The organism is Rhodococcus sp. UNC363MFTsu5.1 (assembly GCF_000686785.1).
Taxonomy (GTDB): domain Bacteria; phylum Actinomycetota; class Actinomycetes; order Mycobacteriales; family Mycobacteriaceae; genus Rhodococcus_G; species Rhodococcus_G maanshanensis.
This window is the reverse complement of sequence record NZ_JMLO01000012.1, coordinates 1-55181: the sequence shown is the minus strand read 5'-3', so window position 1 is coordinate 55181 and position 55181 is coordinate 1. Positions and strand designations below refer to the sequence as shown.

Sequence of the window (55181 nt, the reverse complement as noted above, 5' to 3'; positions counted from 1 at the left end):
GGCGGAGTCCGTGGAGCTGGACCGACTGTGGGCCAACCCGGACGGCGGCCTCAAGACCAGGCACTACTGGCAGCTCGAGCCGTCGCTGCGGAACCTCGTGGCCGCGGCGCGCCGCCTGCGCCGTAGGGCGGAGAAGGCGGCCTCGGCCGAGTAGCGTTGCACGACAAGGGCTCCGGACCATCAGGTCCGGAGCCCTCGTCGTACCGAGGGGGTGTCAGGAGCCGAGGCTCCCGGTCCCGATCGAACCGCCACCGCCCGAACCGCTCTCGCCCGAACCGGCATCGGCGGAACCCGACGTCGGGAGGTCGTTGCCGTCGGAGTCGGGGCGGTGGATCCGGACGGTGACGGGCGCCGTGCCGTCGGCCTGGACGGTCACGATGCGAGCGCCCGCCGCGGACGTGACCCGGCCGCCTGTGACCTCGCTGACGTATCCGCCGGGGTAGTGCAGGTCGGAGACGTAGATCTCAGTGGGCTTGGCGGACGGGCGCGGCTGGTAGGTGTACTCGAAATCGCCACCGGTCGAGTTGAACCGGAGCCTCCCCGGGACACCGGCGGTGGCCTGCGGGTAGGTGCGGACGAGCTGCTTGCCCACCTCACCGAGGAACGGATCGGGGCGGTCGGTCGGCCCGAAAGTGCTGCTGTAGTGCCAGTACTGCCACCCGATGAAGCGCTCGTCGGCGCTGGCGAGGGTGCTGGCGAGCACGGTGGGGTCGCCGTCGCCGAACTCGGTCACCACGGTCGGGATATCGGCGCGCTCGGTGAGCACGTCGATGTTGCGCCAGGTGTTGGCCTGCTGCAGGTCGCAGCCGGCGCGCAATGCCTCCGGCAGGTCGAGGTAGATGGCGAGCTGGCTGGGGATGCAGTAGTCGTGCGGGGCGAAGACGATGTTCGGGTCGCCGATCGCGGGTGTCGCGGGCGGGTTGGCGAGGTTCGTCGGCATCATCTGGTTCCAGGTGACATTCGGCTCCCAGAACACGGGAACCGTCGGATTCGCGGCGCGGACGTGATCGGTGAGCTTCTGCATCGCAGCCTGGTACTTCCGGTCGAAGTCCGGGCAGCCGTTCGGGAAACAGGTCAGGAACGGCGATCCGGGCCACGGCTCGTTCAGCAGCTCGATGCCCATCACGCTCGGTTTGCCGTTCACCTTCGCGGCGAGTGCGCCGAGGGCTGCGCCGAGGTGGTCGAGCGCGCCGTGCGAGTTGTTCCAGACCTCGTCCCAGCCGAGGTTCATCGTCGGCATCAGGTAGTTCAGCGGGAAACCGGGGTTCGGCTCGCCGGGTAGGGGGCGCGCCTCGATGGACCAGGCGGGAAAACCGTTGCCGCCCCATATGCTCGAGAGCCCATCCTGATGGTTGTCGAGCAGGACGTGGATGCCGCGGGTGCCGAGGACGTCGACCGTGTCGGCGACCCGATCGAGGTATGCGGGGTCGATCTGGCCCCGCTCGGGCATCAGGCCGTCGAAGGACACGCCGAGGCGGACGGTGTTGAACCCGTGCCCGGCGAGCAGATCGGCGTCGGCTGCGGTGAGTGTCAGTCCGTCCCCCGGGGTGACGTACGGCGGTTGTTTGTCGACGTTGTTCACCCCGTGCAGCAGGACCGTACGCCCGAACTCGTCGACCAACCAACGGCCTTCGGTGTGAAGCTGGCTTGCCGGTGGTCGCGCGACCTCGTCGGCGGCGGCGATCGCGGGCGTCGCGGCGACCAGGGTTGTGAGTATTGCGGCGGAGAAGCCGATCGTGAGCAGTCTGTGCATGTATTGCCTCCGTGGATTCGGACAGCCATTTGGACACATGACCAAATGGTGTGATCGTAGGGAGGCCTCCGGTAGACGCGCGGGGTTTCGGGGGATCTCAATTCCTGGCGCGAGGAGCGCACGCTCACCACCGCCGTGGGACCCTGTGTGTACGAGAGCCGTGCGTCCTCGGCCGATTAGCGGTGAACGACAAGGGCTCCGGACCAAGAAGGTCCGGAGCCCTTGTCGTGTTGCAGGGGGTGTCAGGAACCGATGCTCCCGACCCCGCCCGAGCCGGTCTCGCCCGAACCGGCGTCGGCGGAACCCGACGTCGGGAGGTCGTTGCCGTTGGAGTCGGGGCGGTGGATCCGGACGGTGACGGGCGCCGTGCCGTCGGCCTGGACGGTCACGATGCGAGCGCCCGCCGCGGACGTGACCCGGCCGCCGGTGACCTCGCTGACGTATCCGCCGGGGTAGTGCAGGTCGGAGACGTAGATCTCAGTGGGCTTGGCGGACGGGCGCGGCTGGTAGGTGTACTCGAAATCGCCACCGGTCGTGTTGAACCGGAGCTTTCCCGGGACGCCGGCGGTGGCCTGCGGGTAGGTGCGAACGAGCTGCGTGCCCACCTCGCCCTGGAACGGGTCGCCGCCGTTGTAGTGCCAGTACTGCCATCCGATGTTTCGACCATCGGCTCGTGACACGGTGGCCTTCAGTGTGTTGGTGTCGGCGTCGCCGAACTCGGTGACCAGCGCGGGCCGGTTGGTGCGGGCCTGCAGGGCCTCGATGTTCCCCCAGGTGCGGTCGTGCTGTGCCGGGCACAGGGCCGCCACCCACCCCGGTAGCCCGCTGTAGATGCTCAGCTGGCTGGGGATGCAGTAGTCGTGCACGGAGAACGCCACGTTGGGATCGGAGATGGGCTGCTTGCCAAGGTTGCTCGGCATCAGCTGGTTCCACGTCACATTCGGCTCCCAGAAGACGGGAACCGCCGCGTTCGCATCCCGGATGTAGGTGGTCACCTTCTCCAGTGCCGCCTGGTACTTCTTGTCGAAGTCCGAGCAGCCGAGGGGGAAGCAGCTCAGGTAGGGCGATCCCGGCCACGGTTCGTTCAGCACTTCGATGCCGAGGACCGCCGGCTTGCCGTTGACCTTCGCGGCCAGGGCGGCGAGGGCGGTGCCGAGCTTGTCGAGCACCCCGTTGGTGTTGTTCCAGACCTCGTCCCAGCCCTTGTTCATGCTCGGCATCAGGTAGTTCATCGGGAATCCGGGGTTGTTCTCGTCTGCGGCCGGCCTCGCCTCGATGGACCATGCCGGGAACCCGTTGCCGCCCCAGGGGCTGCCCAGCGAGTCCTGGTGGTTGTCCAGCAGCACGTAGATGCCGCGGGCGCCGAGCAGGTCGACCGTGCTGGCGACCCGGTTCAGGTAGGCGGTGTCGATACGATCGCGCGTTGGCATCAATGCGTCGAAGGACACGCCCAGCCGGACGGTGTTGAACCCGTGCCGGGCGAGTAGGTCGGCCTCGCCCGCCGTGATCGTGTCGGTGAGGTACGGAGGTTCCTTGTCGACGCTGTTGACTCCGTGCAGCAGCAACGCGCGGCCGTGTCCGTCGACGAGGGTGCGGCCCTCGACGCGTACCTGACTGACCGGCGTCACGGGCGGTTGGTCGGCGGTGGCGACGGCGGGCACGCACGCCATCGCGATTCCGAGTGTGGCGACGCCGATCGCCAGAAGTTTTCGCATGGATTTCCTCCAGGGCCGTCAAATGTCAAATGTGGACGTTCGTCCAGATCGCGGAGATGGTAGGGAGGCCGCCCGGGTCGCACAATGGCTTTTCGAGAATTCGGTCCGGCACTTCTATCCGGCGTTGCGTGGCTCGGGATCTGCCGATAGGCCTGTAGACATGTAGACATGCTCACCGTTTCCGCCTACGCCGCGACCAGTGCCGACGGACCGCTCGAGAAGGTCGGCATCGAGCGCAGGGATCTCGGCCCGCTCGATGTGCTCATCGAGATCAAGTACTCGGGGATCTGCCACTCCGACATCCACACCGCGCGCAACGAGTGGGGTGGCACCCACTATCCGGTGGTGCCGGGCCACGAGATCGCGGGCGTCGTCACGGCCGTTGGCTCCGAGGTCACCCGGCATCGGATAGGGGACCGCGTCGGCGTCGGTTGCTTTGTCGACTCATGCGGCGCCTGCGGCGCCTGCTCGTCCGGGGACGAGCAATACTGCACCAAACGCGTTGTGCAGACCTACAACTCGCGTATCGGTGACGGTGAGTACACGATGGGCGGGTACTCCACCCATATCGTGGTCACCGAGGGGTTCGTGCTCAGCATCCCGGACGGTCTCGCGCTCGACGTCGCCGCGCCGCTGCTCTGCGCTGGCATCACGCTGTACTCGCCGCTGCGGCACTGGGGTGCGGGCCCGGGCAAGCAGGTCGCGATCATCGGCATGGGCGGGCTCGGACACGTCGGGGTGAAGATCGCCGCCGCCCTCGGTGCGGAGGTGACCGTGCTGAGCCAGACGCTGAGCAAGCAGGACGACGGCCTGCGCTTCGGTGCCCACCACTATTACGCGACGAGTGACCCGGCGACCTTCAAGGCGCTGCGGTCGCGGTTCGACCTGATCCTCAACACCGTCTCGGTGAACCTCGACATGGACCTGTACATGTCGACGCTCGCCGTCAACGGGGCGCTGGTGGAGCTCGGTCTGCCCGAGAAGCCGATCCGGGTCAGCGGATTCTCGCTCGCGGCGAACCGGCGCAGTCTGGCCGGATCGATGGTCGGCGGGATCGCCGAGACGCAGGAGATGCTGAACTTCTGCGCCGAGCACGGGATCGGCGCTGAGATCGAGGTGATCTCCGCGGACCGGATCAACGAGGCCTACGACCGGGTGGTGGCCAGCAATGTGCGCTACCGCTTCGTGATCGACGCCGGGACCTTCTGACGCGGGTCCGCCTCGGTTAAGTCGGTTCGCTGCTGCGCGGTCCGCCGCACCAGTCGCACGAGATCGCCTGCGGGCCCGTCGAGTTGACGGGGAGGGCGCCACACGGCCCGGAGGGTACGGCCGAGTTCGAGGCCGTCGACGTGGATCACCCGCAGCTCACCGGATCTCACCTGCTCCTCGACCGCGAGCGTGCTCAGGACGGCGGGACCCACCCCGCCGAGCACGCTCGTCCGGATGGCGGCGGCACTGCCCAGTTCGAGGATGGGCGACGCGCGCTCGTACTCCTGTAGGGCCAGGTCGAGCGTGGTTCTCGTGCCCGAGCCGGGCTCGCGGACCAGGAGCGAGGTGGCGGCGAGCTCGGCGATGGTCAGTGGCCGACGCCTGCGGGCCCATGGATGGTCGGGGGGGACGACCACGACCAGCTGATCGCGCGCGACGGTGATGCTGTGCAGCGAGGACGGGACCGAGGGGGATTCGACGAACCCGACATCGCAGGTGCCATCGGTGACGCAGTCGAACACCTGGGCCGAGTTACGGACCTGCAGATGGATCGTCACATCGGGATTCAAGCCCCGAAACCGGCCCAGCCAGCCCGGCATCAGGTGCTCGGCAACGGTCATGCTGGCGCCGATGGTCAGCTCCGCCGAGCGCTCGGCGCGCATCCCCTCGGCCACGTCGAGCATTTGGCTTGCATCCGCGAGGACCTGACGTGCCCAGTGCGCGATGACCGTCCCCTGGGGCGTCAGCGTCGAACCGGTCGGCTTGCGCTGCAGCAGGGGCATTCCGAACTGTCGCTCGAGTTGCTTCATGGAGCGGCTGGCGTTCGGCTGCGCGATGCCGGCGATCCGGCTGGCGGCGCTGAGGCTCCCGTGGTCGTCGACACCGACGAGCAGTTCGAGGACGCCCATCTCGGGCCAACGTCGGGGCATACGCGCATGGTATGCCCATTGGGATTGCTATATCACAGAGATATGAGGTGTTGGCGGATTGACGGCTACCGTACTTAGCTCGGGTAACGGACAGTCGATTCATGAGCAGAGAACTGAGCGGGTCGAATCTCGTTCGCGACCGGGCCGCAGCGGATACGCCGCCCGTGCGGCCGGGCAACGAGCTGACCGAGGTCCTTCCCGGCATCGCGCTCAGCGTCGTCGGCACGCTGGTCGCGATGGGGGTCGGGCGGCTGGTGCCAACGGTGAGCCCGATGCTGATCGCGATCGTGGCCGGGGCGCTGGTGGCGAACCTGTTCACGATCGCGCCGAGGTTTCGCCCTGGGTTGGCCTTCTCGTCCAAGCGCCTGCTCCGGGTTGGCATCGCGCTGCTCGGGCTGCAGCTCATGTTCAGCGACATCCTCGGGCTCGGCTGGGGCGTCATCGCGGTTGTCGTCGCGATCGTGTGCCTCGGCATGGCCGGGACGATGTACGCGGGCAAGCTGCTCGGATTGTCGTGGACCCAGCGGGTGCTGATCGCCTGCGGATTCTCGATCTGCGGCGCGGCGGCGGTCGCTGCCGCGGACGGGGTCGTCGACGCCCGCGAGGAGGAACTGCTCACCGCGGTCGCCCTCGTGGTCATCTTCGGCACCCTGATGATCCCGGCGATCCCGCTGCTGTCCAGCGCAATGGGGCTCAGCGACCGGGCGGCTGGGATGTGGGCGGGGGGTGCCATCCACGAGGTCGCGCAGGTGGTTGCAGCCGGAGGGGCGATCGGAGGCGCCGCGCTGGCCGTCGCAACCGTCGTCAAGCTCGCCCGGGTGCTGATGCTCGCCCCGGTGATGGCCTACCTGAGCGTGCGCAGCAGGCGCAGGCCTGCCGGTGCCGCCGAGTCGGCGCAGCGTCCACCACTGGTGCCGCTGTTCGTGCTGGCCTTCATCGCCTGCGTCGGCCTCCGGTCGACCGGATTGTTGCCCGGTTCCGTCCTGGCCGTTGCCGGGCTGGCACAGACGGCGCTGCTCACCGCTGCGATGTTCGCACTCGGCGCCGGGGTGCGCCTTGCGGTCATCCGCGAGGTCGGCCCCCGTCCCTTCGTGCTGGCGAGCGTGTCGACCGTCTGGGTGGCGTCGATCGCGCTGGTGGGTGTCCTGCTGGTGAGCTGACGCCGGGACCACCCCTGGTCGTCGTCCCGATCGAGCGCCATACTCGGTGCATGCCCGGGTGCGTTCGCTGCGGTGGCGGGTGCCCGGGGAGATCCGGGCGCAGCAGGCGAGCGCAGAAGGAGTCGGGCCATGTCTAGGCAACTCGAGGGTCACCGGGTGGCGATCCTGGCGACAGACGGGGTCGAACAGGACGAGCTGATCGAGCCGCGGCGCGCGGTCGAGGAGGCGGGTGCCGCGGTGACGCTGATCTCCCTCGAGCCGGGGGAGATCCAGGCGTTCCGCGGAGACGTGCAGCCGGCCGACCGGTTTCCGGTCGATCTGGTGGTCTCGCGCGCGAGCGTCGACGATTTCGACGGCCTGATCCTGCCCGGCGGCACGATGAACCCGGACCGGCTCCGGGTCGACGACCACGCGGTCGCGTTCGTGCGGCACTTCGTGCACGTGGGCAAGCCGGTCGGCGCGATCGGACACGGTCCGTGGATGTTGCTCGATGCGGACGTGGTCGGCGGTCGGACCCTGACCAGCTGGCCGAGCCTGCGCACCGACATCATCAACGCGGGCGGCAGCCACGTGAACGAGAAGGTCGTGGTGGATCGGAACCTGATCACCAGCCGCGGACCGGCGGACCTGCACTGGTTCTGCGCTGCGATCGTCGGCAAGTTCACCCAGATGCCGCAACCGGTCGAGCGCTTCTGACGCCTTGTCGAGGCTCGAGCACCGGGCGTAGCGTCGAACACAAAGGTCGATCCTCGAGTCGAGGAGGAGTGAGCATGTTCCAGAATCTGTTCGCCGACATGAGGCTGAATATGTTCTCTGATCAGCTGCGACAGTTCCCGGGGCGGGTGCGTCGATTCCCCGAGAAACTGAGCCTGTTCTCCGAGTGGATCGGCTACGCCCTCGGACTCGTCGCCCTCCTCACGTTCGCGCTGAGCGTGGTCGCGGCGGCATCGGGCTTCATGGGCTGGGCGATCGTGGCGGCCCTGGTCTGCGTTGGTTGTGTGCTGATCGGTTCGAGCATCGTCAGCAGCGCCGTCGTCCACGATCGACGAGTGCACCAGCACACCCCCCGGTTCCCGCTGCCCGGCGGCGACCGCTGGCCCGTGCGATGACGACAAAGGGGACGCCACCGGTCGAGAGGAGTCAGCGATGAGTCTGAACATTTTCGCCGGGTGGGTCGGCTTCGGCGGCGTCCTGCTCACCGCGCTCACCCTGGGGATGTTCCTGGTGGCGGCGGGGTCCGGGCACCCCGGCTGGGCCATCGTCGCGGGGTCGGCACTGGTGCTCGTGATCACGACGGCCGTCGTCGTGGTCGGCGGCACCATTCATCACGATCACAAGCTGGGCCGGGACACGCCGCACTTCCCTTAGAACTCGGCGAGCCCCTAGGACTCGGCGAGCCGGGCCTTCTCCACCTCGATGTCGAAATCGGCCGGTGGCCAGTCCAGGTCGAGCTTCTCCAGTGCGTCGATGAGCAGTTCGGTGACGGCCAGCCTGCTGTACCACTTACGGTCGCAGGGCACCACGTGCCAGGGCGCGTGGTCGGTGGAGGTCCGGTCGAGCATGGCCTGGTACGCCTTCTGGTACTCCGGCCAGTAGCCGCGCTCGGTGATGTCGCCGGGGTTGAACTTCCAGTACTTGTCGGGCCGCTCGAGCCGTTCCGCCAGGCGGGCCTTCTGCTCGTCCAGCGACACGAACATCGCCACCTTGACGATCGTCGTACCGGATTCGACCAGTTCCCGCTCGAACGTGTTGATCTCCTCGTAGCGCGGCTCCCACACATCCGGTGGCACCAGGTTGTGCACCCGCACCACCAGCACGTCCTCGTAGTGGGACCGGTCGAAGACGCCGAGCTGTCCCTTCCTCGGCAGGGCCTTGCGGATACGCCACAGGTAGTCGTGGCGCTTCTCCTCGGCGGTCGGGACGCCGAAGGAGGCGTGGTCGACGCCCTGCGGGTCCACGTGGCCGATCACATGCCGGAGCATTCCGCCCTTGCCCGCGGTGTCCATGCCCTGCAGCACCAGCAGCACCGAGCGGGTCTCGCCGGACCGCCCGTTGGCGTACAGCAGCTCCTGGAGGGCGGACAGTCGGGCGCCGCGTTCCTCGAGCAATCGCTCTCCGAGCGCCTTGTCGCCGACGAAGCCGGGGGTGCCCTTGGTCTGGATGTCGGCAACGCGGGTGTCCGGCGTCGCCCGCAGCGCCTCGACCGCGGGGATCTCCCAGTTGTCGACTGGATTCTTCGGAAGCTTGGCCATGTCGTGACTGTAGTCACGGCGCGGCGGGATCGGGCCGCTCTGCCTGCGGCGTTTCGGCCCGCGATGCCATGGTGAGCGCCGTCACGCCTGATTAGCATGACGGTAGGTACCGGATAGTCGAGGTCGGACATGGCATCACATACGGCGGACACACGCGGCGGTGCGGCCAGGGCGCCGCACCGGTCCCGGGTGCTCATCATCGGCGCGGGCTTCTCCGGGATGGGCATGGCGATCCAGCTGCTCACGGCGGGCCGCCCGGACTTCGTCATCCTGGAGAAGGCCGATGAGGTCGGCGGCACCTGGCGGGAGAACACCTATCCCGGCTGCGCCTGCGACGTGCCGTCGCACATGTACTCGTTTTCCTTCGAGCCGAACCCCGGCTGGTCCGAGCTGTGGTCCGGACAGGAGGAGATCTTCGCCTACCTCCGTGGTCTCGCCGACAAGTACCGGCTGCGGGCCAAGATCCACTTCGGTCGCACCGTCAACGGCGGGTACTGGGACGAGACCGAGAACCGCTGGCACGTCCGGACCGAGGAGGGCGACGAATACGTCGCGCAGTACCTCGTCGCAGGTGTCGGCGCGCTGCACGTCCCGAACGTCCCCGACCTGCCAGGGATGGCGGACTTCGGCGGTGTCGCGTTCCACTCCGCCCGGTGGGACCACGGCTACGACCTCGCAGGCAAGCGGGTGGCGGTGATCGGCACCGGCGCCAGCGCCGTCCAGTTCGTGCCCGAGATCGTCGACGCGGTGGCCGACCTGCAGCTCTATCAGCGCACCCCGGCGTGGGTGGTGCCCCGTAAGAACCTCTCGATCGGCACGCGGATGCGCCGGGTCTTCGGCCTGGTGCCGCCGGTCCGGAGGGCATTCCGCGACGGCATCTACTGGGTGTCCGAAGCGCTGGCGATCGGACTCAACGGCCACTCGAATCTGATGCGGCCTCTGGAGCGGATCGCGAAGAAGAACATCGCGCGCAGCATCGCCGATCCGGCGCTGCAACGGAAGCTCACGCCCGACTACCGGATCGGGTGCAAGCGCATCCTGGGGTCAAGCGACTACTACCCGGCGCTGGCCAAGCCCAACGTCGAGATCATCACCGAGGGCATCGAGCGGGTCACCGGGTCGGGCATCGTGGCAAGGGATGGCCGGGTTCGCGAGGCGGACGCCATCATCTTCGCGACCGGCTTCCACGTGACCGACGGGTTCGACAGCGTGAACCTCGCAGGCGTCGGCGGGCGGGAACTGGTGCCGTACTGGAACGAGCACGGCATCCAGACGCATCTGGGGATCACCGTGGCGGGCTACCCGAACGCCTTCTTCCTGCTCGGCCCCAACACCGCCCTCGGGCACAACTCGGTGGTGTTCATGATCGAGCAGCAGATCCGCTACGTGCTGGCGGCGATGGCGCTCGTCGACCGCAGCGGCGCGGAGGCGATCGCGGTGCGGCCGGAGGTGCAGGATCGGTTCAACGTGGACATCCAGGCCAAGCTGTCCAAGGGAGTGTGGACCAACGGCGGCTGCGTCAGCTGGTACCTCGACGCCAAGGGGGTCAACCGCACCATCTGGCCCGGGTTCACCTGGCAGTACTGGCTGCGCACCCGCAGGCTCGACCCGTCCGATTTCGAGTTGGTCGGGACCGCCGCTGAGGTCGTCGAGACCACCGGCTGAGGTCCGGCGGTTGGTAATATCCTGATCATGGATCGGTAACCAACCGATCCGGAAATGCGCCCGCCGATGCGGGCGCATTGTCGTGCGTTCCCGAGTCCGCGATGCCGAAGGAGCCAGGCTTGCCGTCGACGCCCAGCGAAGCGGAGCCGCTCGTCGCGGTGCTCGAGGAGGCGCCCGCTCGGCGTGGACGGCCGCCGCAGCCGGGGTTGTCCGAGTCCAGGCGCGATCAGATCGTGTCGTCGGCGATCGAGGAGTTCGCCGAGCGTGGCTACGACGCGACGACCGCCGCGCAGGTGGCCAAGCGCGCGGGCGTCGGCCTCGGCACCGTGTACCGGTACTTCGACAGCAAGCGCGAGATCCTCGACCAGGTGATGGACCGCTGCCTGCGGGAACTGATCGATGTCGTCGACGCGCCCGCGTTGCTGGAGCCACCCGAGACGCTGGAATCGCTGATCGACCGGATTCGGACCCTCGCCGACGCGCTGTTCGGGTTGGTCGAGGACTCCCCGAACGTCCTCAAGCTCCTGATGGTCGAGGCCAGCGCGATCGAGGACGAGTTCGGCCGCCGGGTGATGCGGGGCGAGCAGGTGTTGGCCGGGCTGGTCGCGGAGGTACTCGAGCACGGGATACTGGGCGGCTGGCTGCGCAAGGACCTCGACACGAACGCGGTCGGTCACTCCATCATCGCCATGACCTGGCCCGGTCTGCTGCGCGGATTGCGCGTGGGCCAGTGCGCCGCGGACCGGGCGCGGTACACCGACACGATCGTCGCGCTGGTGTCGTTCGGCCTGTGCCGGCCGGGTGCGGACGGGCAGGCGAGGTGACCGACGGCGTCGGTGCCGACGACAGGGCCGCGGGCGGGCGCAGTGCGGAGCGACGCCGCGAGCTGATCCGTGCGGCCGCGCAGGTGTTCGTGGCGGATGGCTACGCGAACTGCGGTGTCGCCGACATCGTGGCCGCGCTCGGCGTCGGCCACGGCACCTTCTACAACTACTTCACCAGCAAGCGAGACGTGCTCGACGCGGTGGTGGACCGCGGTTTCGAACTGATCAGGGAGCGGATCGTCGACGACGCGCTCGGGCGGTCGGCGGACCTCGACGAGTTCTTCGACCGGTACCGGCGCATCGTCGATCGGCTGCACGAGCTGGTACGGCAGGAACCGGAACTTATCCGCTTCGTGGTGTTCGAGGCGCCGTCGATCGATCCGGTGCTGATCGACCGGTTGCTCGGGGTGTTCGGGCAGTTCGGCGACGTCGCCGCGGAGTTCCTCGCGTCCGGGGTGCGCCGCGGAGACCTGCCCGGTGCCGTCGACCTCGAGGTGGCGGGCGAGGCGATCGGCTCGATCCTGCTCGCCTCCGCGGTGTTCCCGCTGCACGGGCCCGCGACGGCAGAGGATCTGGCGGCGCCGCTCGTCGATTTCCTGCGCTCGGGCATCGGCGGGCCGGTCGGGGCCGAGCACTAGGCCGCGAGTTCCTCGCGCCGACTTCCGGACGTGACAAGGCCTGTTCCCGGCCGCGGTGGCCGGGAACAGACCTGTCATCGGGTGCCGGTTGTCAGGAGCCGAAGAGAGAGCCGACGCTGCCGCTGGAGCCGTCGCCGCCGGACCCGAGATAGCTGACGACGATCCCGGGGCCCTTGGTGTAGTAGCCGCCGGATCCGAGGGAGCCGTTGTAGTCCATGCCGGTGGTCAGGGTGTTGCCGCGGGAGCAGTCGTCACCGACCTTGTAGCTGACGCTGAAGACGGGGGAGGACCCGGGCTGGTTCCGGACGATCCAGTCGTTGGGGGCGAAGTCGACGCTGACGAGCGGGTCGCGGCCGGGCACCGAGCCGTCGTCGACCTGCGGGTCGAGCGGGGTGTTGTTCATCTTGGCGGAGCCGGGGACGTACTTCAGGCAGGCCGCGTGCCGGTCCTTGATGTTGTAGAGGTGTTCCTCGGTGGAGTTGGTGCGTTCGAACTTCGTGGTGATCGTGATGATCTCGCCCGGGTTGGGGGTGGAGTTGGTGACGGTGCGGGTGAAGTGGGAGTAGTAGTCGTCCCAGGCGACCGTCGCCGGGGCGGCGCCTGCGACGCCGGAGCCGAGGAGGGACAGTACTCCGAGCGCGGCGGTGGTCGCCGCGCCGACGGCGACGCCGCGCCGGGTGGTTCGAGGGGCCATGGTGATGTCCTTGTGGTCGGTGTGTGGGGTCGGGCTCCGGCGCCGTGTTGGCGTGGCACCGCAGCCCGACCTCGGGTCAGCGTGTGCCGGTTGTCAGGAGCCGAAGCCGCCGAGAAGGGAGCCGAGGCTGCCGGTGTCGAGGCTGCCGGTGCCGCCGTCACCGCCACCGTCGCCGGGTGCGACGGTGACCGCGGCGAAGCCGGTGGAGGCGTTGACGGCGCCGTTGCCGGAGTATTCGGCGGTGATCGCGCGTTCTCCTGCCGTGTTGGGGGTCCACTGCAGGGTGGCGGTGCCGTCGGCGCCGACCGGGGCGGTCCCGATCGTGGAATCGCCGTCCTTGAACTTGACGGTGCCACCGGCGGCCGCGGGGTCGACCTTGGCGGTGAGGGTGGTGGCCTTGCCGACGGTGGCTCCGGTGACCGGGTTGACGGTGGTGGTCGACACCGTGTTCGCACCGACGGTGACCGAGGGGCCCTTGGTGCCGTAGTTGCCGCTGCCGAGTGATCCGCCGTAGTCCATGCCTGTGTTCAGAGCGGTGCCGCGGGCGCAGTCGGTGCCGACCTTGTAGCGGACGCTGAACGTGGGGGATCGGTGGAAGCCGGGGCGGTTCTGGACGACCCAGTCGGTGATGCCCCAGGAGGCGCGGACGTAGCCGGTGCCGTTGCCCTCGTCGACCTGGACCTCGGGGTCGAGGACGGGGTACTCGTTCTCGCCGATCATCTTGGCCGAGCCGGGGACGTAGGTCAGGCAGGACGGATGCCGGTCCTTGACGTTGTAGATGAACTCGTCGACCCAGCTCGTCCGCTCGAACTTGGTTGTGACCGTGATGGTTTCGCCCGCGTTGGGGGTGGTGTTGCTGACGGTGCGGGTGAAGTGGGAGCTGCCGTCGTCCCAGGCGATCGATCCGGGGGCGGCGACGGCGGTGCCTGCGCCGAGGAAGGCCAGCGCGCCGAGCGCGAGGGTGGTCGCTGCGCCCGCGGCGACGCCGCGCGCGATATGTCCTGAAGTCATGGGTGATCCTTGGGTCGCTGGTGCGCGGCCGTCGACATCGAGGCCGCAGTGTGGGGACCGAGCACTCGGCGCCGCGGCGATCGCGGCGCCGAGCAGACCGGGACTAGCTGCCGTTCTGGATGACTCGGGTGATGGTGTCGCCGAGGACGTCGCTGATCGAGCCGGTGGAGCTGAGCTGGCCCTCGCTGGAGCCGAGGCCTGCGCCGTCCGTGCTGCCGAGGGCGGCCTCGCCCGCGTTCTTCTCGCGGACGGTGAAGCAGGCGTTGAGGTTGTCCCGTCGGATGCCGACGCCGACGGTGCCGCCGACGTCGATACCGCCACTGGTGATCTGGACGCCGGTCGCGGCGCCGTTCGGGACCTTGTAGGTGAACTCGGCGATCACCGAGTTGCCCGAGTTGACGAACCATCCGGTGCTGTTGACGCTCCAGCCGCCGTCGCCGGTCACCACCGGGCTGACGTCCTCGGTCTGTTGTCCCTGGAGGAAGTGGTAGGAGGTGACCTTCGCCGAGACGGGCTTGCCGAAGCCGGCCGGCGGGTAGTCGCGGATGGCGTTGACGTACGGGTTGCCGATGCCGGTGGTGCCGACCTCGATCTTGTAGGTGACGTTGGTGCCTGCGGCGGCTTCCTTGACGGTGACGCTCTTGTCGTAGGTGTGGGTCACCCACACCGTGCTGGCGTCGTTCTTGGTGGTGTGGCTCGACTGGTTGCAGGTCGGGGCGGCGTTCGCGACACCGGCGCCTGCCATCAGCAGGCCGGCGGGAAGGGCGGTGGCGGCCGCGAGGGCGGCGACGCGGCGGACGGTGTTCGAAGACATGTTCTCCTACTTCTCGCTGATGCGGTCATGACTGGGTGGTGGCCTCGTACCGTGCCCGGCACGGGGCTTGTCCCGGCGTCGCAGTCACCTGGGCCCACGCCGGGAATTGCACACCGTCAGCTCAGCGATTTCGCGAAGTTCGCGATCGAGATGGCGCTTCCGATTGCACCGAGGACCGTGAGGATGGTTCCCATCGACTTCTCCTTGAATACGGCTCACTGAATTGACGCGGTCGCAACCAGGATGCGGTTGCGACCGTGACAATTTCTACCACGTCGATCATTGTTGCCGCGGTGGAACGTCAAACAAATCAGGCGAGATTCGACTCACTTAGTCGAGAGCTCATCGGAGCTCGCGCAGCTGACGTGTTTGCGCTGTTTTCTTGATGTGGAGATGGCGCCATCGACATTCCCTGGACCTTACATCTGTCCAGTTCAAGACCATTTTCTCTTGATTCTTGCGGCCGGAACTCTTGACTGGGGTTGATTTCCGGTGTCGGCGGTGCGGCTCATCAGATAAAGGCGGCCCAGGCATTGTTTTCGGTGCCGGTTCCGGAATTCATCCAGTGTTCTCACGACCGTTGATTTCGGCGGATCGAACTTTTCTGTGAAGGGAGATCGCGGACGGCGTTTTCCCGCGAGAGTGAGAAATCTGGCAGTTTTCGTATACCGGTTTCCATACGGCGGGTTTCAGTGCTGGGTCACGCGATACGCCCCCGTGGTGTTCCCGGTCAGTCGCCACCCGCCGTCGACCTGGGTCAGGTCGAGATCTGCGACTCCGCTGGTGTCGAGGTCGGGTCGTTCGGCGCCCGGATACCAGGCTTCGAGGCGTCCGGTGCCGGTGCCTGCGAACCCGTTCGAGGTCACCTCGGCAAGAGCGCCGGGGGCGGCCCGAGGGTAGGCGCGCGAGAGTGGGCGGGCGAAGCCGTCGACCAGGCCGAGCTGCAGGCCCGAGGGGCAGTCGATCTTGTTCAGGTTGCCCTGTGGTTTGTGGGTGTTGCCGTCGCGGACGGCGTGCGGATCGCCGCAGGCCTGGGTCCAGGACCACCAGGCCCCGCCGATCCGGTGTTCGTTCATCGCATCGACGAAGCGGTCGACCTGGTCGGCGTCGTCGCTCGGGTCGCCGAACCAGCCCCACTCGCCGGTCCACAGCGGGGCCCCGTACCGCGCGGCACCGTCGAGCGCGAGCCGGAAGCCGTCCTCGATCGACGGGATGTCGCTGCTGACGTTGATCGAGCCGCTGTAGAGGTGGGGCGCGAACACTACGAGCGGATCGTCGAGGTACCGCGGAGGCGGCAGCGCGTCGACGCCGAATGCGGACCAGATCGCGCTCGGTTCGAAGAACACCAGGTGTGGGAAAGCGCCCTGCTCGGCCTGCCGGATCGCCGCGACCGCGCGCTGGTAGTACCGGCCGATCTGGTCGGCGGCGGTGACGGGGTCCCGCAGCCCGGGGTTGGGCTCGTTGAGCAGGTCGTAGCCGGCGACCGCGGGTTCGTCCGCGAACCGGGCGGCCAGTCGCGCCCAGGTGTCGACGAGGTGGCCCTGGATGCCCTTGGTGTCGTCGTAGAAGTTCTGGAACGAGCGGGCGACGGCGGGCGAGGTCTCGCGGATCCCGCCGAGGGTGCAGGTGCTCCAGCCGTCGGTGAGGGTCGCCCAGGCCGGGGCGCCGTCCCATCCGACGCCGGGCTTGAGCGGCGACGGGCAGGCCACGTCCTCGGGCGTGCCAACCGCCTTGCCCCAGGCGTCCTGGTGCATGTCGAGCACGGTGTAGATGCCGTGGTCCGCGGCATCGCGCACGGCCTCGCGAATCCGGGCCACGTAGGCCTCGTCGAACGCGCCCGGGGTGGGTTCGAGGGCGGACCAGGCCACGGTCAGCCGCGCGACGCTGAAGCCGAGCGACGCCATCCGGGTGAAGTCGGCGCGTTCGAGCGGCGCGGTGGCGGGGAGCGAAGGGTCGTTCTTGGCGTAGTCGTTGAGCTGGTTGACGTTCGTCCCGCGCAGCAGGACGGTCCGCCCTGTCACGTCGGTGATGGTGCCGTCAGTCACCGTCAAGCGGGGGAGTGTCCATTCGCTCGCGGGTGCGGCGGCGGACTGCGCGGGCACCTGCAGTGCCGCGGCGAGGGCGACGATCGCGGGCGCCGTCACGATGCGCAGGAGAGCGCGACCGCGTGACCAGCTCATCCTTCACCCTCCATCGTGCGACATTTGCACGTCCAAGGAATCCTAGGGGCGGTGCGCGCCGGACGGTAACAACCGTTTTCGGTGAATCGACAAGCTGCGCTTGTCAGTACGGGATGAACGTCGGCATCGTGCGGTCATCGAAGTCCGGCTCGCTCAGCCTCGCGACGAGGTCCGGGCGCGCATCGCGTACTCGGAGGGCGGTGTCGATGAACGAGCGGACCAACGCCGAGTCGGTGTCGCGGTGACGGGCCACCATGATCTCGTTGGGGGCGGCATCGAGGATCGGCGCCAGCGTCACCCCGGGGTAGGGCACCCACCGGGCGGCGGCGGTCGTCACGACGATTCCGACACCGGCCGCGACCTTCTGGTATTCCTCCAGCAGCGTGGTCGAGCGGGAGACCACCGGCGCGGGCGTCCCATCTCGATGCTCATCGAGTTCCCAGTACGCGTTCCATGCCGGATCGGTGCAGGCCGCACCGAGCAGGGGCTCGCAGAGGAGCTCGCTCGCGCGAACCGCGGCGCGATCGGCGAGCGCGTGGTCGGTCGGGAGTGCCACCATGAGTGGCTCGCTGAACAGGTGGACGAAATCGATGCCGTCGGTGGAGATCGGGCTCCGCACGAACGCCACGTCCACCGACCGGTCGTTCAGCCCGGCCGAGGGGTCGTCGTAGTTGAACTGACGCATCTCGATCGTCACCCCTGGGTGCCGATCGCGGAACGTGGAGAGGATCGGCTCGGTCAGGATCAGAGCCGCGCCCTCGCCGAACCCCAGCACCAGGCGCTCGTTCTCGCGGCGTTGCAGCGAGCGAGCGCGCTCAGCCGCGGCATCCATCGCCGTCAGCGTCGCGGACGCGTCCTCGAGGAACGCGGCTCCGGCCGCGGTCAGGGTCACGCTGCGCGTGGTGCGGGTCAGCAGTGCCACGCCCAGGCTCTGTTCCAGTTGCTTGATCTGCGCGCTCAGTGCCTGCTGTGCGATGTGCAGCTTCTCTGCGGCGCGGGTGAAGCTCAGCTCCTCGGCGACAGCGACGAAATAGCGAAGTTGGCGGGTCTGTAGCTCCATGGCGCAAGAGTGTAGGTCGGCGGGCCGGGGAGCACCTGCGAACAGTCAGACCAGGCCTTCGGTGTCCTCCATTGCGGCGAACGGTCGACCCGACCTGCCCTCGATCATGTGGCTGCCCCAGAGATCGATCGAGGACACCGTCGCGACGCCCGAGCCCTCGGGGGTCTCGATCTCCAACTCGGCGCCGGGTCCGACCGTCACGCCGTCGGGCATCGACTCCGCGAGCTTGCGGACCCGGCCCTGCCAGAGATAGCGACCGCTGATCGGCTCGAAATGGCCGACCAGCTGGACCTCGAGCGCGAGGGTGGGGTGCGCGCCGACGGTGACCAGTGCCCTGCCGGAGTAGCCGTCCGGTTCGTCGTGGTCCTCGCCGGTGCCGGCACTGAAGTCGCTCACCCCACCAGGTTACCTGTTACTTCAGGTAACACAAGACCGTGTCAGAGGCCCTCGGTGGTGTCCCCGCGGAGCAGCGGGTGCGGATTGGCGTTGAAGCGGGCGGGGGAGCCGGCGACCTCCGCGATTCCGGTGATCCCGCCCCAGGTCATCATCGTCAGGTAGTCGATCAGGTTCTCGGCGGTCATCGACTTGTTGGAGATCCACCAGTGGGTGGCGAGCTGAACGGCGCCGACGATCCCGTAGGCCCACGGCAGCGACCCGCCGGAATCCATCTCCATCAGGCGCAGTCGCTCGCCGAGGACGGCGGAGAGCAGCTCGGCGATCATCCGCTCCGATTCGGCGACGACGTCGCGGTTGCCGCCCGCGCTGTTCGCCATCACGTAGAGGTAGACCTCCGGATCGGAGGCGACGGTCTCGACGTACGCGGTGATCGCCATCCGTGCCAGCTCGTACTCGTCCATGTCGCTGCCGATCGCGGCGTACATCCGCGGCGCGAGCACGGTCTCGACGTAGCGCATCATGGTGGCGCTGGTGAGGTCGTTCTTGTCGTTGAAGTACCGGTACAGGACGGTCTTGGAGACGCCGATCTCGGACGCGATCTCGTCCATGCCGATGTCGCGCCCGCGCACCCGGATGGCCGCGATGGTGCCGTCGACCAGTTCCTCACGGCGCGCGATCTTGTGTTCGCGCCACCGCCGCTTGCGGCCGTCCGGCTTCTCGGTCTTGGCCTCGGTCTCGGTCTGATCGGGGTCCTGTGCTGTTGGCACTGAGTTCTTGGGCACTGGGTTCGCCACATCCGTTCGGTTGATCTCCCTGCACAGTTTAGGCGGGGGGCAGGGCGAGGACCGACGATTGCCCCGGCGTGGCCCGGAGATTCGGCACAATGGGCCTGGTGCAGTTGCTCACCGTCGATGACGCCGCGAAGAAGCGGGACCTCCGCCGGATGAAGGCCCTCGCAACGGGGTTCCTCGTCCTGGCCACCGTGGTGTACCTGGTGTCCCGTTGGCAGGAGACCAAGGGTGCCCCGGAATGGGTCGGCTACGTGCGGGCCGCGTCCGAGGCCGGCATGGTCGGTGCGCTGGCGGACTGGTTCGCCGTGACCGCGCTGTTCCGGCACCCGCTCGGGCTGCCGATCCCGCACACCGCGATCATCAAGAAGAAGAAGGACCAGCTCGGTTCGAACCTGAGTAGCTTCGTCGGGCAGAACTTCCTCGCGCCCGACGTGGTGTCGCAGAAGGTGGAGGCCGCGCAGGTCCCGTTGCGGGTCGGCACCTGGCTGGCCGATCCTGCGCACGCGACGCGGGTGGCCGCGGAGACGGCGACGATCCTGCGCGGATTCGTCTCGGTGCTCCGCGACGAGGACGTCCAGCAGATCATCGACAGCACGATCGTCCGCAGGCTCGCCGAGCCGGCCTGGGGGCCGCCGATCGGCAAGGTGCTCGCGGAGTTGATCAAGGAGAACCGCCAGCTGCCGCTGCTCGACCTCCTCGCGGAGCGGGCCCATCAGTGGGCGCTCGGCAGCCAGGACACGATCGACCGGATCATCGATCGGGACAGCCCGGCCTGGTCGCCGAAGTTCGTCGACGCGCTGCTCGGCGAGAAGATCTACAAGGAGCTCGTGGAGTTCACCTGGAAGGTGCGCTCGAACCCGGAGCATGAGGTTCGGCTGGCCGCCAACCGCTTCCTCGTCGACTTCGCGAACGACCTGCAGAACGACCCGGCAACCATGGCCAAGGCCGAGAAGGTCAAGGCGGAGATCATGGGGCGCAAGGAGGTCACCGGTGCCGCCGAGGCGGCGTGGAAGGTGGCCAAGCGGATGATCCTCGAGTCCGTCGACGACCCGAACAGCACGTTGCGGGCCAAGACCCGCGACACCGTCATGCGGCTGGGCGAGCGGCTGCGCGACGATGCCGAACTGCGCACCAAGGTCGACGGCTGGCTCGACAGCGGGGTGCGGTACATCGCGGCGAACTACACGGAGGAGATCACCGGTGTCATCACCGACACGGTGGCGCGCTGGGACGCGGAGGAGGCCAGCCGCAAGATCGAGCTGCAGGTCGGGCGGGATCTGCAGTTCATCCGGATCAACGGCACCGTGGTCGGAGCGCTCGCCGGGTTGACCATCCACACCGTCTCGCAGCTGCTGTTCACCTGACCGTAGCCCGCTGCTAACAAGGGTGCTTGCAATAGTTAGCACGCTCCCGTACCGTGGGAATCACCCACCAGGTAGGGAGTGTGATGTCCGACGAAATGCCAACCGGCGACAGTGCCGGTGACGTGGCCGCCAGGGTGGTCAGCTCCGCGGCGCAGGACATCGGCAGCTTCATCAAGTCGCAGCGGGAAGCCGCGCAGGTGTCGTTGCGGCAGCTCTCGCAGCTCGCAGGCGTCAGCAATCCCTACCTGAGTCAGATCGAGCGTGGGTTGCGCAAGCCCTCGGCAGAGGTGCTCGGGCAGATCGCGAAGGGACTCCGCGTGTCCGCGGAGGTGCTCTACATGCGGGCTGGATTTCTCGAAGATCGCCCAGCCAGTCCGGTGCGGGACGCCCTGCTCTCCGATACCTCCGTCACGGAGCGACAGAAGCAGGTCCTCCTTGAAATCTACGAATCGTTTCGGCGCGAGAACAACCCGCGTCTCGACCCCCAGCCCGAAAAGGAGAACCAAGAATGACTGAACTCAAAGGTCTCGACAGCGTGAAGACCCCGTTGTACGCCGCCGTCGGCGCGGGCGACGTGGTCGTCCAGGCCGTCGCCGACGTCGTCGCGCAGGTGCGTTCGCGCGCCACCGCCAACGGCGAGGACGCCCTCACGGTCGACGCCGCCCGCGAGCGCTTCGAGAAGCTGACCGGCGACCTCACCGAGAGTGTCGAGGGCCTCCGTGAGCGGCTGGCGGGCCTGCCGTCCGAGCTGCCCGAGGAGCTCGCCGAGCTGCGCGAGAAGTTCACCGCCGAGGAGCTGCGCAAGGTCGCCGAGGCGTACCTGAAGGTCGCGACCGACATCTACACCTCGCTCGCTGAGCGCGGCGAGGAGACCGTCGAGCGCCTCCGCAAGCAGCCCGCGGTCGAAGAGGGCATCGAGCGCGCCGAGTCGGTGCTCGGCGATGCCGCCACCCTCACCGAGGAGGCCCTCGGCACCGTGGCACGTCAGACCCGGGCCGTCGGCGAGCAGGCCGCGAAGTTCGCCGGTCGCGCCGCGGAGCGCATCAGCGACGTCGCCGACGAGGTCAGCGACGCCGTGACCGAGGCGGGCGAGAGCGTCGCCAGCCGCTTCGTCGGCGCGGGCGAGAAGGCCGAGTCCACCACCAAGACGGCCGCGGCCAAGGTCGACACGGCCGCCACCAAGGCGCCCGTGAAGAAGGCCCCGGCCAAGAAGGCTCCGGCCAAGCCCGCCGCCGCGAAGCCCGCCGCGACCGCGACCGCGGCCAAGGCTCCGGCCAAGAAGGCCCCGGCCAAGAAGGCCACCAGCTGACGATCCGCACAGCTGAATCGAGTTCGGCCCCCGCGCATCACGGTGTGCGGGGGCCGAACTCGTAGGATGGATACATGCCGACCGTCAACGGCCTCACCGGCCTGATCATGCTCGCGCTCCAGCTCGCCGCCATCGCGGCGGGCGTCTTCGCGGTCTTTCACGCGATCCGGCAGCGCACCGACGCCTTCACCGCCGTCGACAAGCTGAGCAAGCCGATCTGGCTGGGCATCCTGCTGGTGGCGCTGCTGGTGCTGCTGCTGCCCTTCGGGATGCTCTTCTGGATGATCGCGGTCGTGGCGATCTGTGTGTACCTGGTCGACGTGCGGCCGCGGGTGGACGAGGTTCAGCGCGGACCGCGCTGGTAGTCGCCGCCGCGACGGGCCGATCGCGGGGGAAATTGTCTGCGAATATCAGTTACATATAACCCTTGACAACGGTCATTCCCGCCACGCATTCTTGAGGTAAGTCGATACCGGCGCGCGTCACCGGATCCGATGCCGAGGAGTGGCGATGTCGATCATTCACGAACGCAAGGCCGTGAACAGGTCCGGATCACGCCTGGCCAGGGCTGGGGAGCGGCAGGACACGGCGAGCCGTCTGCTGGCCTCGGCGGCCAGGAAGTCCTACGACCCCCTCGTCGAGATCGACTGGGAGGCGCCCATTCCGGCGGGCCTCTACGGCATGACACCGGAATGGTCCAGCCTCTACGGCACCGACCTGTGGGATTCGATGACCGAGGACCAGCGGATCACGCTCACCATGCACGAGGCCGCGAGCGTCGCGGGCACCGGGATCTGGTTCGAGATGATCCTCATGCAGATGCTGGTGCGCGACATCTACTCGCACGACCCGTCCGAGCCGCACGTGCAGTTCGCGCTCACCGAGATCGCCGACGAGTGCAGGCACTCGACGATGTTCGCGAGGTCGGCGCAGCGCTTCGGCGTCCCGTCGTACCGGCCCAAGCGGTGGATCCGCGAGTCGGCGCGCGCCTTCAAGGCGACGGCCACCGGCTCGCTCGCCTACGGCGGCACGTTGTTCGCCGAGGAGATCCTCGACATGATGCAGCGCGACTTCATGAAGGACGAGCGGGTACAGCCGATCACCAGGACGGTGAGCAAGATCCACGTCCTCGAGGAGGCGCGGCACATCAAGTTCGCCCGCGAGGAAACCGTCAGGCGCGTCGACGGCATCTCGCGGTTCACCAGGGCGCGGATCCGGTTGCTGCTCGGCGTGACCGCCTACTTCATCGTCACCAGCCTGGTCAACGACAAGGTGTACGAGGCCGCGGGGCTGGACCCCAAGCGAGCCCGCGCCGCGGCGAAGGCCAACAAGCACTACCACGACATGCTCCGCGAGGGCAGCGCGAAGACCGTCGAATTCCTGAGCGAGGTCGGGTTGGTCGGCGGGCCGTCGAAGCTCCTGCTGCGCAGGGCGCACATCATCTAGCCCCGCCGAGACCCGGCGCACGGCGCGCTGTCCCGGGGCGCCGGCGGTTTCCCCAATCGAGAACACACAAGAGACCACGGAGGTGGACAGGTGACGGCACAGTCACGGGGTTCGAAGCGACGGATCCTCGTCGGAGCGGCGGCCGGAGCGGCGATCATCGGGGTCGGCGCGGCCGTGCGCTCCCGGCGGACCAGGTCGCGCGCATCGTTCGTGGCAGAGCCGAACCCCGCGCTGAGCGATCCCGTGCACCGGCCCGAGACCATCACCGCGACCTCGGCGGACGGGCACCCGATCCACGTGGTCGCCTACGGCGATCCCGAGGCGCAGCCCATCGTGCTCAGCCACGGCTGGACCTGCTCGACCGCCTTCTGGTACCCGCAGATCAACGCGCTCGCCGACGACTTCCGCGTCATCACCTACGACCAGCGCGGGCACGGGCGCACCGAGCTCGGCCACAATCCGCTCAGCACCGACCTGCTGGCCGACGACCTGGCCGCGGTGCTCGACGCCGCCGTGACCGGCGACAAGAAGGCCGTCGTGGTCGGCCACAGCATGGGTGGCATGAGCATCATGTCGTGGGCAGGCAGGTACCCGGAGCAGGTGCGGGCGAAGGCAAGCGCGGTGATGCTGGCCAGCACAGCCACCGACAGCCTGGTCGCCGAGTCCACGCTGATCCCGCTCTCGCAGCGGCTGCCGACGATCCCGCCGCCGGTTGGCCGGGTGCTGCTCGGCTGGCGAAACTCGGTGCGGGTCGACACGCCCGCCACCCGTCGCGTCATCCAGTACGCGGCGATGGCGCCCGGGTCAACGCGCGAGGAGGTCGAGTTCTGCACCCGCATCGTGCTCGACTGCCACGGCCGCACCCGCGGCGGCTGGGGTGCCGCGCTGAGCATGCTCGATATCCGGACCGCGCTGGAGAACCTGACGGTGCCAACCACGGTGCTGGTCGGGACCGCCGATCGGCTCACTCCGCAGTCGCATTCGCGGCGGATCTCGGAGGTCCTGGACGAAGCCGGGCACCTGCAGCGGCTGATCCGGCTGCCCGCGATCGGTCACATGAGTACCGTCGAGGCCCCCGCCCCGGTCAACGACGAGATCCGACGCCTCGCCCGACTGTGAGTCCTTCTGGTCCGCAGCGGGACCAAAAGGGCTCACGGGCGCGGGGCGCCTAGCTGAAGACGACGGTCTTGCGCCCGTGCACGAGCACCCGGTCCTCCAGGTGCCAGCGCAGGCCGCGCGCGAGCACGAGCTTCTCGATGTCGCGGCCCTGGCGCACCATGTCGCGGACCTCGTCGGCGTGGTCGACCCGGATCACGTCCTGCTCGATGATCGGCCCGGCGTCCAGCTCGGCGGTCACGTAGTGGCAGGTCGCGCCGATCAGCTTCACGCCCCGCGCGAAGGCCTGGTGGTAGGGCCGGGCGCCGACGAAGGACGGCAGGAAGCTGTGGTGGATGTTGAGCGCGCGGCCCGACCAGTGCTCGCACAGCTCGGCGGGCAGCACCTGCATGAAGCGGGCCAGCACCACCGCGTGCGGATCGTGGGCGTCGACCAATTCGCGAACCCGGTGGAACGCGGGGCCGCGCTCGGCCGGATCCTTCGGGAACGGCACGTAGTGGAAGGTCAGCCCGTGCGCCTCCACTACCGGCGCCAGGTCCATGTGGTTGCCGATGACCGCGCAGATGTCCGCGGGCAGCTCGCCGCCTGCGGCACGGCCGAGCAGGTCGTGCAGGCAGTGCGCCTCCTTGCTCACCAGCAGCACCACGCGCTTGCGCTCGGACGAATCCTGCAGCGTCCATTCGGTCTCGGGGCCGAGTTCGGCGGCGACCGCGGTGAACGCCGTGCGGAGTTCGTCGATGCTCATGTCGATCGAGGAGGCGCTCACGGCCTGCCGGGTGAAGAACCAGCCACTGTCGGCGTCGGCGTGGTACGCGGCCTCGACGATGGATCCGCCGACCTCGGCGAGGAACGTGGAGATGCGGGCAACGATGCCGGTGCGGTCCGGGGTGCCCAGCGAGAGCACGAAACGACGGTCGTCTTCGGTGGCAGGCGAGCTCATGGACCCAGTGTCGCAGGTGCCGGTCAGCGGTCGACGACTGCCGTGGCCACCAGCGTGCCGAGGTCGAGCGTCTCGATGTCGCGCTCGGTCAGCAGCGCAAGGAACTCGAGCCTGATCGATTCGACGGTGCCGGGGTCGAGGCCGGCGAGGGTGCCGCGCAGCACGCTGCCCAGTACCAGTCCCCAGACCAGTTCGGGGGTCGCGGGCAGCCAGTTGGACAGCTCGTTGATCTCGACGGCGGAGGTGCCGAATCCGGTGAGCCAGTTGCTCAGGCCGTCGACGGTGTCGAGCTTGTCGAGTGGGTTGCCTCGGTTGTCGCGGGCGCCTGCGTCGAAGCCGGGCACGTGCCGGCCGACCGCGTCGAAGTAGGCCCCGACGTAGTCCTCGAGGGCGCCGCGGCGCCAGGACGTGACGCCGATCTTGCCGCCAGGGCGGACCAGGTTCACCAGCCGGTTCACCGACTCGTCCATGTGCGGGAGGAAGAACACCCCGTAGGAGCTGGCCAGCGCGTCGTAGCCTGCCTCGGGGACCGTGCTCGGCGGCTCCCATTCGGTGGCGTCGGCGTGCACGAAGTCGATGTTGTGCATGGCGCGGTCGGACGCGAGCAGCCTGCCCTCCTCCAGCAGGTCGTCCGCGAGGTCGACGGCGTGCACCAGGCCGTCCGGCCCGACCGCGGCGGCCGCGGGCAGCGCCGAGGCGCCTGCGCCGCAACACACGTCGAGCACCGCGTCGCCGGGCCGCAGCCGCAACTGGAAGGTGAGCGCCTGCCCGGCCGGACCCCAGATATGCGGGGTCAGCCAGGTGAACTCAGCCGCACCGGCGTTGAACACGGCGGCAAGCTCCTCGGCGCTCATACGGACACGGTAGCCGCGGATCCGGTCACCGCGCGTTCACTCCTCGTAGAACGGCTCCGCGTAACGGAAATTCGCCCGCGAGGTCCGGGGTGTAGGCGGACAGTGGCCGGACCTGGAAGTGCGAGACCCAGTCCGGGACGCCGGGGTCGATGGCCAGCGTCGACCCCGGCACGAACCCGAACCGCGGGTAGTAGTCGAGGTGCCCGAGCAGGGCGACCAGCGGTTCGTCGAGTGCGTCGGCCGCCCCGAGGACGGCGTGCATCAGCGCGGCCCCGATCCCGTGCCCCTGGTGCTGCGGCGGTATCCCGATCGGCCCGAGGGCCAGTGCCGGGCGGCCTGTGACGGTTGCCCTGGTCAGGCAGACGTGCCCGCGGACCTCGCCGTCGATCTCGGCGACCACGGACAGCGCGGGCAGCCACGCCTCGGACGCACGCAGCCGCGCGACCAGCCCGGCCTCCATCGGTTCGTCGGCGCCGGGCGGGATCTGATCGGCGAAGGCGGCGCGGTGCACCGCCGCGATCGCGTCGACATCGGCGGGGAGTTCGCGTCGGATCAGCACCACGGCAGTGTGGCGGGCGGCGCGGTGGCGGCGCAACCGGATTCGTCGCTGTGCCAAGCTCTTCGGTATGCCTGACGCCCCGCTGACCCGAGACGTGGTCGCCCAGATGGTCGACCACACCCTGCTCAAGCCAGAGGCCACGCCCGCCGATGTCGACGCGCTGATCGCGGAGGCCCGTGACCTCGGCGTGTACGCGGTCTGTGTGTCGCCGTCGATGCTGCCGGTGCGGGCCGAGGGGCTGGCCGTCGCCGCCGTCGCGGGGTTCCCGTCGGGCAAGCACCACTCCCTGGTCAAGGGGGCGGAGGCACGGCTCGCGGTGGAGCAGGGCGCGCGCGAGATCGACATGGTGATCGATGTGGGCGCGGCGGTCGCGGGCGACTACAACGCGGTGCTCGCGGACATCCTCACCGTGCGGGAGGGGATCGGGGAGGCCACCGTGCTGAAGGTGATCCTCGAGACCGCGGCGCTATCCGACGAGGCGATCGTCGAGTGCTGCCGGGCCGCCGAGCTGGCGGGGGCGAACTTCGTCAAGACCTCGACGGGCTTCCACCCGGCGGGCGGGGCCACCGCGGCCGCGGTGCGGCTGATGGCAGGCACAGTCGGTGGCAGGCTCGGCGTCAAGGCGAGCGGCGGGATCAGGACCGCGGACGCTGCGCGGGAGATGATCGAGGCGGGCGCGACCAGGCTCGGCCTGTCCGGTACCAGGGCCGTGCTGGACGGGTTCGCGCCGGCCGGGTAGCGCGCCCGCCACCCGGCCGTCGCGAACGCGGCTCAGCTCAGCAGGGAGCAGCCGCCGCCGGTGGACTGCGCCTCCGGGGAGGCCTCCGGCATCGTGTAGGCGCCGCCTGCCATCGACATCTGCAGTCCGTCGTCGGTGATGGTCAGCGACGTCGCCGACATCCCGAGCGGGAGCGTCTGCAGGCTGGCGCCGAGCACGTCGACGATGCCGCTGACCAGGTCGGTGGGCAGACCCAGCCCGAGGACCGAGGCCTCGACGGTCTCGATGTCGACCTTTCCGTCCACGACCTGTGGCCGGACGGTCAGCTCCGCGAGCCCGATGACCTGGAACGACAGTGTGCCCCGGGTCGGGTCGGAGGTCACCCCGGAGACCAGCTGGCCGAACGGCTGGGCCTGGATGGTCGCGAGGATGCCTGCGGTGGACCAGTCCACGTCGGCGGTGGAGCTGCCGATCGTGCCGCCGGTGTCGGTCAGCTTGATGTCGTTGACCTTCGCCGTGACGTGCATGTCCTTGGCGGGGCCGAAGCTGGAGTCGTCGCTGGTGATCTTGATGTACGGGACGTTCTTGTCGACCGCCTGCAGCAGCACGGGCTTCCAGCTCAGGTCGACGTCGACCTGGGAGCCGAGCTCGCTCGAGAACTGGTCGGCCATGCACTGCTTGATGTTGTGCCGCACGAAGAGCTCGGCGGCGATCAGGGCCGCGACCAGCGCGGCGATCACGATGAGGACGATCAACAGGACGCGGTTGTTTTTCGATCCGGGGCTCGTGGACCGGTACGAAGTGTTCGCGGGGGAGGCCATTACACGGATTCTTCCCCAGAAATCTGTGGGGGATCTGAGAACGCGCTGCGAGAATTCCCTGTGATCCATGCCACAGTCGCACGTACTGTGACGTCATGGACGACGGGGTCGTGCGGCGCCATGAGGAGCGCGAGCGGGGCCTGTTCGAGTGCGCGCGCGAACAGGCCGGGTATTTCACCGCCGGACAGGCGCGCACGCTCGGCTTCTCGCCGGGGGAGATCGGCCGCGCGCTCGGCGCGGGCGCGTGGGATCGCGTCGACAGGGACCTGTTCCGGTTGTCGCCGTGGCCGCACAGTGACCTGGAGGACGTGGCGCGGCGGTGCGTCCAGTTCCATGGCGCCGTCGTCTCGCATCAGAGCGCGGCCGAGCTGTACGGGCTCGGTCACGTGCACCCGCAGTTCCTGCACGTGACCGCGAGCGCGCCCGTGCACGTCCGGACGGACCGGGTCGCGGTGCACCGCGCCGATCTCGGGCCTGCCGACTGCGAACACACCGGCGCCTTCCTGATCACCACCCCGTTGCGGACGGTGCTCGACCTGGCCGAGGGTGGCGTCTCCCAGTGGGTGCTCGACGAGGTGGTCGGCGACGCGCTGGCCATCGGCCGGCTCGATCGCGCGGCGCTGGAGGCGGGCGCGGCGGGGCAGACGGTCCGGGTCGAACGCCGGGTGGGCCGGGCGCTGGCCGCCTGGGCCTGACCCGGCCGGCCGGGTCGATCAGAACCAGGCGTCCCGCATCTCGAGCGTGGTCCGGTCGAGCGAGGCGAGCAGCGCCAGCTGCGGGCCCGTCCTTGGCAGCTCGTACCGGAAGAAGTACCGGCCTGCCTGCCGCTTGCCGTCGTAGAAGTCGCCGGTCTTGCCCTCGCAGGCGAGCATCTGCTCGAGCCAGATCCACGCGACAACCAGGTGGCCGACCGCCTCGAGATAGACCGAGCTGTTGGCCAGGGCCGCGTCGACGTCGCCCGACGCGAACAGTCCCGCGGTGACCTTGCCGACCTGGCCGAGCACCTCGTCGAGCTGCTCCGCCAGCTCCGCGAGCTCGCCGCCGGTCTCCGCGGCGTCCGCGATGGTGCGGCCGATGGACTCGCTCAGCAGCCGCAGGCTGATGCCGCCCTGCTGGGTCACCTTGCGGCCCAGCAGGTCAAGGCCCTGGATGCCGTGGGTGCCCTCGTGGATCGGGTTGAGCCGGTTGTCGCGGTAGTGCTGCTCGACGTCGTACTCGCGGGTGTAGCCGTACCCGCCGTGCACCTGGATCGCGAGGTTGTTCGCCTCGAGGCACCACTGCGACGGCCAGCTCTTCGCGATCGGGGTGAGGATGTCGAGCAGCAGCCCGATCCGGTTGCGCGCGGACTCGTTGGCCGCGATGCGCTGCTCGTCGACCATCCGCATGCAGAACATCTCCAGCGCCAGCGCGCCCTCGACGTACGACTTCTGGGCCAGCAGCATCCGCTTCACGTCGGCGTGCTCGATGATCGGGACCGGCTTGGCGCCAGGGTCTTTCGCCGCGACCGGCCTGCCCTGTTCGCGCAGCCGGGCGTAGTCGAGCGACTTGAGGTAGCCGGTGTAGCCGAGCGCGGTCGCACCGAGGCCGACACCGATCCTGGCCTCGTTCATCATGTGGAACATGTAGGACAGGCCCCGGTTGGCCTCGCCGACCAGGTACCCGACGGCGCCCGCCTGGCCGCCGGGGGTGTGGGTGCCGTCGCCGAAGTTCAGCACGGTGTTCGTGGTGCCGCGGTAGCCCATCTTGTGGTTCAGCCCGGCCAGCGTCACGTCGTTGCGCTCGCCGAGGCTGCCGTCGGACTCCACCAGCAGCTTGGGGACGATGAACAGCGAGATGCCCTTGGTGCCCTCGGGTGAGCCCGGAATCTTGGCCAGCACCAGGTGGACGATGTTCTCGGCCAGATCGTGCTCGCCGCCGGAGATCCACATCTTGTTGCCGAACAGGCGGTAGCTGCCGTCGGGCTGCGCCTCGGCGCGGGTCACGATGTCGCCGAGCGAGGACCCCGCCTGCGGCTCCGACAGGCACATGGTGCCGAAGAACCGGCCGGCGACGAGCGGCTTGGCGTAGGTCTCGATCTGCTCAGGGGAGCCGTGCGCGAGCAGCAGGTTCGCGTTCCCGATGGTCAGCATCGGGTAGGCGGCGGTGCCGACGTTCGCGGCCTGGAACCAGGCGAAACAGGCGCCGGTGACCGTCGCGGGGAGCTGCAGACCGCCGGCCTCGTACGCCATCCCCGCGCCCATCAGGTCCGCCTTCACGAACGCGTCGAGGGCCTGCTTGGCCTCCGGGATGATGGTGACGTGGGTGCCGTCGAAGCTCGGCTCCTGCTCGTCGCCCTTCTTGTTGTGGGTGGCGAAATGCCGGGTGGCGAGCTGCTCGCTGAGATCGAGCACCGCGTCGAAGGTGTCGCGGGAATGGTCCTGGTAGCGGGGATCGTCCGTCAGCGCCTCGACGTCGAGCCATTCGTAGAGCAGGAAGTCGAGATCTCTCCGCGACAGCAGGGTCGAACGCATTCTCACAGGTCCCTTCGCAGGTGCTTCGGTCACGACAAGGCTAGAGCGCCGGGGCGACCAGCGACCACGGGACCGTCAGCACGCAATCGCGGAGGCGCCGGCGCGGGACCTCGACGGGCACGCCCTGCTGCCGCAGCAGCTGGGCGGCGGCCCGCCAGCGCACCCTCGGACCGAACGGGGCGTGCGGGGCCGCCGTCGCCCACGCCCGGTCGGCCGACTGCAGCAGCTCGTACACCGGTTCCCCCGGCACGTTGCGGTGGATCAGGGCCTTCGGCAGCCGTTCGGCGATGTCGCTCGGCCGTTCGACGTCGAACGGGTCCCAGGCGAGGGTCAGCGACAGCGGACGGTCCGCGTCGAGCAGGACCCAGGCGCAGCGCCTGCCCAGCTCGTCGCAGGTGCCGTCGACCAGCAGTCCGCCGGGGGCCAACCCGGACTGCAGCTTGGCCCATGCGCCCGCGACGGCATCCTCGGGGTACTGGCGCAACACATTGAACGCGCGGATGAGCACCGGGTTCAGCCCGGCCAGCTCGAAGCCGCCGCGCGCGAAGCTGACGCCGTCGCGGGCCTCGACCACCCGTGCGGGATCGATCTCGAGCCCGACCACCCGGATGTCGCGGCGGACGGTGCGCAGCCGGGATGCCAGCTCGAAGGTGGTGTGGGGGCGGGCGCCGTAGCCGAGGTCGACGACGAGCGGGTCGGCGGCCGAGTGCAGCGTGTCGGCGACCGCGGCCCGGTGCATCAGCCAGCGATCGCTGCGGCGCAGCCGGTTGATGCCGGTGGTGCCGCGGGTGATGACGCCGTCCGGTTTGGTGGAACCCGGGCTCGCTCCGCGGGTTCCGCTCGGGCGGGACACGACGGTCGGTTTTACTGCTCGGCGAGCCAGTCCGCGGTGACCTGGGCTTCGGTACGGAACAGGTCGACGAGGTTGACCAGCATCAGCTGCTCGAGCTTGCCGCCGACGAAGGGGATGAACACCTTCGCCTCGGACGAGGTCCGCAGCGTGGAGCCGGTGTCGGTGCCGAACAGCGCCATGGTGCCGCTGAGGCTGCCCGGGCCAGCCGGGATGGATGCCGAGTAGGTGCCGGTGACCTCGTCGCCGAAGGCGCTGTAGTGCTCCTTGCGGGTGATCACCATGTCCTTCTTCATCACGGTCTGCGCGATGTCGGGCAGGGTGTCGCGCGGGATGACGTGGTGGAAGACGAGGTCGATGCCGTCGTCGCCGACCTCGAAGCTCTCGACGTGGTTGTCGGAGAACTTGCGGAGCTCGACCATCCGCGCTTCCCAGTAGTCCCGGTTCGTCAGGGCGGAGTACACCTTCTCGGCGGGATGGGTGTAGCGGGCGGAGTAGTCGATGCGGCGAGCCATGACCGGCAAGGGTACCGGCTCGCCGCATCGCCGGGCTCATCCGCCCGGGATCACCGCGGTCAGGCGTTCGCGGCGACCCACTCTTCGACAACTTCCTGGTCGCGGCCGAGGATGCCCAGGATCTGGTCGGCGACCATGCCCTCGATGGCGCCACCGATGAGCTTGACGTTCACGTCGACGTCGCCCTCGATGCGGAGGGTGGAGCCCTCGGGGGTGTCGACCAGGCTCGCGGTGCCGCTGGCGTTGATCGGGATGCCGGTGGCGACCGCGCTGAAGGTGCCCTCGGCCTTACCGTCGACCAGGGGGCCCCACACCTCGCCGCGCACGATCGCGACGTCGCCCTTGATGACCTTGGTGACCAGGGAGGGGAGCTGGCTGGTGTCGATGGCCTGCGCCAGCCCCACGTCGATCGTGCCCTCACCGGTGGTGAGGTGGTCGAGGGTGAGGCCCTTGTCGGCGCCGTTCTCGACGCGCTGGTTCCAGAATCGTCCGTCGACGAGCGTGCGGTGCACGATCTCGGCGGGCAGTGAGTAGTTGGCGGTGAACTCAATTCGGCGTGACATGCACCGCAATTTACATTGGTGCCACGCTTGTCACACCTGCCCCATCCGGATCAGCCGTTGGCGGCGATCCAGCCCTCGGTGAACCCGTGCTCGGCGTCGAGGAGTTCGACGACCTGCTCGGCGATGACGGCCTCGATCTTGCCGCCGATCAGCGGCAGCTTCACCTCGACCCGGCCGTCGAGCGTGATGGTGGAGCCGGTGCCCTCGGGAGCCAGGGTGAGCGTGCCGGTGACCTCGCCGGGCAGGCCCTCGACCCGTGCGCTGAAGCTGCCGGTGGCGCGCTCGCCGACCAGGGCGCCCCAGGTCTCGGTCCTGGTGATGGTCAGGTCGCCGGGGCGGACCTTGGACACGATCGGGGGCAGGTGCTCGGCCGGGATGGCCTGCGCCATCTCCACGTCGATGGTGCCCTCGCCGGTGACGGCATGGCCGAGCTCGGCCCCCTCGCCGCCCACCTCGGCCAGGCGGTCGCGCCAGTACCGCTCGCTGGTCAGGGCCCGGTGCACCCGATCGACCGGTTGAGGGTAGGACGCGGAATGCGGAATGCTGCGGGCCATGTTCGGCAGGCTACCGTTTGACCCCGTGCAGGCATTGAGTGTTATCGCGGCGGATTTCGGTGCCGAGCTGAGTGAGGGCGTGCCGCTGTCGCGGTTCACCACGCTGCGGCTCGGTGGGCCCGGACGGGCGATGCTCACCTGCCGCGACACCGACGCGCTGGTCGGCGTGGTGCGCGCGCTCGACGCGGCGGGCACCCGCACGCTCGTCCTCGGCGGCGGATCCAACCTGGTGATCGCCGACGAGGGCGTCGACGCGGTGGTGGTGCGGGTGGCCAACGACGCGATCCGGCTCGGCCGAGACTCGGTGCTGGCCGAGGCGGGCGCGGTGTGGGACGACGTCGTCGCGCGGACCGTCGAGGCCGGCCTCGGTGGCCTCGAGTGCCTGTCCGGGATCCCCGGGTCCGCCGGCGCGACGCCGGTGCAGAACGTCGGGGCCTACGGGGTGGAGGTCGGCACCCTGCTGCGGCGGGTGCAACTGCTGGACCGGGGGACCGGTGAGGTGCGCTGGGTGACGCCCGATCGGCTCGGCCTCGGCTACCGGACCAGCGTGCTCAAGCACTCGGACGCGGCGCTGGTGCTGGCTGTGGAGTTGGACCTGCGCCCCGACGGACTGAGCGAGCCCCTGCGGTACCGGGAGCTGGCGCACGCCATGGGGGCCGAGGAGGGCGAGCGCCGCCCGGCGGCCAAGGCCCGGGAGGTGGTCCTCGGGCTGCGCGCGGGCAAGGGCATGGTCCTCGACGCCGCCGATCACGACACCTGGAGCGCCGGGTCCTTCTTCACCAACCCGGTGCTCACCGGCGATCGGCTGCCGACCGTGATGGCGGCCATCGCCGCCCGGCTCGGCGACGACGTGCGGGTGCCGCAGTTCCCTGGCGACGCGGGAACCAAGCTGTCGGCAGGCTGGCTGATCGAGCGGGCCGGGTTCACCAAGGGGCACCCGGGGCCGGAGGCGGCGGCGCGGCTGTCCACCAAGCACACGCTGGCCTTGACGAACCGGGGGAGCGCGTCGACCGCGGACCTGTTGGCGCTGGCCAGAGAGGTTCGGGACGGGGTGCAGGACGCCTTCGGTGTCAGGCTCGAACCGGAGCCCGTCACCGTCGGCTGCGCGATCTGACCTGGCCTTCCGCAGGTCGAGCAGTCGGCCGAGGCGTGGGCCACATCGTCCGCGCAGGTACCGTGGCCTGCGTGGTAAACCAGCGTGTTCGGACAAGTAAGGTCCGCGGACTCTCGTCGATCGCCGTGTTGCTCGCGGCTGTCGCGATGCTCGCGGGCTGCACCATCGGCGGCGGGGACGGGAAGCCGGTGGCGGCGAGCGGACCGGTCGTGGCGGTCACCCAGGTCCCCGAGGCAGGCGCCGAGGATGTCAGCCCGACGGCGCCGGTCTCCGTGACCGCGGCGCGCGGCACGCTGCAGGGGGTCGCGCTCACCAACGAGGCGGGCAGGCCCGTGCAGGGCGTGCTGTCCCCGGACAGGACCACCTTCACGGTCTCCGAACCGCTCGGCTATGGCGCGCGCTACACCTGGTCCGGCGGTGCGGTCGGTGCCGACGGCAAGACCGTGCCGGTGCAGGGGTCGCTCACCACGGTGGCCCCGCAGTCGACGATCTCCGCGAACACGAACATCGCGGACGGTCAGCAGGTCGGTATCGCGGCCCCGATCATCCTCAAGTTCAGCGACCACGTCGAGGACAAGGCGGCGGTGGAGAAGGCACTCACCGTGACCACCAACCCGCCGACCCCGGGGTCGTGGGCCTGGCTGCCCGACGACAACGGGTCCCGCGCGCACTGGCGTCCGCAGAACTACTGGGCGCCGGGCACCACGGTGAACCTCGCGGCCAACCTGTATGGCGTCGACTACGGGGACGGCGCGTACGGCGCCGAGGACCTGAGCCTGAACTTCACCATCGGGCGCAGCCAGATCGTCAAGGCGGACGCCCCGAGCCACCGCATGCAGGTGGTGCGGGACGGTGCGACGGTGATGGACCTCCCGGTCAGTTACGGCGAGGGCAACGAGGACCGCAACGTGACCCGCAGCGGCGTCCACGTGGTCAGCGAGAAGCACGAGGACTTCCTCATGTCGAACCCGCCCTTCTACGAGAACGTCCGCGAGCGGTGGGCGGTGCGCATCTCCAACAACGGTGAGTTCATCCACGCCAACCCCGAGACCACCGGCGTGCAGGGCGCGGCCAACGTGACCAACGGCTGCATCAACCTCTCCCTGAGCGACGCCCAGGAGTACTTCGGCACCGCGCTGTACGGCGACCCGGTCGAGGTCACCGGGACCCGGATCGAGCTGTCCGCGGCGGACGGCGACATCTACGACTGGGCGATCGACTGGGCCGCGTGGCAGGAGATGTCGGCGCTGCCCACCGGTGGCGCGGCGGTTCCCGTCAGCTGACGTCGGCGCCGGAGAGCAGTTCCGCGACCACGGCCCGGATGGCCGGGCTGGCGTCGGCGCTGCGTCTCCACGCGGCCGAGACCTCACGCATGGGCGGCGGCGCAAGGGCGCGGGTGACGAGGTCGTCGCCGAGGGCGGGCCTGGCGAGGCGGGGGACCAGGGCGATGACCGCGCTGGTGGCGACGAGTGACAGCTGGGTCGCGAAGTCGTCGACGAGGTGACGGACATCGGGTTCGCCCGGCTGGTCCGAGACCAGGCGTCGGAACCACTGGTGACAGACCGTGCCGGGTGGACTGGTCACCCAGGCAAGGCCTGCGACATCCGCGCTGGTCAGCGGTTGTCCGGCGGCGGCGAGCGGGTGGGAGCGGTGCATCACCAGGTCGCCGAGATCGGTGTGCAGGTGTCGGTGGACCAGGGATGCAGGCAGCCGGGGCGAGAGCCCGTCCGCATCGTGGATGATCGCCAGGTCCGCTGTGCCTGCCGCGACCGAGTGCAGCGCCTGGTCGGGGTCCTGTTCGGTGACCTGCAGGCGCAGGTCGGGGCAGGCGGTCGCCAGGCTCGGCAGGTGCGGGGCCAGCAGTCCTCGGATGGCGGTGGAGAAGGCGGCCACCCGCAGCACCCCGCTCGGTGTGCCGTCGGCGACGGACCGGGCCGCTTCGGCGCAGCGTTCCAAGGACTGGAAGACGTCGGGGGCGGCGTCGAGTAGCGCCTGACCGGACGGGGTCAGGACGACACCGCGCCCGGCGGGCGCGAGCAGCGCGACGCCGATCTGACGTTCCAGCCGTTTGATCTGCTGGGAGACGGCAGAGGCAGTGAATCCGAGCTCGTCCGCCGCCCGGGCGATGGTCCCCAGGGCGGCGACCGACCGCAACGCGCTCAGGGAGCCGACATCGATCATGAAGTCAGGCTACGCATTATTGGCAAAAAAGCATCGCTAGACCGATGTGAACTGGGTGGGCAGGATCGCCCCATGACCGATTTCCGTGAGACAGCGCAGACGTTGTTCGGCTCCAACCTGGTCGCGATGGTGACCCCGATGGGGGCCGACGGCTCCGTCGACGCCAAGGGGGTGGCGAGCCTGGTCGACCACCTCCTGGCCACCCGATGCGACGGGATCGTGGTGGGCGGCACCGCGGGCGAGGCGCCCACGCTGACCGCGGCCGAGATGGTCGAAGTGGTGTCGGCGGTGGCGGGCCGGGCGCGGGGCCGGGCACGGGTGATCGCGGGCGTCGGCACCTATGACACGGCCGAGAGCGTGGAGCGGGCGCGGCGGGCCGAGGCCGCGGGTGCCGATGCCCTGCTCGTCGTGTGTCCGTACTACTCCAGGCCGACCCAGGCCGGGGTCGTTGGCCACTGCCTGGCGGTGGCCGATGCCACCGACCTGCCCGTGATGCTCTACGACGTCCCGGCGCGGGCGGGCATCTCCATGGACACGGACACGTTGATCGAGCTCGCCCGGCACCCGCGGATCCGGGCGGTCAAGGACGCCAAGGAGGACCTCTTCGATGCCATGACCGTCATGGCAGCCACGTCGCTCGCCTACTACTGCGGTAGCGACGAACTCAACCTGCCGTACCTGTCGATCGGGGCCTGCGGGGTGGTCAGTGTGGTGGGAAATATCGTCGCCGACCGGAACGCGGAGCTGATCCGAGCCGTCCGAGGCGCGGATCTCGACTCCGCCCGGGCCATCCAACGGTCCCTGCTCGGCCTGACCGAGGCGGTCATGCGGACCTCACAGGGTGCCATCATGGCCAAGGCGGCGCTGGCCGAACTGGGCATCATCGAGCACGCGACGGTCCGCATGCCCCTGCTCGAGACGCCTGCGCCGGACCTCGCCAAACTCCGAACAGCGCTCGCGGAGGTCTGAATTCGAGTTGGAACCGAATCGGCTCCGGCCGCGTCTAGAGGGGTGACGGGCTGAAGCTGCTTCCGAAGGACCCCCGATTTGTCGAATGATATCGAGCAGGCGATTGCAGAACTCCGCGCCGGACGTATCGGCGCCGAGTTGTTTCTCGACCTGATGGGCCAGTCGAAGCTGGTGGTGCCGCTCGTGGGGTCGGATTCCGAGGCCGGGAATCTCTGGGTGTTCGCCTGGCAGGGCAAGCCTCATGCCGCCGTTTTCACCGATTCCCGGTATCTGGCCAAGTTGGGCGACGTCGAGCGGTCCGCGGAGATCGCCGGGAAGGATCTGGCCGCTACCTGGCCACAGGGTGTCAACCTCTCGTTGAATCCAGGGGTCGAGGGACTGGATCTGGTGATGCCGGCGGAGGACTTCATGCGAGTTGCGCATCGGATCCCGGGGGCAGGGTCGACGGTCCGTGTCGGCGCTCCGGCGGAACCGCCGCCGATCGCTCTGATGGAGGCCGTGCGCAGGCTCGGACCCTCGGTGGCAGGCGTGAGTGCCGTCTATGTTTTCGTTCTCGAGGATTCGTTGAGCGGCCCGCGCCTTGCAGTCGGTCTGGAGATCGACCCGGCGGCGAATCCTTCGGCTGTTGTCGAGAGGGCAGGAGAATGGCTTGCGGCCCAGCCGAACTGCCCCAGAACCGAACTGCTGGCCCTTGGCGCGAACCTCCTCCGGTCGGTCCGAGAGCACGTGAGTGCGATCTGAGTGGGCAGCCCGGTGCGGCGGTGCAGACCTGAGGCGCTCAATCCTCGAGGGGCGCGGTGACCCCTAGCGAGAGGGCGCCCATGATCTTCGGGGCTCCCTTCTCGTAGAACGTGTCCAGGTCGCGGATATCGAATCCGGCGGCGCGCACGAGGGCGGGGATCTCACGGGTGAGATGACAGCCGCCAGCGACGACTTTCTGGATCGGTTCGAAGCGGTGCTGCCAGCGTCGGACCTTCTCGTGCGGGGCGAGCCCGTGTTCGAGGAAGTGCAGCGTGCCGCCGGGCTTGAGGACACGACGTACCTCGCGCAGCGCGGCGTCCACATCGGGGATCGTGCACATCGTCCATGTGGACAGCGCGCTGTCGAAGGTGTTGTCGGGGAATGGAAGTGACTGTCCGTCCAGGCCGGATCGTTCGACGGGCACGCGGGAGGTCGCGAGTCGTTTGTCTGCGAGCTTCCAGCCGAGGTCGGCGGGTTCGACGGCGCTGACGGAATCCACGGTTGCCGGGTAGAACGGGACATTGAGTCCGGACCCGAACCCGATCTCCACGACACGGCCGTGCAGGCCGGCGCACACCCGCTGCCGTGACGCTTCGGTGAGCGACATCCCGCACGTGATGTCCACCAGCCGTGGGACGACCTGATCCCCGTAGAACCCCATGACAGCCTCCCTACTCCTCGCGGCTCCCGCCGTCTAGCACCGCACAATTCTGCGAGTCGGCGCAATTGCACGGAACCTGATGGCTCGGCGGCGCGTCTATTGAAGATAAGCCGTCAGAACTGGGCCGGGCGAGAAGTATCGCGCACACGGGGGTGGACGCGGGTCGCCGAGGTGCGGCCTGCGGCGCATTGATGCTGCTCGGGACAGCTTCGAGACGGTGGCCGGCGGGGCAGCTGTGGAGGGGTGAGCTGCCTCGCCGGGTTTCTCGTGACCCGGATGGAACCGATCGGGGTGATGCTGCGTCTATCTAGGGTGGACCGGTATCGGTCGGGGCCGATGGGGGGATCTGAGATGTCGTTTTTGCCGAGCCTGGAGGAACTGAAGGGGTCGATGGGCGACCTGGCTTCGGGCGCCCTGGACGACCTGAGTGATCTTGCACGCGATCCAGGCAACAAGATCATCGACGTGGTGTCCGGCTACGACATCGCCGAGGGCAACCGCGTCGAGGACCGGCAGGAGGCCGGCAACGCCGAGCGTTCCGCGCTCTACGGACGGCAGGACGGTCTCAGGGCCGAGTTCGGTGGCGGTTACGAACCGCCGTCCGTGGTGCCCGACAGCTTCGACTCGATGTCGCACGAGGCCATCAAGTCCGCCGTCGACGCGATGAGCGCCGACCCGATCCGGGCGAGCGCCGAGGGCTGGGCGAAGATCGGATCCTCGCTCGGCGAGGGCCTCGCCGAGTTCACTCAATTCATCTCGAACGAGATCACGGGCAAGTGGGAGGGCGTCGCCGCCGACGCCGCGGTGGCGGCCACGGCGGCGTACGTCGCCGATTCCGACAAGCTCGCGGTGGCGGGCAGGCTCGTGGGGACCAAGGTCGCGGAGGCGGCGACCGGGATCTCGCAGGTCAAGGCGACCATGCCGGCCGTCGAGGTGACCTCCGCGCTCGAGAGCCTCGTCAACGTCGCGCTTCCCTCCGTCGGGATGGTCAAGCAGCTGGTGCACGGTTCGGACGAGGCCCGTCAGCAGGCGATCCAGATCATGAAGACCGTCTACATGCCGGTGATGCAGCAGGCCGACACCAACGTCCCGATCTTTCCCCGGCCGGGGGACCACACACCGCCACCGCACCGGACGCCTGACTCGACGCCCGGCGGGCCGGGCATCGGGGGACCGTCCGGCTACAACCCCTCCGGCTACACCGGGCCGGGGGATGCGCCGGTCGCCCCGCAGCGGCAGGGCGTCGGGAACGATCCCTCGGCCGGGTCGCCCGGCGCCGACCCCTCCGACCCGGGCGCGAACCCGCTGTCACCGGACGGCCCCGGCACCGACGGCTCGAATTCGCCCTTCGCACAGACCGATCCGTCCTCTGCTTGGACCGCTCCTGCGGCCGCGGGCGGCGCCGACGGGACGGGCAGTGGGGTCGGTGCAGGCACAGGCACCGGCAGTGGTGCCGCCGGCTCAGGAGGTCACGGCGCGGCGGGCTCCGCGTCGGGGCTCGGTGCGGGCGGTGGGTCCGGCGGGTCCTTCGGTGCGGGCGGAGGTCTTGGCACCACGGGCGGGCCCGGCGGCGCCGGGCGTGGCCTCGGCGGTGGGATGGGGGTACCCGGCGCGGCGGGTGGCGCGGCGGGCGCGGGTGGAGCCGGCGGTGGCGCCGCGGGCGCCGCGGGCCGTCCCGGCGCGATGGGCGGTGGCATGGCGCCGGGCGGAGCCCGCGCGAACGGCGATGACGACACCGAGCACAAGACGCCGAGCTACCTGGTCAACGTCGACAACGGCAACGAGCTGGTGGGCAGGCTCCCGAAGGTCGCGCCGCCGGTGATCGGCGGATGAGCGACGGTCGGTGGCGCCTGACCGCCCTCGAGTTCACGGTCATGTGGGAGCGATTCGGCCGGGACCGCCTGCCGTACCCGTTCCAGTTCCGCGGCACTGCGGCCACGGACGAGGAGTTCCTGGCAGACCGACGGGCGGCCGCGCGGAAGGTCGTGTCGATGCTCGACGAGGGCCTGTACGAGGCGTTGGTCGCCCTGGCCGAGCCCGTGGTCCGGATCGAGCTGTGTGGATTCCGCGGCCCCGGGCACGAATCGATGATCAGGATGCACGCCGGGATCAGGCAGTCCGTCGCGGCCGTGGCCGTTCAGCTGCCGGGTCCCGACCTGCACGCCGGCGCCGATGTGCTGCTGGCATCTGCTCCCGTCGCGCAGCTGGGAACATTGGTGGCCCAATCGATTCCGCCGGTCGCTCCCGGTCGGCGTCGGGGTGTGTCGGTGCCCCGGGTGGTGGCGCCGGTGAGCGGTGGTTCCGTCATGCAGCCGGCGAGCGGGGCCCGCGGAAGCGCGGAACGGGACGAGTTCTTCCGGCGTCCGCGCACGGGGCTGGGCGAGGTCACGGTCTTCGCGGGCCCCGCCTACGACAACCGGCCGACCGGTGACGGCCAGGGCTTCCACTGGATGGACTTCGCCGACGACGGGCGCTACCTCGTCCGGGGTTCGGACATCGTCAGTGCGCTGCCCGCCCGCGGTGAGGACATCGCCGCCGAGGTTCAGCGACTCGTCGGCGTCGTGGGCGCAGAGGCGGTCGGCCGATGAAACCGACACGGCGCGAACAGGACCGGACCGAGACGGCCGCCGCGCCGCCGAGCTTCCGGGACCGGTTCATCTGCCTCGAACTGCGCTTCTCGCTGGGAATCGAGGAGACCACCGGACGCCACTACCTGGCCATCCCCGCGGCAAACGGCGTCGCGGAGGCGGAGGAGTTCTACGAGATCGACGCTCCGACGCACGAGCGTTTTGCCGCGGACCCGGGGTCCGCGGCAGAGTTCATCCGCCGCTGCCGGAACCGGGAACTGGACGCCCTGCTGATCCTCGACCCGGGGCCCGCCCGCGGCGTCTGAGCTCACCAGCGGTTGCGGACCTCCTCCGCGAAGCCGAGCAGGTTCGCGATCTCGATCCTGCTGCCGTCGTCGAGGACGATGTGACCGCTGAACCGCCCGATCTCCTGGTGCTGGATGGAGCGCAGCACCAGGAGATCGGTGTCGGCCGCACGGTCGAGGATCGGCTCGAAGGTCATCTCGAACCGGCCGTCGTTGCTGGTGAAGGTCCACGGCGCGCCGTCGAAGGTACCCAGCGGGAGGTGGAAGGTCACCTCGTCAAGCTTGTGCGCGCGACCGTCGACGAACACCATGTTCTCGGTGGCAGCGGAGGTGTCGCCGAAACCGTGGCCGATGTTGAACCCGAACGGCTTTCCGTCGACGAGACCGGACGCCGAACCCCAGTACCAGGTGTTGTCGTAGGTCCAGACGCCGCGACCCCAGTCGAACACGCCGAACGCCGACCCCGGGTCGAAGGCGAACGGCCGCCCGCCGACCACGATCTCACCGCTCGCGGACAGGCAGTTGATCTTCTGGTTGTAGTAGAAGGCCTTGGGTGCCTTGTGGAACGGCGTGGCGACGACCATCCGGTCGGGAGCGGAGCCCGCGGAGCGACCGGGGGACACGGCCGGCGGCTGCACGAGCAGGAGCTCACCGCTCAACCCACGACCGCCGTCGAACCCCGGATGGTCGATCTCGAGCAACCGGCCACCCTCGGTGTGCCGGAACGCGATCCGCAGGCCCCTGTGCGAGGCCACCACGTCGCCTGCGTCGGCACTGGCGGGCAACGCCATCGAGCCCATCGGGAAGGGCAGCATCACGTTCTCGGTCACCTGGGTGCGCGCCCCGAGGTCGAGCCACGACACCCCGAGCAGGCCCATGTAGCCGTTGTCCGCGACCGTCAGTGCGAGCCCGAACTCCTGCGCGAGGACGCAGTAGTAGTCCCACTCCTTGATCCGGAACCGGGGCGCGGCGACGGCCCGCCGGTCGTAACGGCGGACCTCCGACGTCGCCCAGCCCGCTTCCGCGAGTCGGCCGCGACCGTCGAGCAGCGGGCCCGCGGTCAGCCGGTGCTGCACGGCTAGGTCCGCGAGAAGCGTCCGGGGCTGGCCTGATCGCGGGGTTTGATGATGATCTGGTCGAGGTTCACGTGCGACGGGCGGGACGCGACGAACCCGATCACCTCCGCCACGTCCGCGGCGACCAGGGGCGTGATGCCCTCGTAGACCTTCTTCGCGCGCTCCGCGTCGCCGTGGAAGCGGACAAGGGAGAACTCGGTCTCCACCGCGCCGGGGGCGATCTCGGTGAGCCGCACCGGCTTGCCGAGCAGTTCGCCGCGCAGCGTCCGGTGCAGCACCGCCTGGGCGTGCTTGGCCGAGGTGTAGCCGGATCCGTTGTCGTAGGCCTCGAATGCGGCGACCGAGGTGATGGTGACGATGAGGCCGTCGCCGGAGTCGATCAGCTTCGGCAGCAGCGCCTTGGTGATCCGCAGGGTGCCGAGGACGTTGGTCTCCCACATCCAGCGCCAGTCGTCCAGGTCCGCCTCGAGCACCGGGGCCAGGCCCTTGGCGCCGCCCGCGTTGTTGACCAGGACGTCGACCCGCGGCAGGACCGCCGCGAAGGCGTCCACCGAGTCCTCGTCGGTCACGTCGAGTTCGAGCGCGGTGCCGCCGATGTCCTCGGCCAGCTTCTCCAGGCGGTCGATCCGGCGCGCGCCGACAACCACGTGAAACCCCTGCGCGGCGAGGGTTCGCGCGGTGGCCTCCCCGATACCGGAGCTGGCGCCGGTGACGACGGCGACGTTTTCATCAGGCGAAATGGTCATGGCCTCAGCCTAGGCGCCTCCGGCGCCCGTGAGTCCTTTCGGCCCGCCACGGGACCAGAAGGACTCACGGGCGGCGAAGCCGCCTAATCCGCCGCGTACTCGGCCTCGCGTTCGATCCGCTCGATGTCCCCGCCGGGAACCTGGACGGGACCCGGTGTGTAGGTGACCGCGCGCAGCGCGCCGGTGTAGCGGAACGGCCCGCGGCGCTCGCGCAGATCCCATGACACCGGGCCGCGGGCATCCACCCCAACCGAGATGCCGGTCCACGGGGTCATGCCGACCAGCTGCACCTGCCCGAGCAGCGCCCCGGCTGGGGTTCCGTCGACCCGGATGGCGAAGTCCCAGCGCAGCCGCGGCGCGACAGTCGCGGAGACCTCGATGCGGCGGGCGCCCTGCGGTACCGGGCCTGCGTCGACGGCGGCATAGCGGCCGTAGCTGTTCAGCCCGAACACCAGGCGCCCCTCCTCGATGTAGAGCAGGTAGCCGCCCTGCGGGTCGCCGTGCGCCACCAGCACGCCCTCATCGCCCTTGGCGTATCCGGATCCGCCCAACTCGACGGCGATCTCGAAGTCCCGGAAGGCGATCAACTTCGAGGACCGATAGCGTTCCAGGGTCGGGGTACCGGCCAGGAGCCGCACCGGCCGCGACAACGCCTGCTCCGCGGGCCTGCGGACGGCGAGCGCGCCGCCGGTCACCAAGGGGAACACCGTGTTCGCCCATGCCGCCTCGTCCCAGGCCGCCGCCAACTCCTCGACCTTCTCCGGGAACCGGTCCGCCAGGTCGCGCAGCTCGGTCGGGTCGTTCCGGACGTCGAACAGCTGCCACCGCGGGGCGTCCACGTCCTGGCCCGGGTGCAGGGCGAGCAGCTTCCAGCCGTCGCGGTAGTAGCCGCGGTTGCCGGTCATCTCGGTGTACTGCTCGGTGTGCGCGGACGCGGCGGCCCCGTCGCGCAGTACCGCGGAGGCGTCCACCCCGTCGAACTCCTTGGCGGGCAGTCCGCCCCGCACGGTCGGGGGATCGATGCCGACGAGGGCGAGCAGGGTGGGCGCGAGGTCGGTGACGTAGGTGAACTGCTCGCGGATGCCGTTGTCGCCGTCCTGCTTTCGCAGTCCGTCCGGCCACGAGAGCACGAACGGCACCCGCACGCCACCGGCGAAGGACTGCCCCTTGTAGAAGCGGAACGGGGTGTTCGACGCCTGACCCCAGCCCCGCGGATAGTGCACGCCGAGCTTCGCGGTCCCGATCAGTTCCTCGTCGTGTGGCACGTCGCCCACCCAGTCCGGGTCGGTGACGTGTGCGAACTGGGAGAAATAGGACCGGGTGCCCTCCGGCCCGCCCTCCGCGGTGCCGCCGTTGTCGGAGGTGAACACGACGATGGTGTTGTCGAGCTCACCGAGCTCCTCGATGGTGTCGAGGATCCGTCCGATGCTCTGATCGACGCTGTCGACCATGCCCGCGTACACCTCCATGTACCGGGCGAAGCGGCGCTGCTTCGACGCCGTCAACGAGTCCCATTCGGGCACATCGAATCCGGCCTCGCTGTTGCGTGGCGCCTGCTCGGTGCCCTCGGGGAACAGTCCCTGCGCCAGTTGGGAGGCGAACCGGCTCTCGCGGAGGACGTCCCAGCCCTCCGCGTAGCGGCCGCGGTACTTCGCGACGTCCGCAGGCTTGGCCTGCAGTGGTCCGTGCATGGCCACGTGCGCGAAGTAGAGGAAGAACGGCTTGTCGGAGTCGTGGGCGCGCAGGTCCTTGAGGTAGCCGATCGCCTTGTCGGTCAGATCGTCTGTGAGGTAATAGTTCTCGGGGTACTGGTCGACGTCGGCCGCGGAATTGTCCGAGACCAGCTGGTTCGGATAATAGAAGGAATTGAGGCCCTCGAGGGATCCGTAGTACCGGTCGAACCCCCGCTGGGTCGGCCAGGAATCGCGATTCGCGCCGGGGCGCATGTTGGCGTCGCGCACCAGGTGCCACTTGCCGACGGCGTAGGTGGCGTAGCCACCGGCCCGCAGGATCTCGGGCAACGTGAGCACGTCGTCGGCCAGTTCGAGGCGCAGGCCCGGGTAGCCGGGGTCGGCGTTGGCGACGAAGCCGTAGCCGGCCCGGTGCGGGTTGAGCCCGGTGAGCAGCGCCGCGCGCGACGGCGAGCACAGCGGGGTGGTGTGATAGTTCGTCAGCCGCACGCCCGAGGCGGCGAGGCGATCGAGGTTGGGCGTGTCGATCTCGGAGCCGAACGGTCCGATGTCGCTGTAGCCCATGTCGTCGATCAACACGACGACTACGTTCGGCGAACCCGGGGCGGCCGCGGGTGCGGGCGCCCAGGACGGGGTCGAGTCGTCGGTGGTGCGGCCGATGCGGCCGGTGAACCCCTCGTAGCCCCTGGCGTGCGGCGGGATGGTCATCAGCTCGCGACCCGCACCGGCTGATCGATGGTCGAGTAGTGCGAGGCGTCGCCGGTGACGATGCGGCTGCGTTCGCCGTGGACGTTGACCGGGACGTCGCCCGCGAGGGTGATCCGGGTGAGGCGGCGGCGCTGGCCGTCGTAGTCGCCGACGGCGTAGTGCTGGGTGGCGCGGTTGTCCCAGATCGCGACGTCGCCGTCCTCCCAGTTCCAGCGGGTGGTGTTCTCGAGCTTGGTGACGCGCGCCTGCAGCAGCTGGAACAGCGCCTGCGACTCGGCGGTGCCGAGGCCGACGAAGCCCTTGACGAAGTGGCCGAGCAGCAGCGACCGCTCACCGGTCTCCGGGTGCACGCGCACCACCGGGTGCTGGGTCTCGTAGTAGGTGGACTGGAACTCCTTGATGTACTCCTCGCCCTTGCTGTCGACGGACGCGGCGGTGCTCGCGGCGTAGTCGAAGAGGTTGGTGTGCGTCGCCCACAGGTTCTCCACCAGGGCCCTGAGCGGCTCGGGCAGGGTGTCGTAGGCGGCGACGGTGGACGCCCAGGTCGTCGAGCCCCCGTAGGAGGGCAGCACCTCGGCCCGCAGGATCGAGGCCTTCGGGATGCGGTCGACGAAGGTGACGTCCGTGTGCCAGCTACTGGCAGAGCCGTACTCGGAGTCGATCGGCAGGATCCGCTCGCCGCGGGAGGTGACGGTGGGGTGCGCGGTGGTCGGCTCGCCGAGCAGCTGGGCGAACGCGTACTGGGAGTCCTCGTCGAGGTGCTGCTGGCCGCGGAAGAAGATCACCTTGTGCTCGAGCAGGGCCTGGCGGATCAGGGAGACGGTCGCCGGATCGAGGTCGCCGCCGAGCGTGACGCCGTCGACGCGGGCGCCGATATGGGCGCCGAGCTTCACGACGGAGGCTCCCGTCGCGGTGGTCCGGGTATCGAAATCAATTGACATGACTAGCCTTTCGTAGTCTGTGCTGGCTCGCTGCGGTACGTGTCTCAGGCAACCAGCGACGGCTGTGGCGGCCAAGGGTTTCCGTCATGCTGATCGCAACCGCCCGCGGGTCGTCACCGTCGGCGGGTATTTCCCCTCGGCTGGTGGAGAATTCGGCGGGGTGTTAGCTTGACGCCATGAACTCCGGCCGGCCTCACCCCTTGCGGGTCACCTATGTGACCGCCGCACTGGGTTCACGCCTGCCCCTGGCGCGGGAACTCTGTTGTTCCCCCCGCGGTATCTGTCGCTAGTCCGCGCTGCCACTCCTCGTACGTCGACCTCCCTGACCTCCGGACGCCTCTGTGTGCGTCTCGGCGGCTGATGTCGCGTCGTTTTCCCAGGTCAGCGCTTGCCCACGCCGTGTAGGTCTGTCCCGTCCGGGACGAAGCGCAAGGAACTCGCGTGTCCATCACCACTCTGTCGTCCGCGGCCGCCCTCACCCGGCCGATCGTCCGTCCTCCCACCCGCGCCCAGATCGTCCCGCCGGAACTGCGGGTGGCCGACACCCCCGCCGCCGCGGTGTTCCGGGTGGCCTGCGCCCGTGGGCCGATCGCCCGTGACATCGCGGCCAAGACCACCGGGCTGTCCACGGCCACGGTGAACCGCCAGGTCTCGGCGCTGCTCGCCGAGGGTCTGCTCCGCGAACGGGGGGATCTCACCGCCTCCGGTGCGGTGGGCCGGCCCCGGGTCCCGTTCGAGGTCAACCACGAGCCCTACCTCACCATCGGCATCCACATCGGTGCGGTGGTCACCGGGATCGTGGCCAGCGACCTCCGGGGTAAGGTCCTCGGCGCCGTCGAGGTCCCGACACCGGCCCTCCCGCAGAACCAGGCATTGTCCCAGATCGCGCGCAGTGCAAAGCTTTTCGCCTCACGATGGCATCGTCGCAGGCCCCTGTGGGTTGGGGTGGCGCTCGGTGGCCGGGTGGACGCGACGACGGGCCGGGTCGACCACCCGCGACTCGGCTGGCTGGGCGCGCCCGTCGGCTCGATCATCGGCGAAGGGTTGGGACTGCCGGTGTCGGTCGCCGCGCACGTCGAGGCGATGGCGGCGTCGGAGCTGTTGCTCGCCCCGCAGCGTCCCGGCGACAGCGGATCGGACGGGACCAGCCTCTACTTCTATGCCCGCGAGATGGCTGGTGTCGCCGTCACCATCGACGGCCGGGTGCACACGCCCTCGTCCGGCCCCGGTTCGATCGTGCACCTGTCCACCGGTTCCTCGGCGCTGTGCTCCTGCGGAGCCCGCGGATGCCTCGAGGCCACGGTCAGCGACCGCGCCACCATCGCCGCGGCCAGGGAGGCAGGCATCCTCACCGAGACCGACGAACGGCCCGCCATCGCCGCCGTCTACCGGGCAGCGGCCGCGGGATCCATTCCGGCGCACGAACTCCTGGTCGAGCGCGCCCGGGTGCTCGGCCGCACCGTTGCGATGCTGCGAGACCTGTTCAACCCGGACCGGGTGATTCTCGGCGGCCAGGCCTTCACCGAGTACCCCGCGGGCATCCCGCACGTCGCCGAGGCGTTCGCGCGCACGTCGAGCCTGGCCCGCAAGGACATCCGGATCACCGGTTTCGGAAACCGCGTCCAGGAGTTCGCCGCGAGCGTGGTCTCGCTCAGCACCCTCTACTCCGATCCACTCACCTCCATCCGAAGGGTCTTCTCCCAGTGAGCTCCTCCGTCATCCGGTCGTCCGTCGACCGTCGCACCTTCTTCCGCGGCGCGGGCCTGACCGCCGCCGCCATCTTCGGGACCGGTCTGCTCGGGGCCTGCTCCTCCGCGGTCGACGAGCAGCGGGCGGGGGCGGCCACCGGCGCGTCCGGCACGCCGGTGCGCGGCGGCACCCTCAAGACCGGCATCACAACGGACGTGATCCCGGCGACGTTCCTGACCAACACCAGCGGCGCCACCACCGTGATCGGACTGGCGTATGACACCCTCGTCCGCTATCCGCACGACAAGGTGGAGCCGCAACCACGGCTGGCGAAGTCGTGGCAGCTCGCCGCCGACGGGCTGTCGCTGACCCTGGACCTGCGCGACGACGTCACCTTCCACAGCGGGCGCCCGTTCACCTCGAAGGACGCGGAGTTCGCCCTCCGCACCTACGCGGACCCCAAGTGGACCGCACAGCTGCGCAGCACCGCGGCCGCGATCACGGCGTTCGACACCAGCGATCCGCACCGCCTGGTGTTGACCCTGGCGCATCCGCTCGGGAACATCTTCGACCTGCTCGACACCGTTCCGATCCTCGACAGCGAATCCATCGACAAGCTCGCCGCCGGTGACGCCTTCATCGGCACCGGGCCGTTCAAGCTGGTCTCGCGCACGCCCAACAGCGCGCTGGTGTTCGAGCGCAACGAGCACTACTGGATCCCGGACCGCCCGTTCCTGGACCGGGTGGAGGTCTCGGTCATCTCCGACTCGCAGGCGCTGCTCAGCTCGCTCAAGTCCGGTCAGGTCGCGGTGGCGGGTGGGCTGAACTACCGCGACTCCGAAACCCTCGGCAAGACAGCCGGATTCCAGGCCGTGTCGCTCGAGGGAGCCGAGCTGCAGGTCTACGTGGGCGCCAACGTCACGCACCCGGCGCTCGCCGATGTCCGGGTGCGGCAGGCGATCGCGCACGCGCTCGACCGGGACCGGGTGATCTCGGAGGTGTTCCGCGGCTCGGGCTACCCGGTGAACCTGCCGTGGCCCAAGAGCTCGCCCGCCTACGACGAGGCGAGGAACAAGACCTTCACCCGGGACGCGACCAAGGCGCGGGCGATCCTGGCCGAGTCCGGGATCGCGGTCCCGACCCTGCCGCTGACCTACCAGGCCGGGAACCCCTTCTACGAGGCGACCGCGCAGATCGTGCAGGCGAACCTCGCCGAGGTCGGCATCCCGGTCGAGCTCGACCCGCAGGAGAACGCGACCTTCGTCAAGGCACTGATCGGCGGCACCATCCCGGCCCTGTGGGTGACGTTCCATTCGTGGGCCCAGTACGTCCCGTCCACGCTCACCGTCAGCGCCTACCCCTTCAACGCGCTGAAGAACTCCTCGCACTACGAGAACCCGGCCTACGTCGATGCCGCGGGCGCGGCGTGGCGGGTCGCGGACGGCACCGGCGCGGAGGCGAAGGACAGGTACCGGGCCGTGAGCGACCAGCTGCTCGACGGACTGTTCCTGGTGGAGATCGGCGTGGTGCTCAACCAGCTCGCCGCGGCCCAGAAGGTCCACGGCATCGACTGGACCAAGCGCTCCGAGATCGTCTACACGGACACCTATCTGGCCTGACGGCCCCGACCGAGAGGAGCTCGCATCATGGTGCGATACCTCGCGCGCCGGCTGCCGTCGGCCGTGGTGGTGCTGCTGCTGGCCTCACTGCTGATCTTCTTCGTGCTGCGGCTGGTCCCCGGTGATCCGGCGAGCAGCCTGGCCGGGCCGGATGCCTCTGCGGAATCCATTGCCGCGATCAGGCATTCGCTCGGACTGGACCGGTCGATCCCGGCCCAGTACGTATCCTGGATCGGCTCGGTGCTGACCTTCGACCTGGGCCGCTCGTACGTGATCGGCGGTCAGATCTCCGATCTGGTCGTCGCCGGTCTGGTCAACACCGTCGTGCTCGCGATGACCGCACTGGTGCTCGCCGTGCTGGTGAGCCTGGTCCTCAGCGTGGCGGCGGTTGTCTGGCCGAAGCGGTGGCTGACCAGCGCGGTCGCCGGGTTCAACACCCTCGCCGTTGCGCTGCCGCCGTTCGTCAGCGGAGTGCTTCTGGTCCTGGTGTTCGCGGTGCTCGTTCCTGTGCTCCCCTCGGGCGGGGTTCCGCCGCAGGGTTTCTGGGTCAGGCCCGACATCTCGGCGCAGTACCTGCTCCTGCCCGCCGTGTGCCTGGCCCTGCCGGTGGCCGCCGCGCTGACCCGGTTCCTCACCGAGTCGCTGCGCACCGAGCTGAGCCAGCCGTACGTGCTGACCGCGCGGGCACTCGGCGTCTCGCGGTGGGATCTCGTGACCCGCAGCGCGTTGCGCAACGCGCTGCCCACCATGGTGACCGCGCTGGGCCTGCAGACCGGGCAGCTGCTCGGCGGGGCGGTGCTGGTCGAGGCGATCTTCGCCTGGCCGGGGATCGGACAGCTCATCGAGCAGGGCATCAGCCGCCGTGACTACCCCGTGGTCCAGGTCCTGCTGCTGCTCTCGGTTTCGGTGTTCGTGCTCGTCCAGCTCGTCACCGACGTCGTGCACGCCTACCTGGATCCGCGGATCCGGATCGGGGGAACCTCATGAGCGTCACCCGCATCGACGACCCCGCGGTCGCCGACCGGGCGCTGCCCGAGCCGGCCCCCGCGCGCAGACACCCGGCGCTCGCCGCGCTCACCCACGGGCAGGGGCTACTCGGCGTGGTGCTGGTGGTCGCGGTGGCCACGGCGGGACTGCTGGCCCACTGGATCGCACCCTTCGGTCCGAACGAGCAGATCGCGGGGGCGAACCTGCTCGGCCCCGGTGCCGAGCACTGGTTCGGCACCGACGAGGTGAATCGGGACGTCTTCTCCCGGGTGCTGCACGGCATCCGGATCAACCTCGAGATCATCGCGGTCGCGGTGCCGATCGGGGCCGCGATCGGAGCACTGCTGGGTCTGGTGTCGAGCCTGCACCCGGTGACAGACGTGATCGCCCAGCGCGCCTTCGACGTGGTCCTCGCGTTCCCCGCGCTGATCCTGGCGATCGCGCTCGCCGCGATCGTGGGATCCGGCGCGGTGACGGTGATCGTGGTGATCGTGGTCGCGGAGATCCCGATCTTCGGCCGGATGACCCGCACCCAGGTGCTGCGGATCCGGGAGTTGCCGTACGTCGAGTCGGCGGAGGTCATCGGGGCCGGTCGGTGGTGGGTGTTGCGCACCCACGTGCTGCCGAACACCCTGGAGCCGTTGGGTGTACAGGTCGCGCTGTCCATGTCGGTGGCGGTGTTCGTCGAGTCCGCGATGAGTTTCATCGGCATCGGTGTCCGGCCCCCGGAACCCTCGCTCGGTTCGATCATCGCCGACGCCGTCCCCAACCTCGACGCCAATCCGGCTTTCGCCATCGGTCCGCTGGTGGTGGTGGCGGCGCTGGTGCTCGGGTTCCTGCTCATCGCCCAAGCGCTCGGATCCGCGCGCCGGGCCTGACGCGCCACGACATCTCAGGAGTAGACGATGACCCAGACAGACCCGATCCTCGAGATCGAGGACCTGAGCATCCGCTTCGGCGTGACCGGTGACCCGGTGGTGGACGGGCTGACCCTGACCGTCCACCGCGGCGAGATCCTCGCGCTGGTCGGCGAATCCGGCTCCGGAAAGTCGATGACCGCCAAGGCGGTGCTCGGGCTGCTGCCCGACGCCGCCCGGGCGAGCGGGTCGATCCGGCTCGGCGGCGACCAGGTGGTCGGGGCGGGGGAGGATGCCCTCGCCCGGCTGCGCGGGACCAGGGCGGCGATGGTGTTCCAGGAGCCGCAGACCGCGCTGAACCCGGTACAGAAGGTCGGCTGGCAGATCGCGCAGGCCCTGCGTGCGCACGCGAAGATCGGCCGCGCGGAGGCCAGGGCGCGGGCCGTCGAACTGCTGCGCCTGGTGGAGATCCCGGATCCGGAACGGCGGGTGGACTGGTACCCGCACCAGCTGTCCGGCGGACAGAAGCAGCGGGTCGTGATCGCCCTTGCGCTGTCCGGTGACCCTGACCTGTTGATCGCGGACGAGCCGACCACGGCGCTGGACGTGACGGTGCAGGCGGAGATCCTCGACCTGCTGCGCGGCCTGCGGACCGAGCGGGGTGCGGCGATCCTGCTCATCACCCACAACATGGGGGTGGTCGCCGACATCGCGGATCGGGTGGCGGTGATGCGCCGCGGCGCACTGGTCGAGGAGCGCGCCGTGCACGAGCTGTTCTCGGCGCCGCGGGAGAAGTACACCACGCAGCTGCTCACGGCGGTGCCGCGGCTCGGCGACGCCGCGGGTCCTGTCGTCCCGGCGCAGTCCGAGCCGGTCCTGGTGGTCCGCGAGCTGGACGTGGTCTATCCGGCGAGGTTGGGTAACAAGGAGTTCCACGCTCTGCGCGGTGTGGGCTTCGACGTCGGCGCGGGCGAGGTGCTGGGCCTGGTCGGGGAGTCGGGCTCCGGCAAGACGACCCTGGGGCGCGCGGCGCTCGGGGTGGTGCGGGCCACCTCGGGGTCGGTCGTGTTCGACGGAACGGACCTGGCGACGGTCTCGCGCCGGGACCTCCGCGGCCTGCGGAAGGGTATGGCGCTCGTGCACCAGGACCCGGCGGCCTCGCTGAACCCGCGCCGGAGCGTCGGGGATTCCGTCGCGGAGCCGCTCGTGGTGCATCGAGCGGCGTCCGGCGCGCTGCTGCGCGCCCGGGTGGGCGACCTGCTCGAATCGGTGCGGCTGTCGCGCTCCTTCGCGGACCGGCGGCCGGCCGAACTGTCCGGCGGGCAGCGACAGCGGGTGGCGCTCGCGAGGGCGCTTGTGCTGGCGCCGCGGCTGCTCGTCGCGGACGAGCCGACGAGTGCGCTCGACGTATCCGTGCAGGCGGAGATCCTCGACCTGTTCGCGGACCTGCGTGAGGAGTTCCGCTTCGCCTGCCTCTTCATCAGCCACGACCTCGCGGTGGTGAACCGGGTGGCGGACCGGGTCGCGGTGCTCCGCGGCGGTGAGCTGGTCGAGATCGGCTCCACGGCAAGCGTGTTCGACGATCCGCAGCGGGACTACACCCGGGGGCTGCTGGAGGCGGTGCCGGTGCCGGATCCCGTCGAGCAGCGGCGGCGGCGCGGCGAGCGGCCCGAGGCAGGGTTGGTCGCGGCCTGCTGACCGGATGTCCGGTCGGTCCGGTATCCGGTCATCCGTGGCCTGAGGCTGGTGGTCATGGAGTTCGGTGAACGGCCTCAGGCCATGGCGTCAAAGATGGTTCGGGACCGATTGGTGTTGTGCGCGCGGGCGATGAAGGCGGCCCAGGAGCGGATGTGGGGATACAGCATGAGCAGGTTGCGGCGTTCGATCTCGGTCATGCCGCCCCAGACACCGGACTCGACCCGGTTGTCCAGCGCTTCGGCGCCGCACTGCTGGATGACAGGACAGTGCCGGCAGAGCGCGGCGACCTTTCGTTGCTGCGCCGAGCCCCGGATGAACATCCGGTCGGGGTCGGGGATGGTGCGGCAGAGCGCGCTGGCGCTCCAGTCTTCGGGTGCATCGTAGGCGGCCTGGTGGGTGTGGCGAAGTGTGTTGATCATTTCGAGACGCTCTTCACTGGGTATGAACGAAAGTGCGGCGGGCCGGCTCCCGGTGGAACGGGTGTTGCGGAGCCGGTGCCGCTGGTCGGGGCGGGGGTCTGTTCTCGTCCGGTGTCGCCGTGAACAGACCCCCGCTTTGTTCCAGCGTCAGTTGCTGGAGCCGAAGAGGGAGCCGAGGCTGCCCGTGCTGCTGCTGTTGCCGCCGTTGGGTGCGACGGTGACGGTGGTGTGTGTGGTGGAGGCGGTGGTGGTGCCGTGGCCGGAGAAGTCGGCGGTGATGGTGTGCTGGCCGGTGGTGGTGGGGGTCCACTGGTAGGTGGCCTTGCCGTCGTTTCCGATCTGCCCGGTACCGAGGACGGTGGTGCCGTCCTTGAAGGTGACGGTGCCGCCCGCTGCTGCCGGGTTGACGGTGGCCGTCAGCGTGATCGCGGTGCCGACCTTGGCTCCGGTGACCGGGGTGAGGGTCACGGTGGAGTTGCTGTTGGCTGCCGTGACCGTGACCTGCTGGGTGGTGGTGGATCCGGTGACGCCGTTGCGGCCGGAGAAGGTGGCGGTGATGGTGCGCTGACCGGCGGCGTTGGGGGTCCACTGCTGGGTGGCTTCGCCGTTGGCGCCGACCTGTGCGGTGCCGAGGACGGTGGTGCCGTCCTTGAATTCGATGGTGCCGCCTGCTGCTGCGGGAGTGACCTTCGCCTTCAGTGTGACCTCAGTGTCGGCGGTGGCTCCGGTGATGGGTTCGAGGGTGGTGGTGGAGGCGACGTCGGCTGCGGTCACCGAAATCTGTGCGGTGGTGGTAGATCCGAGGACGCCGTCGCGGCCGGAGAAGGTGGCGGTGATGGTGTGCTGGCCGGCGGTGGTGGGGGTCCACTGCTGGGTGGCTTCGCCGTTGGCGCCGACCTGTGCGGTGCCGAGGACGTCGTTGCCGTCCTTGAATTCGATGGTGCCGCCCGCGCCGGCGGGGTTGACGGTGGCGGTGAGGGTGGTTGCGGTGCCTTCCTTCGC

General features: G+C 69.4%; 56 protein-coding genes and 1 pseudogene (1 of these 57 running past the window's edge). 29 read left to right on the top strand and 28 right to left on the bottom strand.

The window, feature by feature from the left end; genetic code table 11:
* On the top strand, positions 1 to 154 hold the final stretch of the coding sequence (gene metE, locus BR31_RS0112155; RefSeq protein WP_027501205.1) for a 5-methyltetrahydropteroyltriglutamate--homocysteine S-methyltransferase. Its footprint begins 2141 nt before the window's first position; 154 of the gene's 2295 nt are visible here — the last part of the coding sequence; its start codon lies off the left edge, out of view; it ends in the stop codon at positions 152 to 154.
* Positions 155 to 214: 60 nt separating this feature from the next.
* On the opposite strand, the gene BR31_RS28370 is transcribed toward metE, so the two are convergent.
* Together BR31_RS28370 and BR31_RS0112145 are read right to left on the bottom strand one after the other, a co-directional pair.
* Positions 215 to 1753, bottom strand: coding sequence for an endoglycoceramidase I (locus tag BR31_RS28370; RefSeq protein ID WP_037176420.1), 1539 nt, complete (start codon positions 1751 to 1753; stop codon positions 215 to 217).
* Positions 1754 to 1995: 242 nt separating this feature from the next.
* Positions 1996 to 3468, bottom strand: coding sequence for an endoglycoceramidase I (locus BR31_RS0112145; RefSeq protein ID WP_027501204.1), 1473 nt, complete (start codon positions 3466 to 3468; stop codon positions 1996 to 1998).
* 168 nt (positions 3469 to 3636) lie between these two features.
* On the opposite strand from BR31_RS0112145, the gene BR31_RS0112140 reads away from it, so the two are divergent.
* Positions 3637 to 4677 (top strand): NAD(P)-dependent alcohol dehydrogenase, encoded by a 1041-nt coding sequence (locus BR31_RS0112140; protein WP_027501203.1) that lies wholly within the window; start codon positions 3637 to 3639, stop codon positions 4675 to 4677.
* Here BR31_RS0112140 and BR31_RS28365 read toward each other — a convergent pair.
* Positions 4644 to 5606: a LysR family transcriptional regulator gene (locus BR31_RS28365; RefSeq protein WP_051637341.1), complete on the bottom strand. Its 963-nt coding sequence runs from the start codon at positions 5604 to 5606 to the stop codon at positions 4644 to 4646. The genes BR31_RS0112140 and BR31_RS28365 overlap by 34 nt on opposite strands.
* A gap of 101 nt (positions 5607 to 5707) precedes the next feature.
* Between BR31_RS28365 and BR31_RS0112130 the strand changes: the two genes are divergently transcribed.
* The 4 genes from BR31_RS0112130 to BR31_RS0112115 all read left to right on the top strand — a co-directional run bounded on the left by BR31_RS0112130 (position 5708) and on the right by BR31_RS0112115 (position 8134).
* Positions 5708 to 6766 carry a YeiH family protein gene (locus tag BR31_RS0112130; protein ID WP_027501202.1) on the top strand — a complete coding sequence of 353 codons (1059 nt, stop codon included), beginning with the start codon at positions 5708 to 5710 and terminating at the stop codon, positions 6764 to 6766.
* 129 nt (positions 6767 to 6895) lie between these two features.
* Positions 6896 to 7462, top strand: coding sequence for a type 1 glutamine amidotransferase domain-containing protein (locus tag BR31_RS0112125; protein ID WP_027501201.1), 567 nt, complete (start codon positions 6896 to 6898; stop codon positions 7460 to 7462).
* A 74-nt stretch (positions 7463 to 7536) separates the two neighbouring features.
* Complete coding sequence (locus BR31_RS0112120; protein WP_231496459.1) at positions 7537 to 7875, top strand: hypothetical protein; 339 nt, start codon at positions 7537 to 7539, stop codon at positions 7873 to 7875.
* A 37-nt stretch (positions 7876 to 7912) separates the two neighbouring features.
* A complete protein-coding gene (locus BR31_RS0112115) occupies positions 7913 to 8134 on the top strand; it encodes a hypothetical protein (protein ID WP_027501199.1) in 222 nt (73 codons plus the stop codon).
* 14 nt (positions 8135 to 8148) lie between these two features.
* On the opposite strand, the gene BR31_RS0112110 is transcribed toward BR31_RS0112115, so the two are convergent.
* Positions 8149 to 9018, bottom strand: a complete 870-nt coding sequence (locus BR31_RS0112110; RefSeq protein ID WP_037176417.1) for a polyphosphate kinase 2 family protein — start codon at positions 9016 to 9018, stop codon at positions 8149 to 8151.
* A 129-nt stretch (positions 9019 to 9147) separates the two neighbouring features.
* Here BR31_RS0112110 and BR31_RS0112105 point away from each other — a divergent pair, with 129 nt between their 5' ends.
* From BR31_RS0112105 to BR31_RS31875, 3 genes are all read left to right on the top strand, one after another.
* Entirely contained in the window at positions 9148 to 10683 is a 1536-nt protein-coding gene (locus tag BR31_RS0112105; protein ID WP_051637339.1) for a flavin-containing monooxygenase, read from the top strand.
* 119 nt (positions 10684 to 10802) lie between these two features.
* Positions 10803 to 11507 (top strand): TetR/AcrR family transcriptional regulator, encoded by a 705-nt coding sequence (locus BR31_RS0112100; RefSeq protein WP_197023601.1) that lies wholly within the window; start codon positions 10803 to 10805, stop codon positions 11505 to 11507.
* Entirely contained in the window at positions 11504 to 12145 is a 642-nt protein-coding gene (locus BR31_RS31875) for a TetR/AcrR family transcriptional regulator (protein WP_143069392.1), read from the top strand. The genes BR31_RS0112100 and BR31_RS31875 overlap by 4 nt, the downstream gene beginning before the upstream one ends.
* 91 nt (positions 12146 to 12236) lie before the next feature.
* Here the strand turns inward: BR31_RS31875 and BR31_RS30595 are convergent, their stop codons facing one another.
* The 7 genes from BR31_RS30595 to BR31_RS0112060 form a co-directional block, all read right to left on the bottom strand.
* Positions 12237 to 12839: a hypothetical protein gene (locus BR31_RS30595; protein ID WP_027501194.1), complete on the bottom strand. Its 603-nt coding sequence runs from the start codon at positions 12837 to 12839 to the stop codon at positions 12237 to 12239.
* Between the two features lie 93 nt (positions 12840 to 12932).
* The gene (locus BR31_RS28355) at positions 12933 to 13850 is read right to left on the bottom strand and encodes an Ig-like domain-containing protein (RefSeq protein ID WP_051637338.1); all 918 of its coding nucleotides are present in this window, start codon (positions 13848 to 13850) and stop codon (positions 12933 to 12935) included.
* 103 nt (positions 13851 to 13953) lie between these two features.
* The gene (locus BR31_RS0112080) at positions 13954 to 14664 is read right to left on the bottom strand and encodes a hypothetical protein (RefSeq protein WP_027501193.1); all 711 of its coding nucleotides are present in this window, start codon (positions 14662 to 14664) and stop codon (positions 13954 to 13956) included.
* A 689-nt stretch (positions 14665 to 15353) separates the two neighbouring features.
* The gene (locus BR31_RS0112075) at positions 15354 to 16844 is read right to left on the bottom strand and encodes a glycoside hydrolase family 5 protein (protein ID WP_037176414.1); all 1491 of its coding nucleotides are present in this window, start codon (positions 16842 to 16844) and stop codon (positions 15354 to 15356) included.
* Positions 16845 to 16947: 103 nt separating this feature from the next.
* Entirely contained in the window at positions 16948 to 17904 is a 957-nt protein-coding gene (locus BR31_RS28350; protein WP_051637337.1) for a LysR family transcriptional regulator, read from the bottom strand.
* A gap of 45 nt (positions 17905 to 17949) precedes the next feature.
* Positions 17950 to 18300, bottom strand: a complete 351-nt coding sequence (locus BR31_RS0112065) for a DUF4873 domain-containing protein (protein WP_027501191.1) — start codon at positions 18298 to 18300, stop codon at positions 17950 to 17952.
* Between the two features lie 41 nt (positions 18301 to 18341).
* Positions 18342 to 19082, bottom strand: a complete 741-nt coding sequence (locus BR31_RS0112060) for a TetR/AcrR family transcriptional regulator (protein WP_051637336.1) — start codon at positions 19080 to 19082, stop codon at positions 18342 to 18344.
* Between the two features lie 101 nt (positions 19083 to 19183).
* On the opposite strand from BR31_RS0112060, the gene BR31_RS0112055 reads away from it, so the two are divergent.
* From BR31_RS0112055 to BR31_RS0112030, 6 genes are all read left to right on the top strand, one after another.
* Complete coding sequence (locus tag BR31_RS0112055) at positions 19184 to 20455, top strand: DUF445 domain-containing protein (protein WP_027501189.1); 1272 nt, start codon at positions 19184 to 19186, stop codon at positions 20453 to 20455.
* Between the two features lie 83 nt (positions 20456 to 20538).
* A complete protein-coding gene (locus BR31_RS0112050) occupies positions 20539 to 20967 on the top strand; it encodes a helix-turn-helix domain-containing protein (RefSeq protein WP_027501188.1) in 429 nt (142 codons plus the stop codon).
* Positions 20964 to 21764: a heparin-binding hemagglutinin gene (locus tag BR31_RS0112045; RefSeq protein ID WP_027501187.1), complete on the top strand. Its 801-nt coding sequence runs from the start codon at positions 20964 to 20966 to the stop codon at positions 21762 to 21764. The genes BR31_RS0112050 and BR31_RS0112045 overlap by 4 nt, the downstream gene beginning before the upstream one ends.
* 74 nt (positions 21765 to 21838) lie before the next feature.
* Positions 21839 to 22129, top strand: a complete 291-nt coding sequence (locus tag BR31_RS0112040) for a DUF2516 family protein (RefSeq protein ID WP_027501186.1) — start codon at positions 21839 to 21841, stop codon at positions 22127 to 22129.
* 145 nt (positions 22130 to 22274) lie between these two features.
* Positions 22275 to 23210: an AurF N-oxygenase family protein gene (locus tag BR31_RS0112035; protein ID WP_037176448.1), complete on the top strand. Its 936-nt coding sequence runs from the start codon at positions 22275 to 22277 to the stop codon at positions 23208 to 23210.
* Positions 23211 to 23300: 90 nt separating this feature from the next.
* Positions 23301 to 24329 (top strand): alpha/beta fold hydrolase, encoded by a 1029-nt coding sequence (locus BR31_RS0112030; protein ID WP_027501184.1) that lies wholly within the window; start codon positions 23301 to 23303, stop codon positions 24327 to 24329.
* 49 nt (positions 24330 to 24378) lie between these two features.
* On the opposite strand, the gene purU is transcribed toward BR31_RS0112030, so the two are convergent.
* The 3 genes and pseudogenes from purU to BR31_RS28345 all read right to left on the bottom strand — a co-directional run bounded on the left by purU (position 24379) and on the right by BR31_RS28345 (position 26679).
* A complete protein-coding gene (purU, locus tag BR31_RS0112025) occupies positions 24379 to 25266 on the bottom strand; it encodes a formyltetrahydrofolate deformylase (protein WP_027501183.1) in 888 nt (295 codons plus the stop codon).
* Positions 25267 to 25289: 23 nt separating this feature from the next.
* The gene (locus BR31_RS0112020) at positions 25290 to 26120 is read right to left on the bottom strand and encodes a class I SAM-dependent methyltransferase (protein WP_027501182.1); all 831 of its coding nucleotides are present in this window, start codon (positions 26118 to 26120) and stop codon (positions 25290 to 25292) included.
* Between the two features lie 36 nt (positions 26121 to 26156).
* Positions 26157 to 26679 (bottom strand): annotated as a pseudogene (locus BR31_RS28345) (GNAT family N-acetyltransferase).
* Positions 26680 to 26746: 67 nt separating this feature from the next.
* On the opposite strand from BR31_RS28345, the gene deoC reads away from it, so the two are divergent.
* Positions 26747 to 27418, top strand: a complete 672-nt coding sequence (deoC, locus tag BR31_RS0112010; protein ID WP_027501181.1) for a deoxyribose-phosphate aldolase — start codon at positions 26747 to 26749, stop codon at positions 27416 to 27418.
* Positions 27419 to 27450: 32 nt separating this feature from the next.
* Here deoC and BR31_RS0112005 read toward each other — a convergent pair whose 3' ends face one another.
* Positions 27451 to 28218 carry an LmeA family phospholipid-binding protein gene (locus tag BR31_RS0112005; RefSeq protein ID WP_027501180.1) on the bottom strand — a complete coding sequence of 256 codons (768 nt, stop codon included), beginning with the start codon at positions 28216 to 28218 and terminating at the stop codon, positions 27451 to 27453.
* A gap of 95 nt (positions 28219 to 28313) precedes the next feature.
* On the opposite strand from BR31_RS0112005, the gene BR31_RS0112000 reads away from it, so the two are divergent.
* A complete protein-coding gene (locus tag BR31_RS0112000) occupies positions 28314 to 28913 on the top strand; it encodes a type IV toxin-antitoxin system AbiEi family antitoxin domain-containing protein (protein WP_231496458.1) in 600 nt (199 codons plus the stop codon).
* A gap of 18 nt (positions 28914 to 28931) precedes the next feature.
* On the opposite strand, the gene BR31_RS0111995 is transcribed toward BR31_RS0112000, so the two are convergent.
* Genes BR31_RS0111995 through BR31_RS0111975 form a run of 5 tightly spaced genes read right to left on the bottom strand, consistent with a single transcriptional unit; the run spans position 28932 to position 33210 of the window.
* Positions 28932 to 30728: an acyl-CoA dehydrogenase gene (locus tag BR31_RS0111995; RefSeq protein ID WP_027501178.1), complete on the bottom strand. Its 1797-nt coding sequence runs from the start codon at positions 30726 to 30728 to the stop codon at positions 28932 to 28934.
* A gap of 40 nt (positions 30729 to 30768) precedes the next feature.
* Entirely contained in the window at positions 30769 to 31581 is an 813-nt protein-coding gene (locus BR31_RS0111990; protein ID WP_051637335.1) for a class I SAM-dependent methyltransferase, read from the bottom strand.
* Positions 31582 to 31592: 11 nt separating this feature from the next.
* Entirely contained in the window at positions 31593 to 32093 is a 501-nt protein-coding gene (locus tag BR31_RS0111985) for a DUF2505 domain-containing protein (RefSeq protein ID WP_027501176.1), read from the bottom strand.
* A 59-nt stretch (positions 32094 to 32152) separates the two neighbouring features.
* A complete protein-coding gene (locus BR31_RS0111980; RefSeq protein WP_037176409.1) occupies positions 32153 to 32656 on the bottom strand; it encodes a DUF2505 domain-containing protein in 504 nt (167 codons plus the stop codon).
* A gap of 50 nt (positions 32657 to 32706) precedes the next feature.
* Entirely contained in the window at positions 32707 to 33210 is a 504-nt protein-coding gene (locus BR31_RS0111975) for a DUF2505 domain-containing protein (RefSeq protein ID WP_027501174.1), read from the bottom strand.
* On the opposite strand from BR31_RS0111975, the gene BR31_RS0111970 reads away from it, so the two are divergent.
* Complete coding sequence (locus tag BR31_RS0111970; protein ID WP_081830432.1) at positions 33209 to 34324, top strand: UDP-N-acetylmuramate dehydrogenase; 1116 nt, start codon at positions 33209 to 33211, stop codon at positions 34322 to 34324. The genes BR31_RS0111975 and BR31_RS0111970 overlap by 2 nt on opposite strands.
* Positions 34325 to 34470: 146 nt before the next feature.
* Positions 34471 to 35607, top strand: a complete 1137-nt coding sequence (locus BR31_RS0111965; RefSeq protein ID WP_081830444.1) for a L,D-transpeptidase — start codon at positions 34471 to 34473, stop codon at positions 35605 to 35607.
* On the opposite strand, the gene BR31_RS0111960 is transcribed toward BR31_RS0111965, so the two are convergent.
* On the bottom strand, positions 35600 to 36505 hold the full coding sequence (locus BR31_RS0111960) for a LysR family transcriptional regulator (protein WP_027501171.1): 906 nt from the start codon (positions 36503 to 36505) through the stop codon (positions 35600 to 35602). The genes BR31_RS0111965 and BR31_RS0111960 overlap by 8 nt on opposite strands.
* 72 nt (positions 36506 to 36577) lie before the next feature.
* On the opposite strand from BR31_RS0111960, the gene dapA reads away from it, so the two are divergent.
* Positions 36578 to 37474 (top strand): 4-hydroxy-tetrahydrodipicolinate synthase, encoded by an 897-nt coding sequence (gene dapA, locus BR31_RS0111955; RefSeq protein ID WP_027501170.1) that lies wholly within the window; start codon positions 36578 to 36580, stop codon positions 37472 to 37474.
* A 78-nt stretch (positions 37475 to 37552) separates the two neighbouring features.
* The gene (locus BR31_RS0111950) at positions 37553 to 38215 is read left to right on the top strand and encodes an SseB family protein (protein ID WP_027501169.1); all 663 of its coding nucleotides are present in this window, start codon (positions 37553 to 37555) and stop codon (positions 38213 to 38215) included.
* Between the two features lie 37 nt (positions 38216 to 38252).
* Here the strand turns inward: BR31_RS0111950 and BR31_RS0111945 are convergent, their stop codons facing one another.
* On the bottom strand, positions 38253 to 38876 hold the full coding sequence (locus BR31_RS0111945) for a class I SAM-dependent methyltransferase (protein WP_027501168.1): 624 nt from the start codon (positions 38874 to 38876) through the stop codon (positions 38253 to 38255).
* Between the two features lie 351 nt (positions 38877 to 39227).
* Here BR31_RS0111945 and BR31_RS0111940 point away from each other — a divergent pair, with 351 nt between their 5' ends.
* The 3 genes from BR31_RS0111940 to BR31_RS0111930 are packed head-to-tail and all read left to right on the top strand — an operon-like array spanning position 39228 to position 41769.
* Positions 39228 to 40709, top strand: coding sequence for a PPE domain-containing protein (locus BR31_RS0111940; RefSeq protein WP_027501167.1), 1482 nt, complete (start codon positions 39228 to 39230; stop codon positions 40707 to 40709).
* Positions 40706 to 41464, top strand: a complete 759-nt coding sequence (locus BR31_RS0111935; RefSeq protein ID WP_027501166.1) for an ESX secretion-associated protein EspG — start codon at positions 40706 to 40708, stop codon at positions 41462 to 41464. Before BR31_RS0111940 ends, BR31_RS0111935 begins: the two co-directional genes overlap by 4 nt.
* Positions 41461 to 41769, top strand: a complete 309-nt coding sequence (locus BR31_RS0111930; RefSeq protein WP_051637334.1) for a hypothetical protein — start codon at positions 41461 to 41463, stop codon at positions 41767 to 41769. The genes BR31_RS0111935 and BR31_RS0111930 overlap by 4 nt, the downstream gene beginning before the upstream one ends.
* Before the next feature lie 2 nt (positions 41770 to 41771).
* Here the strand turns inward: BR31_RS0111930 and BR31_RS0111925 are convergent, their stop codons facing one another.
* The 4 genes from BR31_RS0111925 to BR31_RS0111910 all read right to left on the bottom strand — a co-directional run bounded on the left by BR31_RS0111925 (position 41772) and on the right by BR31_RS0111910 (position 46910).
* Positions 41772 to 42824: a DUF2804 domain-containing protein gene (locus BR31_RS0111925; RefSeq protein ID WP_027501164.1), complete on the bottom strand. Its 1053-nt coding sequence runs from the start codon at positions 42822 to 42824 to the stop codon at positions 41772 to 41774.
* A 2-nt stretch (positions 42825 to 42826) separates the two neighbouring features.
* Complete coding sequence (locus tag BR31_RS0111920; protein ID WP_027501163.1) at positions 42827 to 43570, bottom strand: SDR family NAD(P)-dependent oxidoreductase; 744 nt, start codon at positions 43568 to 43570, stop codon at positions 42827 to 42829.
* Positions 43571 to 43653: 83 nt separating this feature from the next.
* Complete coding sequence (locus BR31_RS0111915; RefSeq protein ID WP_027501162.1) at positions 43654 to 45969, bottom strand: arylsulfatase; 2316 nt, start codon at positions 45967 to 45969, stop codon at positions 43654 to 43656.
* The gene (locus BR31_RS0111910; RefSeq protein ID WP_027501161.1) at positions 45969 to 46910 is read right to left on the bottom strand and encodes a TauD/TfdA dioxygenase family protein; all 942 of its coding nucleotides are present in this window, start codon (positions 46908 to 46910) and stop codon (positions 45969 to 45971) included. The genes BR31_RS0111915 and BR31_RS0111910 overlap by 1 nt, the downstream gene beginning before the upstream one ends.
* 447 nt (positions 46911 to 47357) lie before the next feature.
* Here BR31_RS0111910 and BR31_RS0111905 point away from each other — a divergent pair, with 447 nt between their 5' ends.
* The 5 genes from BR31_RS0111905 to BR31_RS0111885 are packed head-to-tail and all read left to right on the top strand — an operon-like array spanning position 47358 to position 53760.
* The gene (locus BR31_RS0111905; RefSeq protein WP_442970210.1) at positions 47358 to 48617 is read left to right on the top strand and encodes an ROK family protein; all 1260 of its coding nucleotides are present in this window, start codon (positions 47358 to 47360) and stop codon (positions 48615 to 48617) included.
* Positions 48614 to 50218, top strand: coding sequence for an ABC transporter substrate-binding protein (locus BR31_RS0111900; protein WP_231496457.1), 1605 nt, complete (start codon positions 48614 to 48616; stop codon positions 50216 to 50218). Before BR31_RS0111905 ends, BR31_RS0111900 begins: the two co-directional genes overlap by 4 nt.
* Before the next feature lie 27 nt (positions 50219 to 50245).
* A complete protein-coding gene (locus tag BR31_RS0111895; protein ID WP_027501158.1) occupies positions 50246 to 51205 on the top strand; it encodes an ABC transporter permease in 960 nt (319 codons plus the stop codon).
* Positions 51202 to 52083 (top strand): ABC transporter permease, encoded by an 882-nt coding sequence (locus BR31_RS0111890; RefSeq protein ID WP_051637333.1) that lies wholly within the window; start codon positions 51202 to 51204, stop codon positions 52081 to 52083. The genes BR31_RS0111895 and BR31_RS0111890 overlap by 4 nt, the downstream gene beginning before the upstream one ends.
* Positions 52084 to 52110: 27 nt before the next feature.
* Positions 52111 to 53760 (top strand): dipeptide ABC transporter ATP-binding protein, encoded by a 1650-nt coding sequence (locus BR31_RS0111885; RefSeq protein WP_027501156.1) that lies wholly within the window; start codon positions 52111 to 52113, stop codon positions 53758 to 53760.
* 74 nt (positions 53761 to 53834) lie between these two features.
* Here the strand turns inward: BR31_RS0111885 and BR31_RS28340 are convergent, their stop codons facing one another.
* Together BR31_RS28340 and BR31_RS28335 are read right to left on the bottom strand one after the other, a co-directional pair.
* Entirely contained in the window at positions 53835 to 54179 is a 345-nt protein-coding gene (locus BR31_RS28340) for a WhiB family transcriptional regulator (protein ID WP_051637332.1), read from the bottom strand.
* 147 nt (positions 54180 to 54326) lie between these two features.
* Positions 54327 to 55181 (bottom strand): Ig-like domain-containing protein (locus BR31_RS28335; RefSeq protein WP_037176404.1); only part of this gene is annotated, 855 nt, incomplete at its 5' end.

Bases quoted from the DNA above. Each gene is read 5' to 3' on its own strand.
- BR31_RS0112105 (WP_051637339.1), top strand. From the start codon at position 9,148: ATGGCATCACATACGGCGGACACACGCGGCGGTGCGGCCAGGGCGCCG.
- BR31_RS28365 (WP_051637341.1), bottom strand. From the start codon at position 5,606: ATGCCCCGACGTTGGCCCGAGATGGGCGTCCTCGAACTGCTCGTCGGT.
- BR31_RS28350 (WP_051637337.1), bottom strand. From the start codon at position 17,904: ATGGAGCTACAGACCCGCCAACTTCGCTATTTCGTCGCTGTCGCCGAG.
- BR31_RS0112115 (WP_027501199.1), top strand. From the start codon at position 7,913: ATGAGTCTGAACATTTTCGCCGGGTGGGTCGGCTTCGGCGGCGTCCTG.
- BR31_RS0111915 (WP_027501162.1), bottom strand. From the start codon at position 45,969: ATGACCATCCCGCCGCACGCCAGGGGCTACGAGGGGTTCACCGGCCGC.
- BR31_RS0112145 (WP_027501204.1), bottom strand. From the start codon at position 3,468: ATGCGAAAACTTCTGGCGATCGGCGTCGCCACACTCGGAATCGCGATG.
- deoC (WP_027501181.1), top strand. From the start codon at position 26,747: ATGCCTGACGCCCCGCTGACCCGAGACGTGGTCGCCCAGATGGTCGAC.
- BR31_RS0112020 (WP_027501182.1), bottom strand. From the start codon at position 26,120: ATGAGCGCCGAGGAGCTTGCCGCCGTGTTCAACGCCGGTGCGGCTGAG.
- BR31_RS0111965 (WP_081830444.1), top strand. From the start codon at position 34,471: ATGCTCGCGGGCTGCACCATCGGCGGCGGGGACGGGAAGCCGGTGGCG.
- BR31_RS0111985 (WP_027501176.1), bottom strand. From the start codon at position 32,093: ATGGCTCGCCGCATCGACTACTCCGCCCGCTACACCCATCCCGCCGAG.
- BR31_RS0111980 (WP_037176409.1), bottom strand. From the start codon at position 32,656: ATGTCACGCCGAATTGAGTTCACCGCCAACTACTCACTGCCCGCCGAG.
- BR31_RS28370 (WP_037176420.1), bottom strand. From the start codon at position 1,753: ATGCACAGACTGCTCACGATCGGCTTCTCCGCCGCAATACTCACAACC.
- BR31_RS0112050 (WP_027501188.1), top strand. From the start codon at position 20,539: ATGTCCGACGAAATGCCAACCGGCGACAGTGCCGGTGACGTGGCCGCC.
- dapA (WP_027501170.1), top strand. From the start codon at position 36,578: ATGACCGATTTCCGTGAGACAGCGCAGACGTTGTTCGGCTCCAACCTG.
- BR31_RS0112005 (WP_027501180.1), bottom strand. From the start codon at position 28,218: ATGGCCTCCCCCGCGAACACTTCGTACCGGTCCACGAGCCCCGGATCG.
- BR31_RS0111935 (WP_027501166.1), top strand. From the start codon at position 40,706: ATGAGCGACGGTCGGTGGCGCCTGACCGCCCTCGAGTTCACGGTCATG.
- BR31_RS0111970 (WP_081830432.1), top strand. From the start codon at position 33,209: ATGTTCGGCAGGCTACCGTTTGACCCCGTGCAGGCATTGAGTGTTATC.
- BR31_RS28355 (WP_051637338.1), bottom strand. From the start codon at position 13,850: ATGACTTCAGGACATATCGCGCGCGGCGTCGCCGCGGGCGCAGCGACC.
- BR31_RS0111945 (WP_027501168.1), bottom strand. From the start codon at position 38,876: ATGGGGTTCTACGGGGATCAGGTCGTCCCACGGCTGGTGGACATCACG.
- BR31_RS0111885 (WP_027501156.1), top strand. From the start codon at position 52,111: ATGACCCAGACAGACCCGATCCTCGAGATCGAGGACCTGAGCATCCGC.
- BR31_RS0112040 (WP_027501186.1), top strand. From the start codon at position 21,839: ATGCCGACCGTCAACGGCCTCACCGGCCTGATCATGCTCGCGCTCCAG.
- BR31_RS0111920 (WP_027501163.1), bottom strand. From the start codon at position 43,570: ATGACCATTTCGCCTGATGAAAACGTCGCCGTCGTCACCGGCGCCAGC.
- BR31_RS0112055 (WP_027501189.1), top strand. From the start codon at position 19,184: ATGGGCCTGGTGCAGTTGCTCACCGTCGATGACGCCGCGAAGAAGCGG.
- BR31_RS0111895 (WP_027501158.1), top strand. From the start codon at position 50,246: ATGGTGCGATACCTCGCGCGCCGGCTGCCGTCGGCCGTGGTGGTGCTG.
- BR31_RS0111995 (WP_027501178.1), bottom strand. From the start codon at position 30,728: ATGCGTTCGACCCTGCTGTCGCGGAGAGATCTCGACTTCCTGCTCTAC.
- BR31_RS0111975 (WP_027501174.1), bottom strand. From the start codon at position 33,210: ATGGCCCGCAGCATTCCGCATTCCGCGTCCTACCCTCAACCGGTCGAT.
- purU (WP_027501183.1), bottom strand. From the start codon at position 25,266: ATGAGCTCGCCTGCCACCGAAGACGACCGTCGTTTCGTGCTCTCGCTG.
- BR31_RS0112075 (WP_037176414.1), bottom strand. From the start codon at position 16,844: ATGAGCTGGTCACGCGGTCGCGCTCTCCTGCGCATCGTGACGGCGCCC.
- BR31_RS0112080 (WP_027501193.1), bottom strand. From the start codon at position 14,664: ATGTCTTCGAACACCGTCCGCCGCGTCGCCGCCCTCGCGGCCGCCACC.
- BR31_RS0112000 (WP_231496458.1), top strand. From the start codon at position 28,314: ATGGACGACGGGGTCGTGCGGCGCCATGAGGAGCGCGAGCGGGGCCTG.
- BR31_RS28340 (WP_051637332.1), bottom strand. From the start codon at position 54,179: ATGATCAACACACTTCGCCACACCCACCAGGCCGCCTACGATGCACCC.
- BR31_RS0111930 (WP_051637334.1), top strand. From the start codon at position 41,461: ATGAAACCGACACGGCGCGAACAGGACCGGACCGAGACGGCCGCCGCG.
- BR31_RS0111910 (WP_027501161.1), bottom strand. From the start codon at position 46,910: ATGTCAATTGATTTCGATACCCGGACCACCGCGACGGGAGCCTCCGTC.
- BR31_RS0111890 (WP_051637333.1), top strand. From the start codon at position 51,202: ATGAGCGTCACCCGCATCGACGACCCCGCGGTCGCCGACCGGGCGCTG.
- BR31_RS0112045 (WP_027501187.1), top strand. From the start codon at position 20,964: ATGACTGAACTCAAAGGTCTCGACAGCGTGAAGACCCCGTTGTACGCC.
- BR31_RS30595 (WP_027501194.1), bottom strand. From the start codon at position 12,839: ATGGCCCCTCGAACCACCCGGCGCGGCGTCGCCGTCGGCGCGGCGACC.
- BR31_RS0112120 (WP_231496459.1), top strand. From the start codon at position 7,537: ATGTTCCAGAATCTGTTCGCCGACATGAGGCTGAATATGTTCTCTGAT.
- BR31_RS0112110 (WP_037176417.1), bottom strand. From the start codon at position 9,018: ATGGCCAAGCTTCCGAAGAATCCAGTCGACAACTGGGAGATCCCCGCG.
- BR31_RS0111960 (WP_027501171.1), bottom strand. From the start codon at position 36,505: ATGATCGATGTCGGCTCCCTGAGCGCGTTGCGGTCGGTCGCCGCCCTG.
- BR31_RS0112035 (WP_037176448.1), top strand. From the start codon at position 22,275: ATGTCGATCATTCACGAACGCAAGGCCGTGAACAGGTCCGGATCACGC.
- BR31_RS0112140 (WP_027501203.1), top strand. From the start codon at position 3,637: ATGCTCACCGTTTCCGCCTACGCCGCGACCAGTGCCGACGGACCGCTC.
- BR31_RS0111940 (WP_027501167.1), top strand. From the start codon at position 39,228: ATGTCGTTTTTGCCGAGCCTGGAGGAACTGAAGGGGTCGATGGGCGAC.
- BR31_RS0112125 (WP_027501201.1), top strand. From the start codon at position 6,896: ATGTCTAGGCAACTCGAGGGTCACCGGGTGGCGATCCTGGCGACAGAC.
- BR31_RS0112130 (WP_027501202.1), top strand. From the start codon at position 5,708: ATGAGCAGAGAACTGAGCGGGTCGAATCTCGTTCGCGACCGGGCCGCA.